This is a genomic window from Arthrobacter sp. B0316-5-4, from assembly GCF_059090325.1.
Genome location: NZ_JBNHFN010000003.1, coordinates 560,947 through 618,179, shown reverse-complemented (window position 1 = coordinate 618,179; position 57,233 = coordinate 560,947). Strand labels below are relative to the sequence as shown.

Below are 57,233 nucleotides of genomic sequence, written 5' to 3'. Positions count from 1 at the left end.
CTGGTCCTGTCCAAGCAGTCCACCATTGTGTTTGCCAATTCCCGCAGGCTGTCGGAGCGGCTAACGGCCCGGCTGAACGAGATCTATGCCGAACGCCAGCTCATGGCAGTGGGAGGCGGAGCGTGGGCAGCACCGGATGACAACCCAGGAGTGCCGGCATCCACAGCGACCCCAGCGCACATGATGGCGCAGGCAGGCAGTACCACCGGCGCGGACCCCGTCCTGGCCAGGGCACACCACGGCTCGGTGTCCAAGGACCAGCGGGCCATGATCGAGGACGACCTCAAATCCGGGAGGCTGCGCTGCGTTGTGGCCACGTCGTCGCTGGAACTTGGCATCGACATGGGGGCCGTGGACCTGGTCATCCAGGTTGAGTCACCCCCCTCGGTGGCCAGTGGCCTCCAGCGTGTCGGCCGCGCCGGACACCAGGTAGGCGAAATTTCCGAGGGCGTGCTATTCCCCAAGCACCGCGCCGACCTCCTGCATACCAGCGTCACAGTGGAACGTATGCTCAGTGGCCAGATCGAGCGCTTGAGCATTCCGGCCAACCCGCTCGACATCCTCGCCCAGCAGACTGTTGCCGCCACCGCCCTGGGCAGTATCGACGTGGAGGACTGGTTCAGCACAGTGCGCCGGTCCGCGCCGTTCGCGAGCCTTCCCCGCTCCGCTTTTGAAGCAACATTGGACTTGTTGGCTGGGCGTTATCCCTCGGACGAATTTGCCGAACTCCGGCCGCGCATCATTTGGGACCGTCACGCCGGGACCATTGAGGGACGGCCCGGCGCCCAGCGCCTCGCGGTCACTTCAGGTGGCACCATTCCGGACCGCGGGCTGTTCGGCGTGTACATCATCGGCACCGAGGTTGAAGGGTCATCCTCTCCAAGCAGTTCGGATGGGAGTGAGCCCACCGCTTCGGCCCGTGCTGCGAAGGGCGGACGTCGCGTCGGGGAACTCGACGAAGAGATGGTTTACGAATCCCGGGTGGGCGACGTCTTCGCCCTGGGCGCCACCAGTTGGAAGATCGAGGACATCACCCACGACCGCGTCCTAGTCTCGCCAGCCTTTGGACAGCCCGGCAAGCTGCCCTTTTGGAAGGGCGATTCGCTGGGCCGGCCCGTGGATCTGGGCCGCGCTTTGGGGGCCTTCATACGGGAACTTTCTGCCGCTGACGAAGCACCCGCCATGGAGCGTTGCCAGGCCAGCGGGCTGGATGCCTTCGCTGCCAGCAACCTGCTGCAGTACTTGAGGGAGCAGAAGGAAGCCACGGAGATCGTCCCCAGCGACCGCACGTTGGTGGTGGAACGCTTCCATGACGAACTTGGAGACTGGCGCGTAGTCCTCCACAGCCCGTTCGGGATGCCCGTTCATGCCCCCTGGGCACTCGCCGTGGGCCAGCGCCTGCAGCAGCGTTACGGCCTGGATGGTTCGGCCATGGCAGCGGACGACGGCATTGTGCTGCGCGTCCCCATGATGGAAGACGAGCCGCCCGGCGCTGACCTGTTTCTTTTCGATCCCGAGGAACTCGAGCAGATAGTCACAACTGAAGTGGGAGGCAGCGCCCTGTTCGCTTCCCGGTTCCGGGAATGCGCAGCCCGGGCACTGCTGTTGCCCCGCCAGAACCCCGGCAAACGGCAACCACTCTGGCAGCAGCGCCAGCGCTCTGCCCAGTTGCTGGACGTCGCCAAGAAGTACCCTTCCTTCCCTATCGTGCTCGAAGCAGTCCGCGAGTGCCTGCAGGATGTTTACGATCTGCCCGCGCTCAAAGACATTGCCGCATCGGTGGAGCGCCGCGAGCTCAGGATCGTGGAAACCACCACGCAGCAGCCTTCGCCGTTCGCCAAGTCCCTCCTGTTTGGCTACGTGGCCCAGTTCCTTTACGAGGGCGATTCGCCGCTCGCCGAACGGCGGGCCGCTGCCCTGGCACTGGACTCCACACTCCTCAACGAACTCCTGGGGCGGGTTGAACTCCGTGAACTCCTGGACGCGGCTGTCATTGACCGGACCGAGCTGGAGTTGCAAAGGCTCCTGCCTGACAGGCGGGTTCGTGCCATGGAAGGCGTCGCTGACCTTTTGCGCCTGCTTGGCCCGCTCAGCGTTGAGGAAGTAGCGGAACGGCTGCAAGGACAGGAACAGGCCGAACCCTCCCTGCAACCGGCTCTCGACCAGCCAACGGACCCCGAGGATCCGGACCACATCGAAGAAGTCCCCGCGGCAGCACCACACGGCAGTGTTGCTGACGCCGGCCATCACCTCGCCGCACTCCAGAAAGCAAATCGCGCGCTGAAGGTGACTATTGGCGGCGTCGAACGCTTTGCTGCGGTGGAGGACGCGGCCAGGCTGCGCGACGCTATTGGCGTCCCGTTGCCCATGGGCGTGCCCCTCGCGTTCATTGAGCCGGTCTACGATCCCCTGGGCGACCTCGTTTCACGGTATGCCCGCACCCACGGACCGTTTACTGCAGCCGAGGCTGCCACCAGGCTGGGGCTGGGCGTCGCCGTCGTCAATGGCGCGCTGAAGCGGCTGGCCGGCGATGGGCGCGTGGTGGAAGGCGAGTTCCGTCCGCATGCAGTGGCCGAGCCGCAAACCGCCGAAGCAACGGACCCCGGGCTCATGTCCGTTGACGCCCCTCCCGCCAGTGAATGGTGTGATGCCGAGGTCCTGCGGAAGCTGCGGCGTCGCTCGCTGGCTGCGCTGCGGGCCGAAGTAGAACCTGTGGACACTGCCGCTTATGGGCGGTTCCTTCCCGAGTGGCAAAACGTGACTGCACCGGGCAAATCCCGGAGCCAGGCATTGCGCGGGCTGGACGGAATCATCACAGCCGTGGACCAACTGTCCGGCGTGCCGATCCCGGCATCAGCATGGGAACCGTTGGTACTCGCGAGCCGGGTGGCGGATTACAAGCCGGCCATGCTGGACGAACTGATGGCTGCCGGGGAGCTCCTCTGGTCCGGGGCCGGGTCCCTGCCCGGGAACGACGGCTGGATCAGCCTCCACGTAGCCGACTCCGCGGAGCTGACCCTCAATCCTTCTCCCGACTTCGAACCGGGGGATGCCCAACAGCGGCTCCTTGAGCACTTCAGCGCGGGCGGCGGCTACTTCTTCCGGCAACTGACGGACGTGGCTGGTGGCATGGATACGGTGCTCAGTGATGACGCCGTGGTGACGGCGCTGTGGGACCTCGTTTGGGCGGGTCGGGTCACTGGCGATACTTTCGCCCCCGTCCGTGCCATGATTGCCGGCGGGAAAACAGCCCACCGCCAGGTCGCCAAGGCGCCGAGGGCACGTGCACCGCGCATGAGCAGGCTCGGCCGTTCCCACGGGACAGGGCTGCTGGGATCACCCGGACTCACCGGTGGCCGCTATGGCTCCGTCACGGGTGGTGTTGCACCCGCGCCGCCTTCAGCCGTCGGCCGCTGGTCCGCGTTGCCTGCGCCGGAATTGGACCCCACCATCCACGCCCGGGGCACCGCTGAGCTGCTGCTGGACAGGTACGGCGTCGTAACCCGCGGTTCGGTGATGGCTGAGAACATTCTGGGCGGCTTTGGGCTCATGTATAAGGTCCTTGCACGGCTTGAGGAAGCCGGACGATGCCGGCGCGGGTACTTCATCGAGCATTTGGGGGCTGCCCAGTTCGCCGTCCCCGCAACCGTGGACCGTCTCCGGTCGTTCACGGAGGATGCCCGCATTTCCAAGGCGGAACCGTCCGCGTTGGCACTCGCCGCCACGGACCCGGCCAACCCCTACGGTGCCGCGCTCCCCTGGCCTGCGCTGTCCGTCGACGCCGGGTCCGGCCACCGCCCGGGGCGTAAAGCAGGGGCGCTGGTGGTCATGGTCGACGGCGCGCTGGTCCTTTACGTGGAACGCGGCGGTAAGACGCTACTCACTTTCAGCCAGGATGAGCTTGTGCTGACCGTCGCCGCCCAAGCGTTGGTGGACGTGGTGCGGCGCGGAGCAGTGGACAAGCTCTTCATGGAGAAGGTCAATGGCCACGATCTCCTGGAAACCCCCATCGCGGTTGCACTGGCGGCGGCGGGCGCGTACTCAACTCCGAAGGGACTGCGGATCCGTGCCTGAAGGCGATTCCATTTGGCGGGCCGCGTCACGGTTGAACGAAGCTTTGGCCGGACAAATCATCACAGCGTCGGACTTCCGTGTGCCACGCTTCGCCACCCTCAACTTGTCGGGCTGGACCATGAAGGAAGTGGTCCCCCGGGGCAAGCACCTGCTCATGCGCCTGGTTGGGCCCGCTGACGAGGCGCCCGGTGCCAGCAGGAAGCCCCGGGAACTGACCATCCATTCCCACCTCAAGATGGAGGGCAACTGGATGATCTACCCACCGGGTGGTCGTTGGACCAAGCCCGGGCACACGGCACGGTGCGTCCTGCGCACGGCCGCGGCTGACGCGGTGGGGTTCTCCCTGGGCATCCTGGAAGTGGTGCCGACGGCGGAGGAAGAAAAGATCGTTGGACATCTCGGGCCGGATCTCCTTGGTCCGGACTGGGATGAAGAAGAAGCACTACGCAGGCTTCGGGCCGAACCGGACGTTACGGTGGGTTTCGCCCTGTTGGACCAGAGGAAGCTTGCAGGGATCGGCAACATCTACCGATGTGAAGCATGTTTCCTCTCCGGCATCCACCCGGCACTCCCGATCGGTGAAGTGCCTGACCTGGCCAAGACAGTCAACGACGCCAAACGTCTCCTGGGTGAAAACCTTGGACCTGGCCGCCGGACTACTTTAGGGCCCCGCGCGTTGCGTCCCGGCTACTGGGTCTACGGCAGGGAGCGCCAACCGTGCAGGCGTTGCGGCACCACGGTTCGGCGCGGTCTCTTGGCCGGCCCTGACGGAACCGAGGAACGGGACATCTATTTCTGTCCGCGCTGCCAGCCGGCGCCGTAGCCGGCCCAGCACCAAATACTGTAGCCCGCCCAGCATCAGAAACCGCGGCCCGGCCGGGCACCGTCCCGGCCGGGCTCATCGGTAACCGCCGCGACGGCGGCGCACTTCGTGCAAAGGCCCCGCCGACTACTCCAGGAAGCTCCCCAGCCGCCCCAGCAATAGTCGCCGGACCCGCGCTACGTGCGCGCCGCCGTCGGACGCTTTTCTACACCGTCCGCCACCATTTTTGGTTGGCGGAACCGGCGCAATCCCATAATTGCAGGCGTGCACCATTCGCAGATGACCAGTCCGCGACGTCCACGCATTTGTTGGCCTGTGGGTTCACTAAATCCCCGGCGGAGTTAAGGACGAACTGCTGCGCCGCGCTTCCGTTGCATGCAGTCAGCTGGATCCGGGCGCCGTTGGAGGTGGAGCCCCACGCCACGTCCATGCATTTGCCCAATGCCCGCACGGTCCCGTTGCCCGCAAAAGTCCATTGTTCGGAGGCAGCAGAATCGCAGTCCCACAACTGGAGTTGGGAACCGTCGATGGCCTGGCGTCCGGCGATGTCGATGCATTTCGCCGCATAACCTTGGATCCGGACGCTGGCTGCGGCGGCCGGTGGCGACGGCGCGGCCGCGAGTTCGTAAACGCGCACGTAGTCCACCAACAGGGATTGCGGTAACACTGTCCCTGGGTCCGGCGCTCCGGGCCAATTGCCGCCGACGGCGAGGTTGAGCAGAAGGAAGAAGTTGTGGTCGAAAACCCAGGGCCCTGAAACGCTGGCTTTGGTCTTATGCGAGTACGGAATGCCGTCGATGTACCAGGTGATGGACTCCGGCCCCCAGTCCACGGTGAAGGTGTGGAATCCGTCCCCCAGGGCTTTGCCGTTGGGCAGGGTGTAGCTGGCGTTGACCGAGTTGGCGCCGGAATAGCCTGGGCCGTGGATGCTTCCCCAAATGGTTCCGGGTTCTTTGCCGACGTTCTCCATCACGTCGAGTTCTCCGCTGTTGGGCCAGCCGTCTGTGAAGACGTTGTCGCCCAGCATCCAGAACGCGGGCCACATTCCTTGTCCCTTGGGTAGCTTGAGACGCGCTTCGAAGCGTCCTTGGTTCCGGCTGAACTTCCCCGCAGTCAGGAGCCGGGCGGAGGTGTACTGGCACGTTCCGTAGTGGCAGGTGTAGTTGTCGGGATTCTCGCGGCGTGCCGTGATGGCCATGTTTCCGCGGCCGTCCATGGCAGCGTTCCGCGTACTGCTGGTGTAGTACTGCAGTTCGCCATTGCCCCACCCCGACCCTCCTGTGTCGTGGAGCCATTTGCTGTTGTCCGGGGCGCTTCCGGCGGGCCCGTTGAACTCGTCGCTCCACACCAGCGCACCAGGGGCGGGCATGCCGGCTGACGCCAGCGCCGGAGGCTCAGGAGCGATGAGTGTCGCTATGAGGGTAAATCCGACGATGACCATCACCCAGGGCGTGAGTCTTCGCTTCATGAAGGCAACTCTGACTGCCTTGTTATTCGCCGCGCAAGGCTTTTGGGTGGGACACGCAAAATGTCACTGCGCGGAAATAATCAACGCGAAAGTACTTATCAGTCCCGTAACGGCGACGAAATGTAGGCGGGAGAAAGTGGAAAGAGGAACCATCGACTTGGCCCAACAAGTCCGTGGCTTAGGGAAATTCCGTTCGCAACTGAATTCCTTCCTCTGAGCATCAACGATGCATGCTCCAGGCGCGTCAGCCGTGTCCTCCCAACTTCGCCTGCAGGGCGTAGGGACAGCCTGCCGCGCCTTTGCCTTTTCCCCAGCAGTTACCCGGAGGCTAAACATGGGCATTCACAAGCAGATATTGGTAAGGATCCTTGCGGTCCTCGTGGTTTCGTTTGGATTGATCTACATCAGTTGGCGCTGGTCGGGCACCGTTGCGTGGGACGCGTGGTGGATCTCCCTGCCGCTCGTGGCCGCGGAAACCTACAGCCTGGGCGAGTCGACGCTGTACGCCGTCACCATGTGGAACGCACGACGGCGGCCACCGCCCCCGCCTGCCCTGCCGGGCCGGACCGTGGACGTTTTCATCGCCACCTACAACGAGCCACTTGAGCTTGTCCTCAAGACCGCGATCGCGGCCAGGGACATGGAGTATCCCCACGAAACATGGATCCTGGACGACGGGAACCGCAGCGGGTTCGCGAGCGCAGCCCGGCAGATCGGCGTCGGCTACATTACCCGTGGTCCCGAGTGGGACGGCCGGCAGCGGTTCGCGAAGGCGGGCAATGTCAACAACGCGCTGTCCATGACCACGGGTGAATTCGTGGCCATCCTGGACGCGGACCAAGTCCCGGAACCACGGTTCCTGGACCGGGTCCTCGGCTACTTCGATGCCGAGGAAGTGGCCTTCGTCCAGACCCCGCAACACTTCTGGAATGTTCCGGACCGGGACCCCCTGGGCAGCCAGGCCGAACTGTTCTACGGACCCATCCAGCAGGGCAAGGACGGTTGGGACGCAGCGTTCTTCTGCGGTTCGAATGCTGTCCTGCGCAGGGAAGCCCTCATGGCCTTGGGCCTGACGCGCTACACCCGGACCGCCACCGAGCACACCTGGAGTGCCCTGCGCAGGGGCCGGTCCCGGCTGCAGGACCTCCTCGGGGAGCTGGGCCGTCGTCATCCGGCCGCCATGCCGGTGGTGGAACAGGCCATGGCAGCGGTTACCCGGGCCGAACAACAGCTCCGCAGGGGCGATGTACTGGCGGAGATCACGTTCGAGCTCCGGGTTTCCTTCCATGCGGCCGCTTTGGCTGCCCCGGAGGCCATGGAGGACGTGGTGCCGGAACTCGACGCTGTCCTGGAGTCGGTGGATGTTGCCCACTCCGACCAGGCGTTGGCCATCCACCCGATGGACACCACCACAATCACGGAGGACATGGCTACGGCCATGCACCTTCACGCCATGGGGTGGGGCAGCGTTTACCACCATGAAATCCTGGTCCACGGGTTGGCCCCGGAGGATGTGTCCACCATGTTGTCCCAGCGCCACCGCTGGGCAGCAGGCACCATGCAGGTGTTTTTCAACGACAATCCGCTGTTCCTGAGTGGGCTCACGCTGGCACAGCGCCTCATGTATTTGGGCACCATGACCAGTTACCTGAACGGTTTCGCCGCCCTGAGCTACATTGCGGCGCCGGTGGTTTTCCTGGTGGCCGGCACCTATCCCCTCACGGCGAGTCCGGTGCTGTTCTTCTGCCTGTTCCTGCCGTTCTTCCTTTCATGCCAGCTCTTGTTCCAGGTTGCGGGCAACGGGTCCAAGGGTTTGTGGCGCGGCCAGCAGTGGTCCTTCGCGCTCTTCCCCACCTGGATCGCGGCCACCTGTTCAGGTGCTGCGGCGGTCTTCCTTGGCAGGCACCTGACGTTCTCCGTTACGGCCAAGAGCAAGCAGGCGGCAGGACGCGGTTTCCACCACGTCCGGCTTCAGCTGGTGGCGATGGCCGTGCTGGTGATCTCGTCGGGCATCGGCATAGCCCGCGCAGCCGCTGGCGCGGCACCGCTTTACCCGACGCTCATCACGCTCGCCTGGGTGGCCTTGGACCTTGCCTTGCTCAGCGTGGTCATCGGCGCCGCAAGGTACCGGGGCCCGGGAGTGGAGCAGGTGGATCCCATGCCCACCCCCGATGAGCTCACCAGCATCCTCGGGACAACTGCGCTCACCCCTCCGCCTGCCAGGCGCTGATCACTCACATCCCCCATAACGCCGTTCCAACCCCCAGCCAGGAGCGACCATCATGTCCACACTTTCCCATGCCTCAAACACCACGCCCACGTCCCTGTCATCCTTCGACCTGACCCTCACCGGCGCCTTGGACGCAGCAACCGTCCTTGCCATTCGTCAAGACTCCGCAAAGGCCGCAACTGACGGTCCCGTCCTGGTCCTGCTGGATGTGGCAGCAGTGACAACCGTTGGCGCTTCCGGCGTCGTTGGCCTTCTTGAGGTGTTGCACCTCCTGCGCGCCCGCGGCGGTGACCTACGCCTTTTCGGAAGCTCCGCAGCGTTGGAAACTACCCGCCTCCAGGCTCATCTGGGGCAAGTGGCCCGCATTTATGGCACCCGGGAGGAAGCGGTCGACGGCGGCCAGAGACTCGAGCGCGCACGCCACCAGGCGCCCGGGTTCCGGTGGCCCAACCTCTTCGCCCGACGGCGTCGTACCCTGGGTTGGGGCTGACATGGCCCGCGCAACCGCGGTAGTGCCGCGGCCGCCACGGCAGAAGCCAAGTCCCCCCACTTTCACCGGCCACCCGGACCGCAAACGGAGGCGAGCCAGCCTGGTTGCTCCCCTGCTGGTGACGGCGTTGGCGGCTACCGGGCTGGGTTTCGCTTCCAAGGAGGTGGTTCCCATCGTGCAGGCGTTGTCGTTGTGCAAGGCCGGCGACGCGGCATCGATCATCCCCAAAGATGGCGTGCTCCTCGGGGTGAACCTGGATTGGGACACCGAAACCCTGGCCGAACACCGGGCCAATCTGGGGCACGACCCCGCAGTGGTGGTGCAGTTCTCCGACATTCCCTACGACGACGAAACATGGGCGCACACCACCAATGCCGTCACGCAGGTCCGGGCGACGGGCGGGGTGCTGCTCCTGACACTGGAGCCGCACGGCGGCTTAGCGACCATGAGCGATGAGGTAATCGCCAAGTTGGCCACCGACCTACGTGCCATCAACGATCAGGGGACGCCCGTCGTCGTACGTTTTGCCCATGAGATGAACGGTTCCTGGTATTCCTGGGGCCAGCAGCCGACGCGCTATGTGGAGGTTTTCCGTAAGGTAGCGGCGGCGGTGCACAGCCAGGCGCCGGGCACGTCCATGATGTGGGCGCCGAATTATGGGGGCGGCTATCCGTTCACCGGTGGCCAGTACGCGGCCCGTCCGGGCACCCCGGACTTCGCCGCCCTTGATACTGACCATGACGGCACCCTCACCATGGCCGATGACACGTATGCGCCCTACTATCCGGGGGATGACGCGGTGGACTGGGTGGGAGTCTCGCTGTACCACTGGGGCAACCAGCGCCCTTGGGGAAACAACGACATTGCCGAACCGGGCAAGTTCCTGGCCATGCTCAACGGAACCTACAACGGCACGGCGGGCGACGACAGTTCCGTGCCGGATTTCTACCAGGTGTACGGCGTGGACCACAACCGGCCGGTGGCCATCCCGGAGACCGCCGCGATCTTCACGCCTGCGCGCGGCGGGGCCTCCGAGTTGGACGTCAAGCGTGCTTGGTGGCGCCAGGTCTTTTCCGCCGAAACGCACCAAAAGTATCCGCAGTTGAAGATGATCAATTGGTTCGAGTGGAAGAAGTACGAGATTGAGATCAACGACGACGTCGACTGGCGGAGCGCTGGATCGCCCGCCATCCGTGACGCGCTGACCCAGGACCTGCCGGACTGGTTGCGGTACGGCGAGGATTTGGAGGCGTGCCGCTAGGCGGCGGGAGCGGCTTCCGTGGTGGCTGTTTCCTTGCCTGGATCCGAGCCTCGGGCCGGAAGGGGCTCGGGCACCATGAACCTGGGAAGCAACACTTGGACGATCGGCCCGATGGCCAGGGCGTAGACAACGGTACCCACGCCCACGGAGCCGCCCAGCAGGAGGCCCACAGCCAGGACAGTGACTTCGATGCCGGTGCGGACCAGGCGCACCGACCAGCCGGTGCGACGAACCAGGCCGGTCATCAGGCCGTCTCGGGCACCGGGACCCAAACGTGCTCCGATGTAGCAGGCAGAAGCGATGCCATTCAGGATCACGGCTCCGGCCAGCATGGCGATCTGCCCGCCCAGGTGTGAAACCGCCGGGATGAGCCAGAGTCCCAGGTCAGCGAACAGGCCCACCAAGACGGCGTTGGCAATGGTACCAATCCCGGGCATCTGCCGCAGCGGGATCCACAGGAGGAGAACAATAAAGCTGACTGCGATGACCACCACGCCAATGCTGAAACCGGTCTTGGTGGCCACGCCCTGGTGGAAAACGTCCCAAGGGTCCAAGCCAAGGCCGGCCCGGATGAAAATGGCCAGGGAGATGCCATACAGTGCGAGGCCGATCAGGAGTTGAGTGATTCTTCGGGTCATCATGCAATACATCGTCGCGGAAAACTGGCCTTGTATTCCATAGCCAGTTTGCAATACTGGTCTTATGTCCGGCTCACTGAACCCCACCGCCCTCGTTCGGCTCCTCGGCTCTTGGAACTCCGGTTCCCTGCCCGCCTACCGCGAGCTGGCCGACGTCGTGCGTTTGCTGGTGATGGACGGGCGCATCCCGCTGGACGTCGCGCTGCCCAGCGAGCGGGCACTGGCCCAAACCCTTGGCCTGAGCCGGACCACCGTCACAGCCGCGTACGCGAACCTCCGCGAGCAAGGGTTCCTTACCGCGGGCCAGGGAAGCCGGGGCCGGACGTGCATCCCCCACCGCACCGCCCCCGCGAGTGCGCCCGGCCTGGAAGTACCCGACGGCCTCCTCGATCTTGCCTACGCCTCCCTGTCGGCTGCCGGTGAAGTAGTGCATCGGGCCTTCGCCGACGCCCTGACCGAACTGCCCGCGCTCCTTCCCGGCTTTGGGTACGACGCCATGGGAGTTCCGGCGCTTCGCGAAGCCATCGCGGAGAAGTACACAGCAGACGGAGTGCCCACCAGGCCGGGCCAGATCCTTGTCACTTCCGGCGCCCAGCACGCCCTCAACGTTGTGCTGCGCACCCTGGCCGGCAAGCAGGACCGGGTCTTGGTGGAGCACCCCACGTACCCCAATGCCTTGGACGCCATCCGGGCCGCTGGGTGCAAGCCGCTTCCCGTCGCTTTGCCGGCGGGGACCTCACCAGCCTGGGACATCGATGCCATGGTGGCCACCATGAACCAGCAACGACCTGCGATGGCGTACCTCGTCCCGGATTTCCACAATCCGACGGGTCGCATCATGTCCGATCTGCAACGTCGGCGCCTGGTGCGCGCAGCCGGGGCCTCGGGGACAGTCCTGGTGGTGGATGAAACGCTCCGGGGATTAAACCTCGACGGCGTCCGGACCGCGCCGATGTCGGCCTTCGGTCCCGCCGTGGTGTCCATAGGGTCGCTGAGCAAATCCCATTGGGCGGGCCTCAGGACCGGGTGGATTCGCGCGGACGAGGCCCTGATTTCCCGGTTTGTGGCAACGAGGACCGTCATGGATCTGGGCGGTCCTGTTGTTGAGCAACTGGCGGCGGCCCGGCTGGTACGGTCCTTCGCCGAACCCCTGGACGTCAGGTTGGAGGAGCTGCGGCACAACCGGGAATCACTCCTCGACTTGCTGGCTGAACACCTGCCGGCGTGGGAAGTGGAGCGGCCGCGGGGCGGACTCACCGTTTGGTGCCGCCTGCCCAGTCCCTGCAGCACGGCGCTGACCATTCTTGCCCCGGACTTCGGGCTTCGTTTGGCGGCCGGCCCCAGGTTTGGCGTGGGCGGAGCCTTCGAACATTTCCTTCGCGTCCCCTACACCTTGCCGCCTGAGCAGTTGGAGTTCGCCGTCCTCGCCCTGCGTGGAGCCCAGGACAAGCTGGACTCCTCGCCCCACCTTCGTAGGTCCCTCAAGTCTGAACGTCCCACGGCGGAGGCAGTGGCCTAGCCTTCTGTTCGGGCGGCCCCTGTTTGGGCGGCCCCTGTTCGGGCGGCCCCTGAGCCCATACGCTGCTTAGCCGTGTTGCTGCCAGGCCCCACGGGTACATGCGACGTAGCTTTTGCGAGGCCGAACCGGGGCATGCCGTTGTAGACCACTTCAATGCCTGACGCCGGAACCTGGTAGGTCTCGTGCCACACGCCCACGTCTCCGTTGCCGGACATTTCCTTCATGAACTTCCGCCAGGGAGCCAGGTGCGGCGACTCCCTGTCGGCGGCAAAACGCCGCAGGTGCTCAGGGCTTTCCCAATAACTGAGCAGCATAGTGGTCCGTCCGAGCCACTGCTCGCTGCTGAGCAAGCCTGCCTCAGGATTCGCGGCCAGGTGTTGCAGCATGGCGGTCATGGCTGACGCCACCCGGGCAACACGGCCCACCTTCCACCACCTGTTGGCGCGCATCCCGATGAGGAAGACAGTGACCGTGTCGCGCCCGACGTCCGCGGTGAAACGGCCGGGGAAGATTTCCTGTGCCATGTGAATTCCTTCGGTTGAGGAACCCCACTGTCAGATTCCTGGTTTCATAACAACTTTTCCAGTTCCATAACGTCGTTATGAAACAATGTTATGAAACACTTGGAGGCATGGCAAGACCCATTGTTCATGATCTCCAGGTCCGGCAGCGGCTACTGGCGGTCACCGCAGAACTCGTGGACCGCGAAGGTCCGGCCCGCGTGACCCTCCGGGACGTCGCCGCCGCAGCAGACACGTCAACCACCGCGATCTACTCCCTCTTCGGCGGAAAAGCCCAACTGCTGACAGCCGCCGTCGACGACGGTTTCCGCACCTTCGGGGAGTCCCAACGCGAAGCCGCCCACGGCGGCCTTCTGGCGCTCGGCCGGGCCTACCGCGCGTGGGCTCTTGAGCACCCGGCCCTTTACCGACTCATGTTCGGTGGCGCGCTGGCCGCCTATGTGGAGTGCAAGCCGACGCCGGATGTCGCCTCGGATTCGATGCTCCCCCTGGTGGAAGCGGTCACCGAGGCGCAGGCAGCGGGGAGGCTCCGAGCCGAAGACCCTGCAGTAGTTGCGATGGCCATCTGGGGCCAGGTCCATGGGCTGGTCAGCCTGGAACTGGCCCAGATGAACGACCCCGCCACCGACTGGCCCGGAATCTACGAAACCGCACTCGCGTCCGTGGCCCGCGCCTGGGCCGCCTAAGCCGCCTTTACGCGTACACCTTTTCCAGGAATCCGCCCCAGGCCTTGGCCGTAAGTTCGGAGTCCCCGGTAGCGCTGAAGTCGTGCACCGTCATGCCGACGGGAGCACCAAAGGCATTCCGGCCGAAGAAGCGATACATGGTGTCCGCGGTCCGCAGGCCCAGGAAGTTTTGGTTGGCGAAGTCCACCTCGCCGCTCAAGCGGCCAACGCCGTCGACGTCCACGTCGAAACGTGAACCGGCAACAACATCGTCCACCCCAAGCGCCTTCTTCAGTTGCACAAAGCCGTCGGGAACCTGGGAAGACGCCGGGCCCTGGATGTCCGTGAACACCACGGGCCTGCCGTCGAAGTGCTGGAGGTACTGGCCCAGGGTGTGCAGGTAGAACTCGGTGTGCTTGCTGGCACCGTCATACTGCTCGTCCCAGTTGTCCGCGAAGATGCCGCTGTGGACGTAGTGCAGCTTGGCGCGGCCGCCTTCGAGGGGTTCAAGGACATGTTCCAACTGGTTGAACCAGCCGTCCGGTCCATCCATCCGGGAAACAAGGTGGTTGGGGTACTCCTCCACCGTTTTCACGGCCGGCCACTGGTCCGTGGGGAACATCCAGGCTGGGGTATCCGCAGTAACGGCGTTCCATACCCGCTCCGGCGTGCCGGGCAGCTCGGCGTCCGCCACGATTTCGAATTTCCGGTTGTCAGTCATTGCCTTGGTCCTTTTCTGCTGTTTGCCCGGAGGCTGCTTGTTCCGTTGAGGGGGTCTTGAGTGCGGGATGGAGCACGACGACGAGCCGATGCTTGCGTGCCCCGCCCGCCGCGGCGGCAGCACCGCCGTCGTGGTACTTATCCACAAGCCGGGTCACCGCTACGCCGAGCTCTTCAGCGAACGCTGCGCGTTCTGCGGCCGAGCGGAAGGTGATCTCGCCGTCGATGGCGAAGCTGGCCAGCTTCTTCCTGGCCACGGCAGCCCCGGCGATGAGCTTGCCCATTTCCTGGACTGTGCGCGCGGCAAGCGAAAGCAGCCAGAACGCCGAAAACCGGTCAGCGAAACGCCGTGGATCCGGTGCCACGGAGGCCAGTGCGGCGGGCGAGATGAGGTAGGAGGCAGCGGTGGCTCGCAACACCCGTTCGGTGACATTGCCCTTGCGGCGTTCCTCCACCAACTCCACCAGCCCATGCCTTTCGAGGGCTTTGAGGTGGTAGTTCACCTTCTGCCGTGGCAGCCCAACCCTGCCGGCCAACTGCGTGGCCGACGCGGGCTCAACGAGCTTCTGGAGGATGCGTGTGCGGATCGGGTCCAGCGATGCTTCCGCCGCGGCCGGGTCCTCGATCACTTCGATGTCCAACATGCTTCAAGTATGTTCACCGACAACTTTTCTTGTCAAGAACTTTTTTATGTTCGGTGTTGCGAGGCCCGCTACGCATGCTTCCGCGGCCGGAAACCATGCAGAGCGGGCCCCACAACGCAGCACCGGTAGAATTGTCCAGTGATGCAATCCCCCCTCCCCGTACGCGACGGCGTGAACGCAACCCGCCTCCGCCTCCCGGACGAGGGCCCCTGGAGCACTGCGATGGACTACATGATGCATCGCTGGGGACACATCGACCCCCAAGGCATCGAGGACCGCTTCGACGCCGGCGAGATCGTGGGCGAAGGCGGCGTCCCCCTGGACCGCAGCACCAGGCTCGAGGATCACACCTTCATCTGGTACTACCGCACGCTCCCTCCGGAGACCCGGCTCCCAGTGGAAATCAACATCCTCCATCAGGACGAGCACATCCTCGTGGTCGACAAGCCACACTTCCTCCCCACCACGCCCGGCGGCACCTACATCCAGGAATCCGCGCTGGTCCGGCTCCGCAACCTGCTGGACCTCCCGGACCTCATCCCCATGCACCGCCTGGACCGAATGACCGCCGGCCTCCTGCTGCTCTCCACCAACCCGGAGACGCGAGGCAGGTACCAGGTGCTCTTCGAGAAGCGCCAGGTCCAGAAGGAATACGAGTGCGTGTCCGCCGCGACGCCCGCCCCCGGCTTTCCCGCCGTCGACTTCCCCGCAGTAGTCCGCAACCGCATGACCAAGTCCCGCAGCTACCTGCTCGCCGAAGTCATCGACGGCGAACCAAACGCCGAAACCCGGATCGAAAAGACAAGAACGTTCGACGCCGGCACCCACCAGCGCGCGCTGTACCGGTTGGAACCGCACACCGGAAAGACCCACCAACTGCGCGTGCACATGGCCTCACTCGGACTCGGAATCGTCAACGACGCCTTCTACCCGGACCTCCTGGACAAAGCGCCGGACAACTACGCCAAGCCCCTCCAGCTACTGGCCCGCGGCATCACCTTCGTGGACCCCATCAGCAGGAAGCCCGTGGAATACCGGAGCCAGTTGGAGCTCAGCGAAGCGCACGGCTAAGCGCGCACGTCCGGGGAACCAGGCCCCGGTGATGATTCAAAAACGGCCCGGAAGACCGCCGTCGTCTCTTCGGAGAACAGTACAAACTCCACCAACTCAAGCGGGCTGCCCGAAGCGGCTCCTGCCGACGCTGACGATGCGAAGGACCCCACGGCGTCGAACGCCACCTCGGCCACCTGACTGGCATCCCAGCCGTAAATCCCGGCGCTGATCGCAGGAAAGGCAACCGAGCGGGCACCCAAGCCCGCCGCCACCTTCAGGCTTTCGCGGAAACATGACGCGAGCAGCGCCGGATCGGTCTGGCCTGCATGCCGGTTGGGACCTACCGTGTGGATCACCCAGCGGGCGGGAAGCTTGAAGCCTGGCGTCGCAACCGCCGCGCCAACCGGCAAGCCGGCCGGCAAGTCCGCCCGACAGAGCTCGCGGCACGCTTCAAGAAGTTCAGGTCCCGCGGCCCGGTGGATGGCACCGTCCACTCCCCCTCCACCGAGCAGGGACGAGTTGGCGGCATTGACAATCGCGTCCACAGGACGCGTCGTGAGGTCGCCACGCAGGATGTCGATTCGCATGGCGCCAGTCTCGCCCAGAGCGGCACCGGCAGCAAGTGCGGTACCTTGTGGCCATGGACATCACCGCCCCTGAGACGTGGGGATCCGCGATCTACCTGTGGATCGTACCCATTGTGGTGGGCGACGCCATCTTTCCGCCGATCCCGTCCGAAATGGTGGTCATCACCGGCGGCGCGCTCGCGGCCGACGGCCACGCCAACTTCTGGCTGATCCTCCTCCTGGCCGCCTTCGCATCATGGCTTGGCGACATGGCGGTGTTCCTGTTGTTCAAGCGCCGCATCAGCCACGTGCTCGACCGTTGGTCATGGGGCCGCCACGTCCACCGCGGAATCCACGCAGCCATTGCCAAAGCCGGCCGGTCCTCAACGTACGGGGCCATCATCGGCGGGCGTTTCGTACCCGGGGGCAGGCTCGCGACCTCCTCGGCGGCCGGGATCGCGAATGTGTCGGTGCGCGGGTTCAGCCTCTGCGCCGCCATGGGCGCCATGTTTTGGGCCGTCTGGCAGGTGGGCCTGGGCTATTTCACCGGTTCCACCACCAAGCTGCCGTTCTGGGCGAGCTCATTGATCGGCGTCGGCGTTGGGTTGGTCATCGGAGTGGTGGTTGGCCTGATCGTCACCCGTCGCCGCGGCAACCGCTCCCCCGTGGACGAGCCATACGACGGCGACGCGCCCCGGCCCGAGTAGCGCCCCAGGCCCTAGATGGGCGACCAGCGCCCGCGGCTGCGACGCAACACGTACAGGCTTCCGGTAAGGGCCACGCGTTCGACGGCGTCACGCATCATGGCGGCCGACGTCCGGGCTTCGTCGTTCTCACCTGCATAGTCCCGGTCGCCAACCGTAAAGCGAAGGCTGAGTTGGGGTACGCCGCCCACGATGTCCAGCTGGTTCGATTCCACATGGTGGCGGGTTTCCAAGGCTTCGACAGCCGCGGCCATGACGGACTCGGGCGCGTTGCCCGGTTTGAGGCCAGTGATCTTCAACTTGGTCTGGAACGAAGGCATCCCATAACCCTAACGCTCTCCCACATCCCACCCCCTTGAGCGGATCCCTCCCGCACTGGGTGAGGGAGGGATCCGTTGAATCCGTAGGGATGTGGAGGAGGGTCTGCTAGCCGGTGTTGCGCAGTCCGGCGGCCACGCCGTTGACCGTAATGAGCATGGCCCGCTGGAGCCGCTCGTCAATCTCGGCCCCGGACACCGACTCCTCACGCACACGGCGCAGCAGTTCCACCTGAAGATAGCTGATGGGATCCAGGTATTGGTCCCGGATTTCCAGGGAGCGCTTCAGCGTCGGCTGGGCATCCAGCAACTCGGTCTCGCCCGTGAGCCTTTCAATTTCAGCCACTGTGAGTTCGTACTCATCACGGATCATATGGAACAACCTGTGCAGTTCGCCCGGGACCAGCGAAGAAACGTAGTGGCCCGCAATCTCCATGTCCGTCTTGGCCAGCGTCATTTCCACATTGGAGATGACCGAACGGAAGAAGTGCCAACGGTCCATCATCTCCAGGAGCTGTTCCGTGTTTCCTTCCTCACGGGCGGCCTTCAGGCCCGAACCGACCCCGAACCAACCGGGGACGATCTGGCGGGACTGGGTCCAACCGAAAACCCACGGGATGGCACGGAGGCCGCCAAGTCCTGCACCGGAATCCGGGCGCTTGGAGGGGCGCGATCCAATGTTCAACGAACCCAGCTGCTCCACCGGGGTGGAGGCAAGGAAGTAGGCGGGCAGTTGGGGGTCGTCGATCAACGTGCGGTACCGGGCGAACGCGGCGTCGGAAATGGTTTCCATGACGTTGGCATAACGCTCGCGTTCGTCCTCCGAGGTGCGCGGAGTCCGGTGCAGGGCCGAACCCTGCATCACGGCTGCCAGGGACAACTCAAGGTTTTCCCGGGCGAGTTCCGGGAGCGAGTACTTGTCCGAAATGACTTCGCCCTGCTCCGTGAACTTGATTTCGCCCTCGAGCACGCCATTCGGCTGGGCCATGATGGCGTCGTACGTCGGTCCGCCACCGCGGCCCACGGAACCTCCACGGCCGTGGAAAAGACGGACCCGGACGCCGTGCTTGGCCGCAACATCCCGCAGCTTGCGCTGGGTCTTATGGATTTCCCATTGGCTGGTCATCACGCCGGATTCCTTGTTGGAATCGGAGTAGCCCAGCATGACCTCCTGGATGTCGCCCCGGAGTCGAACGAGTTCACGGTAGGACGGATCGGACAGGAGCTGATCCACGATCTCCGCAGATGCGCGGAGCTCTTCCACGGTTTCCAGGAGAGGAGCGAAGCCGATCTTGGCGTGTGGCTTGCCGCTGAAGAGATCAATCAGCCCGGCCTCGCGAGCAAGGACGGCCGCGGCCAGGACGTCATCGGCGCCACGGGTCATGGAGATGATGTACGTCTCCACCACATCAGGGCCATAGGTGTGGAGGGCCTGGCGGATGCTGCGGAAGACATCGTAGGTGCCGTCGGCAGTACCTTCGAGCTTTATGGGGTGGCCGGACAGCGGACGCCGTGAAGCAAGTTCGGCGCCAAGGAATGCGAAACGCTCCTCCCGGCTCAACTCGCCGTAAGGCTTCGCGGCACCCAGCCTGTCCACAAGTTGCCCGACGGCATCGTGGTGGTAGTCGGCATGTTCGCGAATATCCAGCGTCGCAAGGTGCAGGCCGAATGCGGCAATTGCGCGCCGAACGCGGGCCAAAGCACCATCAGCCACCAGGGCCGCTGAATGGTTGCGCAACGAATCTTCCAGCAGGCTGAACTCGGCCAGGAGCTCAGGTGTCGTGGCGTAGTCGCGGCCTGGCTCGTGATAGGTCGAGGCGGCAATACGCCGGCCGGTGTTGATGAGTTTGGCCTTGATGCACGTGAGCTTGAGCCTGTACGGCTCCTGCGCATTCAATTCCAGGATGCGTTTGTCCAGTCCGGGAAGGTTCTTCAAGTCCACGGCAATCGAATCCAGCAACTCCTGGTCGGCCCCAAACAGCGCGGTTGAGTTCGAGAGGACCGAGATCAGTTCGTCTATCAACGCGATGCCGATTCGAACTGCGTTCTGGTTCTGCAGCTGCAGGATTTCCCGGGTAACGGCGGCGGTGACATTCGGATTGCCGTCCCTGTCCCCTCCGATCCAGGAACCAAAACGGATGGGCGCCGCTCCGGCAGGCAAGGCCACGCCGTGCTCGGCCAGGAGTTCCGAGAGGTCCGTCAGCATTTCCGGCATGGCATCGGTCAGAATGCTGTTCAGGTAGTAAATGGCGTTCCGGGCCTCGTCCACCGGGGTGGGACGGACCTGTCGCAGCTCGTCCGTCTGCCACATCTGGTCGATGATCTCTGCCAGTTGGCGGTCCTGGCGTCGGCGGGAAGAGGTTCCCTCCTGGGTCGGCTCCGCGAGGACATCCGAGAGCTTACGGACCTTGTCCAGCACGGAGCGACGGGATGCTTCAGTCGGGTGTGCCGTGAAGATGGGCCTCACGTCGAGTTCATTGATCACGTCCTGCAGGACCTGTGGGCCCGCTTGCCCGGCGATTTCGGAAACCGCCTTCGCGAGCCAACCGTCCTTTTCCTGCCGGGTGCGGAGGCCCCGGACGCGATGCACCTGCTCTGCCGCGTTGCTGAGGTGGAAGTAGAAGGCAAAAGCCCGGACAAGGTCGGTTGCCTGCTCAAGCGGCAGGGAGGCGAGCAGTTCGCGGACCTGGGCAACGACGTCGTGCGCGCTCCACGGACCGGTGGCGTCAGCGCCGCCACGGGCGGCTTCCTTGGATTCCTTGGTCAGCAGGCGCACCTGCTCCACCAGCTGGAGCAGCTCGGGGCCGTGTTGCCGTACCAAGGACTCGCCAAGCAGGGTGGAAACCCGGCGAACGTCAGCCCGCAGTTCAGCGGCGAGATCAGTGTCTTGATGGGCAGTGTGAACCATAGATACATACCTTCGGGATCTAGTGAGGCCCGTACACTGCGCTGGATACTGTGAGCCGGATTACTAATGTTTCCTACGGGATCTTACCCGCACGAAACTCCCCTCACGGAATGCGTCTCAGATTTTGGTTTCACCTTTCGGGCGCGTCAGTGATCTCCACGAAGTGAACGCACCTTAGTAGCTGTAGGAAAACTGGTTCGGGGCGATGCCGGTGCCTTCGAGCGAGTACGTCAGGACCTTCTCTTCCCGCCCCCGCTTGGAGACAGCCGTGACATCGAACTGAAGCCCACCGCGCCGTATTGTCGGCGTGGAGCAACTAACGACGCTCCTGCTCTCCAAGGTGCACGTCCACCCTTCCGGAGCGCGGACCGTACCTGCTTCAATCCAGGCATTCTGCCCCACTGAAAAGACAGCTTTGCCACCACCCAAGGGCGCGGACCCGGAAGCCTTGAAGTCGATGCGCAACGCCGTGCCATTGGCGCCGCGGTCCCTGATCCGCTCCGCGGACCCTGTGACCTGCACCGGCGGCGCGGCGGAGGGAACCACCGAAGGCGAAGGCACAGGGGCCGCGACGGGTGGGGGCACCGGCACGGTGGGCGCTGTGGGCTCCTGCGATGGTTCCGGCTCGGGTGCGACGGGTGTCGGTGCGGGCGGTGGCGCAACTACGGATGGAGGGATGGCCGCCGCCGGGGAACTTGGTGCCGAGTGCGCGGGGGTGGTCACGAGCGGCTCCGTTTGCGGTTGCCTGCCGGTGGTTTCGACGGCCCGCTGCTCCATGTAGGCATCCGGAGTCAAAAGGTCCACGATGCCCACTGCACCCAGGACAAGTCCCACCCCGGCCGCGGCGATGACGACCATCACGGCTGGCTGCGCCAGCGCGGGAACGGCGAGAGCCGCCTTTGCCGGCAGCGCCCCGCCCAAGACGCCCAATCCAGTACCCTTACCGGCCCACATTGCCAGGGGGATGCCGGTCACCAGGGGGAGGAGAACCGCCCTCATGCTCCCCTGCACGTCTTTGAGTTCAGCCAAGGCAGCGGTGCATTTAGAGCAACCCCGCAGGTGCTCCCGAACTTTCCTTTCGGCGGCTGCGGAAAGTCCACCCCGGACATAATTTCCGAGTTTGGAGGCGAACTCGGCACACCTGCTGTCAGGCTGCTCGGCGATGTGGAACTGCAGGTAGTGCCGCCTTAGTCCTTCGCGCGCACGCAGGGCGAGCGCGGAAACGGCGTTTGGAGACAAGCCGAGGATTGGTGCGACAACTGCCGGTTTCATGCGTTCCACGTCCAGATACCAGAGCACTGCCTGCCAACGCTCCGGCAGGGCGCGGAAGGCTTTGGAAACTGTGTGGGATTCAAAAGCGCTTATGGCGGAGTCAGCCTCACCCAACGTCTGGTCCAAAACAGCGTCGTCTCCACTGGGCAAGACCTTTCCGGCCTTTCGATTCCGCTGATGGGACAGCCTGGTCACAGTGGACAGCAGATACGCCCGAAAAAAGGTATCCGGCCCCTTCCCAGCCACCAAACTCTGCAGGACGGACTGGAAGGCATCTGCCACGACATCCTCGGCATCGCTCGGGTTGTCCACATTGCGCTTGGCGACCGTCGATGCGATGGAAATATGCCGCTCATACAGCGCGTCAAACGCAGCCATGTCTCCGCTGCGGACCAGTTCGATCAGGTGACCGTCGCTCTCGATTCCATCCTGCGAAATACTGCCCATACTTGTCCTGGCAGCCACTTACGGCCCCCCAACAACGTCATAAATCGTGCCCATATATAAGAAGTGGCCCTAGCCCCCGACTCATGACGCAATTTGTCCAAGGTCTTTAGCTGAAGAGAATCGGCTATCGCTTCGTCATGAAAGACAGCTCCGCAGCACTATTCGGATATGACATCGTTTCGGACAAAATCATTCGCAGAATGCGCGTTCTCGCGCCACCTTTTGCTGCGTAGATGGCAGACGACCAGTTATAGGGCAGGTTGGCGCTTCCGCGCAGATTGGTTCCTGCCCGAAGTCCGAACAGTTGTCAGATGCCTCGCCACAAGCTCCATCGTCCCCGCGCCGGCAGCTAAATCGCTGGGTGCTGCGCGCGCCAGGAACGGCGTCAGCATCAGCGAAACAATGACTGACTTCCGGGCCCTCTTCGAAGCCGCTGAGCAGTCCCTCGACGTCGACGCACTCCAATCACTGGCAGAAGGGTGGGCCGAGGTCGCCGAGCTGGCCCCTGCCATTTCGTGCACGGATGTCTATACGGGTTTGGCCACTCAGGCACACTTCCAGCGCCGCGTGCACGAGGTCTCAACCTTCGGAGCCGACAACCCACGGCAGCACGCCGTCGCCGTTATCTCAGTGCCAAGGCCCAACGAAAGCCGGACACACTGCTGGACCCTCCTGGCCAGGATGGGCGAAGCCGTCAAAGGGCAGCTGCACGGAACAGGGGCTCTGGCCATGTACCAAGACTCCGCCGTCCATGTTCTTTTCCCACTCAACGAGGGCAACCTGTCCAGGCTGGTCGAGTGCAAAGCGGCAATGGAAGCACTGGGAGACGGCGCCCTCAGTCCGGCACGCATGAAGTTGTACCCGTTGTCCTCAGCATTGGCGGCGACTGCAGCCACGACGACAATTACGCCGCACGACGCGTCTGCGAAGCACAGTGCGCCGGGCTCCGGGCCCAAGGCGTCACGAACTTCATGATGCGGCCACTCATTCTCTGACGGAACATTTTCACCACGGATTTAAGGACCATCCAGCAAATGAATAACCAGATCCATCTAAGAACCGTGTCGATAGTGGCCGCTGTCCTGGCCATTGCCATGGCTGTCCTGGGACTGGGCATGACGGCGTTGCCAGCCAATGCCGCAACCCTGCCGGACGCGGAAATCACCCTCAAAACAGAATCAGTCGTGTCCAGCCAATGGGACCAGGTGGATCTGAGCTGTGAGTGGTCCGTCCCGGACCACTCACAGCCCGGCGACACCTTCAGTGTCCAACTCCCGCCCCAGCTCCGTTGGTTTGGCAAGGCGTCCTTTGACTTGGATAACTCAAACGGTGACACCGTCGCCACGGCGGTCGCGAACGACGCCGGCTTGGTGGTCTTCACGCTCAGCGATTTCGTGAAGACCCACCCCCTAAACGTAGGCGGAACATGTTCTTTCAGCACCCAGTACTCCCAGGTACCCGCAGGTGGCGACACCCAGGAACTGACGTTCACCGTAGGATCCAGCGTCGTCCGCGTGCCGGTAGCCGTCGAACCGTGCCAGAAAGACTGTGGCCCGGAAGTGCCAACCGCTGCGGGTAAATCCATGAGCTGGGTCGATCCAGCCCAGACTGAACTCCGGTCGGTTTTCACCATGCCTGCCATGACCGCAGACACCAATGATGTTGTTGTCACCGATACCCCTGCGGCGGGCATGGAAATCGACTGCGCCCGGGTCAGGCCACGCATCGGTCAAGTGGTGGGCAGTGATGGCGCCATCGTGGAACCCTACGATAACGACCAGTACCCCGCGGCCATCGACTGCACCCCCGAGAAAGCCACAGTGACGTGGACCGGCCTTCCCGAGGGCGAGCGCGTTGAACTGTTCGTCGTAACGCGGGTGACTGACCCGTCCTTGGCTGTCTACGAGAACACGGGCACAGTGACAATCGCCGGGACGGAGAGCCCGGTGGTCGCCCAGCTTCGGCGAACCGAGGCAGGCGGCACGGGCGATGGAACCGCAGTACCTACTCCTACACCCACTGCCACCACTGCAACGCCCACACCAACCCCGAGCGCAACCACGGCAACGCCTACGCCGAGCGCAACGCCAACGCCGAGCACAACGCCCACACCAAGCCCGAGCGCAACCACGGCAACGCCTACGCCGAGTGCAACACCCACAGCCACAGCAACACCAACACCCACACCCACGGCGACCACAGCTATGCCTGCACCGGCACCCGCAGTGCCTTCAGCTCCCGTCGCCAGCACATCCAGCCCAATCCTCGTAGTGCCCACGGACCAGCCGTCGGGGCCCGCGGAGACAGAGGGCCCGGATCAGTTGGCCAGCACGGGTGCGCAGGGAACGGCGTTCATCTTCGTCGCCGCAGCCTTGCTGGCCGTGGGATCTTTGCTGGCCTTCGCCAGTGCCCGGCGAAAGGGGCGGCGGACCAACTAGTCGAACGATCAAAAGAACGTCGCTAGGCCCTTCGGGGCGAGGCCACGTCGGCGGGCAGGCACATGCTGCGACCTGCCGGCGTGGTCCCTTCAATCGCGGCTCGCGCTGGCATGGGTTGGGGGCCAGCGCGAGTCGCTCCAAGGCGGTCTATTCCGGGAATGCAGCCGTTCAGCGCATAGTTGAGGGAAGTGCAACCGATGCGAATCCAGCCAAGGAGAACAATGAGCTCGCCCACCACCGCCACTGATGCCCAACTTGCCCGTTGGGAGCGGTTTCGTTCGGGCCGAAATGCGGCGCTGGCCACTGACCATGGCTGGCTGACGCTCACGTCATTCCAGTGGCTGCAGCCAGAGCCCTCGGAACTGGAACTGGTGCCAGGTCTCTGGTCCACGGACGGCACAACAGCATTCCTTACGGCGAGCGCTGCCGAGGGCCTTTCATTCGTTGAAACCGGAGAGCCGGTTGACGGTACGGTCAGCGCGGAGCTGCAGGATGAAGAATCGCTGATGTGGGTCCAGTTTGGCGGGGCAGATGGCCGCCAGGTCGTGGTGGAACTTGCCATGCGGGCGGACAAGTATGCGATCCGTACCCGGGACAACAGCTCTCCCGTGCTGACGGAGTTCAAGGGCGTTCCTACCTACGACTACAACCCCGGTTGGGTTATCGAGGGCAAATTCGAGGCTTACCCGGAGCCGGTGGACGTCCCCATCGGCACTGCGAACCCGTTGGTTGACGGTGTCCACCGGTCGGTGGGCGAGGTGGTCTTCCGGGTTCCGGGCGTCCCCCACGACATTCGCCTTCATGCCGAGGGAGAGAAGCTTGGGGCCCTGAACGTGACCTTCCATGATGAGACCAACGGGGATTCCACGGATGAGTGGCGAAAGGTCTTCATCCCGCGTCCCCGCCCGGACGGGTCGGTTGTCATCGACTTCAACCGCACCATCAACTACCCCAGCGCTTTTTCGCCGTACGGCACGTGCCCCATGCCGGTCCGCGGCAATTCGATTGATGTCCGCGTGGAGGCAGGCGAAAAACTCCCCCAGGACTGAGCCGCCAGCACCACGGGTGAGGCAGGGAGTCTAGGCGATGGCGGACACGCCCGTCACCGCACGGCCGACGATGAGGGAGTTGATTTCGTAGGAGCCCTCGTAGGTGTAAATGGCTTCGGCATCGGCAAAGATTTTCGCCATCCGATAGTCGGTGACGATGCCGTTCCCGCCAAGGATCGACCGTCCCAGGGCGACTGTCTCTCGCATCCTGGCACTGCAGTAGGCTTTCGCGAGTGCTACTTGGGCCATGTCTGCGCCCCCGTGCCGCACGCCGTGCGCATCCGTGGAGATGCCCTCCTGCAGTTGCGCTATGCGAACCATCATGCCCATGCTGGCCACCGCGTTTCCAAGCATGTCCACCAGGTGCTGTTGGATCAGCTGGAACTTTGCCAGCGGCTTGCCGAACTGGAAACGTTCGACGGCGTACTGCCGGGCGACGTCGAACGCCGCCAGTTGCTGGCCTACTGCCTGCCAGGCGACCATGATTCGGGAGCCACGCAGCAAGTGGTTGGTGTCCGCGAAACTGCTGATGCCGGCAAAGCGGTCCGCCTCCGCCACTTCGACGTCCCGGAGCACGATGTCTGCGTTTTGAACGGTTCGCAGTGCAATCTTGTTTTCGATGCGGCTGCGGGTGATCCCCGGCAATGTTGCGTCCACAATGAACGCGAGCACAGAGCCATCGGCTTCATCTTTGGCCCACACCAGCATGTAATCGCAGAACGTCCCGTTCCCGATCCAGCGCTTGGCGCCGTTAATCACCCAGTAGTTGCCGCCGTCGGACTCTGCACGCTGGACTTTCCGCGCGGTTGTCTGCATGCCGCCGGCGACGTCGGAGCCGTGGTCCGGTTCGGTGAGGGCGAAGGCGCCCGTGGTCCGGAGGTTGGACGCATCGTCAAGGTAGCGGTCCTGTTGCGCGTCGCTGCCGAAGTCGTACAGCGATTCAACGAACAGATCGTGGTGAACCATGAAGAAAGTCGCGATCGAGGTGTCAACCCGTGTCATCTCCGCGATCACCAGACCCGCGAAGAGGTGCGTGTAACCGCGCTGCGCGGGGGCGCTGAGGCGCAATGCCGCGAGTTTGGGCAGGATGTGTTCCGGAAATTCGGCTTTTTCCCACCATTGCCCGGCGTAGGGAGCTATCTCCGAGTCGAGGAATGCCCGCAGTTCGTTGAGTTTCCGCTGTTCCTGGACGCTCAACAGCGATTCGAAGTCGAAAAAGTCGGCCGTGGGCAGCCCTGCTATGGAGGGTGGGAGGGTGCCAGTGGAGGTCGCAGGGCGTGCTCCTGCGGACGGGGCAGCGCCTTGACTGCTGTAGTCGCCCATCATTTGAGTCCCATGCGGATGGCGCCGTCCAGCCGGATGGTTTCGCCGTTGAGCATCGCGTTCTCCACGATGTGGGCAGCCAGGTTGGCGTATTCTGCTGCCCGTCCCAGGCGGGCCGGATGCGGGACCTGCTGTCCCAGGGATTCCTGGGCGGCTTGGGGAAGTCCAGCCATCATGGGTGTTTCGAAGATGCCGGGCGCAATGGTCGCTACCCGGATCAGCGACCGGGCAAACTCGCGGGCCAGGGGCAGGGTCATGGCGGCTACGGCGCCTTTGGACGCTGCGTAGGCTGGCTGTCCGATCTGTCCTTCGAACGCGGCGACGGAGGCGGTGTTGATGATGACCCCGCGTTCCGGGCCTCCCAGTTCGGTGGTGACTGGTTCGGTTTCCACCATGGCTGCGGCGGCGAGCCGGATCACGTTGAAGGTGCCGACGAGGTTGATCTGGATGACTTTGTTGAAGGTCTCTAGGGGCAGCACACCCTCGCGGCCCAGGACTTTCCCGGGCGTGGCTATCCCCGCGCAGTTGACGACGATGCGGAGTGGTCCCAACGACACCGCAGCATCGACGGCGGCTTGGACCTGGGCTTCGTTGGTGACGTCAGCGGGAGCGAAGACGGCCCGGGCACCGCTTCCACCGGAGTTGAGTTGCGCCGCGTAATCCTCGCCAGCCGACTGTGGCAGGTCCACCAGCACCACTGACGCTCCGGCGTCGAACAAGCGCTTCGCGGTGGCGGCCCCCAACCCTGACGCCCCGCCGGTGACCAGCGCGACCGTGCCCTTGATGTCCATCCATCCTCCTTGATGCAGAACCTGAATCCGTTAATGCATGTTAACTGGAATTGTGAGCCAGCGCACCTCGGACCGTCCCGCTAGGCTGGTGGCATGCCAACCCACGACCACCCGGACAGCCTTCCCGCTTCCACCGCGGACGCCACGGAATGGGCTGCGCGCGCAGACCAGGCGGCACGATCGGTCACCCACGGTTTCGGCCGCCGGCTGTTCTTCCTGCCCGGCACCCACATCGCGGCGGTAAGCCTCCCCACTGCCGGCCTCAAGAGCCGTCTGGGCCCATGGCATTACTGGTGGCAGGCACACTATGTGGACTGCCTGGTGGACGCCGGTCGCCGCGAGCTGGCCACCAGGGTGAAGTTCGACGGCGACTCCCGCCCGAGCGCGGGAAAGCTGGCTTCGCGGCTGGTCACCACCATCCGGCTGAGGAATCTGCTGCGCTTCGAGAACCACTACTACGACGACATGGCGTGGCTTGCCCTTGCAACACTCCGGCTCGAAAAGCTCGCGGAGGAGTCCAGGAATCCGGGCCGCCGCCGCAACGCGTACATCCGCAGGAGACTCACCCTGCAGTTCGATTCCGCATCCACGGACCACATGGGCGGAGGAACGTTTTGGAGCACCAAGCGGGATTTCAAGAACACCCCGGCCACAGCACCGGTCGCCCTGTACTACTCCCGGACGGGTCACCGCACCAAAGCGCAGTCCTTAGTGGACTGGCTCAACAGCAAGCTTATCCACCCCGAGCGTGGCGTTTACCTGGACGGGGTGAGGATCAGCGACGGCCAATTACGCGTCGATGATGCTGTCTACACCTACAACCAGGGGCCAGTGCTGGGAGCACTGCTGGAACTCGGTGGGGAGCGCAACCTTGGCCGGGCTGCCGAGTTGGTTGAAGCGGTTGCCCGCGAGTTGACCCACCCCGGCACGAACGTGGTCCGCGGCGACGGCACGGGCGACGGCGGCCTGTTCACCGGCATCCTGCTCCGGTACCTCGCGTTGGCTGCCCGCGATGACCGGCTGCCGGAACCTACCAGGAGGGCCGCAGCATCCTTGGTCCGGGACACGGCCGAGGCGTTCTGGGCAGGCCGCGCCGAGCGCCGGGAGGACTCCCCTTCCCTGCTGTTCTCCTTCGATCCCCCGCGGCCGGCGGGCGAAACGTATCCCCTAGGTACCGCCGTCGAGCTTTCAACGCAATTGCAGGCGTGGATGGCTTTCGAGGCCGCAGCCACACTGCCCTAACAATTACGGCACGCAATACTTCCGTAATTGTGGTGACCCCTGTCACATTTACCGGTGTGGATGGTGTTAAGAAGGGTTGGCTAACCTACCCTTTTTAGAGCGGGTCCCCAACCTTCCCGCCAGCACGGGCCAAACCCACCTCCATTGACTCCGTGTCGTGTTCCCAGAAAGAAGCCCTCATGAACTTTCCCAAGAAAGCCCTGGCGGGAATCGCGCTCCTCGCATCGGCCGCGCTTGGCCTCAGCGCCTGCGGCTCCAACGCCAGCACAGCTCCGAACTCCTCCGAACCAGCCGCTGCTGGCGACGGGATTACGGTCTACAACGCCCAGCACGAAAGCCTCACCAAGGAATGGATCGACGCTTTCACCAAGGAAACCGGCATCAAAGTCACCGTCCGCCAGGGCGACGACACCGAAATGTCCAACCAGATCGTCCAGGAAGGCGCAGCCTCACCGGCCGATGTGTTCCTCACCGAAAACTCCCCTGCAATGGCGCAGGTTGAGAACGCGGGCCTCTTCGCCGACGTAGACAAGGCCACCCTGGACCAGGTTCCCGCAGAATTCCGCCCCTCCACGGGCAAGTGGACCGGCATCGCCGCCCGTTCAACCGTGCTGGTGTACGACAAGAACAAGATCAGCGAAGACAAGCTGCCCAAGTCCATGCTGGACTTGGCCAAGCCTGAGTGGAAGGGCAAGTGGGCCGCGTCGCCCTCCGGCGCCGACTTCCAGGCGATCGTCTCCGCCCTGCTGGAACTCAAGGGCGAAGCCGCCACTGAGGAATGGCTCAAGGGCATGAAGGAGAACTTCAAGGCCTACAAGGGCAACAGCACCGCCATGAAGGCCGTCAACGCCGGCGAAGTGGACGCTGCCCTGATCTACCACTATTACTACTACGGAGACCAGGCCAAGACGGGCGAGAACTCCAAGAACGTCACGCCGTACTACTTCAAGAACCAGGACCCGGGCGCATTCGTTTCCGTGTCCGGCGGCGGCGTCCTCAAGTCCTCCAAGAAGGCTGCTGACGCCCAGGCGTTCCTGAAGTTCATCACGGGCAAAAAGGGCCAGGAAATCCTCAAGGATGGCACGTCCTTCGAATACGCCATTGCCTCGCAGGTTGATTCCAACGCCAAGCTGGTTCCCATCAAGGAACTGCAGGCTCCCACGGTGGACCCGGCCAAGCTGAACTCCACCAAGGTCACCGACCTGATGACCAAGGCAGGACTCCTCTAGTTCTGTGACCACTGATCTATCGGCTCCCAACGTTCCACGTTCCCAGGGAAGCACGACGACGGCGGGCAGGGGCAAGCGCCCCCGCCCGCCTTTCGGCGTTTCTACAGTGTCCCTGTTGGCCGTGCTCATAGCCCTGTTTTCCCTGATTCCGCTGGGCTACGTGGTGTACATGACGGCCACCACTGGATGGGAGACGGCCGTCAGCCTCATCGTGCGTCCCAGGGTGGGCGAGCTGCTGCTGAACACTGTCCTCCTCACGGTGTTCACGGTGCCGCTCTGTTTGATCCTGGGCGTGGGTGGGGCCTGGTTGGTGGAACGGACCCAGCTGCGCGGGCACCGTTGGTGGGCGGTTGCGTTGGCGGCACCCCTGGCCATTCCGGCTTTCGTGAACAGCTATGCCTGGGTGTCCGCTGTTCCGTCGATGGCGGGCCTCGGGTCGGGTGTCCTGATTGCCACGCTCTCCTATTTCCCGTTGGTCTATATCCCCGCAGCAGCCACCTTGGGCCGCTTGGATCCAGCCATTGAACAATCCGCGGCCTCGTTGGGGCTGGGCTCGTGGGCAGTCTTTTTCCGGGTGGTGCTGCCGCAGCTGCGCATCGCCATGACCGGCGGCGCTTTGCTGGTTTCCTTGCACTTGTTGGCTGAATACGGCGCCTTCGCCATGATCCGCTTTGACACGTTTACCACCGCCATCATGGTCCAGTTCCAGTCAACGTTCAACGGAACCGCGGGCAACATGCTGGCCAGTGTCCTTGTTCTCCTGTGCCTAATCCTGTTGCTGGCCGAAGTCAGGAGCCGCGGCACCGCCCGTTACGCACGCATCGGCTCCGGCGCGCAAGCCAAAGCCACCAGGCTGCCCCTTGGCGTTTTCCAGGTCCCCGCCCAGCTGGCGCTCCTGGCCCTGACAGCCCTGGCGTTCGGACTGCCCCTGTGGTTCGTGCTGAAGTGGCTGTTTGCCGGTGGTACGGAGGTTTGGGCGGCGGAGGAGTTCATGCCGGCCCTGATCCAGACCCTCCTGTACGGGGCGGCAGGCGCTGTGGTCACCACGGTGGTGGCGTTCCCCATGGCCTACCTCGCTGTGAGGCGCCCCAGCTGGTTCAGCAAGATGCTGGAACTCTCCAACTACGTCACCAGTTCGCTCCCCGGCATCGTGGTGGGTCTGGCGTTCGTTACCGTCAGCATTCGGGTGGTCCCCGGTGTTTACCAGACGGCCGGTGTGCTGATCGCAGCCTATGTCCTGCTCTTCCTGCCGCGGGCGTTGGTCAACATCCGTTCCGGCTTGGCGCAGGCGCCCAAGGAACTCGACGAGGCCGCCCAATCACTGGGCAAGACCCCTTTGACGTCCTTCTTCCGGGTCACGTTGCGGCTGACGGCACCGGCAGCTGCGGGCGGTGCAGCGCTGGTGTTCCTTGCCATCGTCAACGAACTCACGGCTACGTTGCTCCTCTCGCCGAACGGCACCCGGACGCTGGCCACGGAGTTCTGGAGCAAGAGCAGCGAGATCGACTACGCAGGCGCAGCGCCCTACGCCTTGCTGATGATCCTGCTCTCGGCCCCCATGACGTACTTGCTTTTCCAACAGTCCAAGAAAGTAGCCGGACAGTGACCGAACAATCCCCTTCCAGGCTTCCTGCACCCCGGGTAGCACCCTCAGTGGCCACCTCCACCAACGCCCACCTGGACATCGCCGAAGTCACCAAGAACTTCGGTTCCCAGGCTGTCCTGAAGGGCGTGAACTTGTCGGTGGCCAAGGGCGGCACCACCGCAATTGTGGGGCCGTCGGGTTCGGGCAAGACCACCTTGCTGCGCCTGATAGCCGGTTTCGAACATCCGGATACCGGGACCATTAGCCTCAACGGCTCACCGGTGGCCGGCGAGGGCCTCTGGGTGCCGGCACACAGGCGGCAGGTAGGCTACGTCGCCCAGGACGGCGCGCTCTTTCCGCACCTGACGGTGGGGCAGAACGTGGCCTTCGGCCTCGATTCGGGAAAGCTCGACGGCGGTCGGCGCGGGGTGCGGGCGCGTGTCCAGGAACTGCTGGAGATGGTGTCCCTTGACGCGTCCATGGCCAAGCGGCGGCCGCATCAGTTGTCCGGCGGACAGCAACAACGCGTGGCCCTTGCCCGTGCTCTGGCGCGGGAACCTGAGCTCATGCTGCTGGACGAGCCGTTCTCAGCCCTCGACGCCGGCCTCCGTGTGGCTACCCGCAGGGCCGTGGCGAAGGTGCTCAATGCTGCAGGCGTAACCACCATCCTGGTGACCCACGACCAAGCGGAGGCCTTGTCCTTTGCTGACCAGGTGGCAATCATGCGCGGCGGGAAACTGGCCCAGATCGGTAACCCGTTCGTCGTCTACACACGCCCGGCTGACCGCGCCACCGCCGAGTTCCTGGGCGACGCAGTGATCCTGGATGCATGGATGGAAGGCTCGTTGGCCACCTGCTCCCTGGGCGGCATACCCGTCCGGCGGCCACCGGCCCAGGGCAAGGTCCAGCTCATGCTGCGCCCGGAGCAGATCCGGATCGCGTCCGACGGCCCGATCCGCGGCGTGGTGGTGGACACGGACTATTTCGGCCCGGAGACCACTGTCCGCATCAAACTCGGCGAGTACACCGCGCCGGACGGCAGCGCTTCGGGCAACAGCTATCGTTACCCCGGGGGCGGCGAAATCATTACCATCCGCCACTGGAACGCCTCCATCACCAAGCCGGGGACGGAATTGTGCCTGCGCGTGGTTGGCGAGGGGGTGGCTTTCCCCTTCGGTGAGTGAGCCCGGCTAGGGCTTTTTGCGTTGCGGATATGGGGCTTCGTGGCGGGCCAGCATTTCCACGAAGCCTGCGATCTTCCGCTCCCGCGTGTCGGCCCTTTTGACCAGGTTGGTGCGGTGGATGAGGGCGAAGCGGTTCTGCGATGTGAGCACGTCGAACATAGCCTGCGCCTCCGGCACGGCTGCGATGGCCGCTGCGAGATCCGCCGGCACCACCGAATCGGCGGGCCCGGCGTAGGCCGCCTCCCAACGGCCGTCTGCCTTGGCGGCCTCGACCGCGGAACGGCCGGCGTCGGTCATCCTGCCTTCCGCTTCGAGCCGGGCAATATGCCCCACGTTCCGTGCGGACCAGATGCTGCGGCGCCCCCGGGGCGTCATGCGCTGGAAGTAGCTTTCGGCGTCGCGGCTCCTGGACTGGCCATCGATCCAGCCAAAGCACAACGCTTCGTCCAGCGCGGCATCGTAATCCAGTTCGGTGACGGTGCCGCCCTTCTTGTGCAGGATCAGCCAAACCCCGGGGCTTTCGGCGGCATGGGCGGCCAACCAGGCCCGCCACGCGTTGCCGTCTTTGACCAGTAGTTCTTCCAATTCAATGGGCATGGCCCCAGCATAGGCTTGGACGAGGATCCCGAAACCCACCAGGAGACCCCATGTTGCGAGCCCGCCCCATCCACTACACCTCCCGCCCGGAAGACTGGGCCGCCATCCTGCACGCGTTGGGTTTGGTGAAGACCGTTGACGACGGTGAGTGGCGGGAGTTCGACGCCGGTTCGGGTCGCCTCGCATTGGGGCATGTGGAGCACGGCCATCCCTTGGATGGGTCTACGCTTTTTAGCGTCGAAGTGGGGGACGTGGACGAGTTCGTGCGACGAACCGAGGAAGCCGGCACCCAAGCCGAGATCCACGAAACCCCTGATGCCACCACTGCCCGCATCTCAGCCGACGATGGCTTCGAGTTCTTCGCTTTCCCCGCGACCCGGGCGGCTGATGGCACGTGGGCCACCTCCCCCGGGGCCGATTCGGCACTGTCCGTCGTGGCCACCTGGGTGAGCCCACTGGTGGAGTTGTCGGCTGGCGTGCTCCGCGGCATCGGCGCCCGGCCCCGGACGTCGGACGACGAATCAGCCACCTTCACCACCAAGAACGGCGGCATTCTCCAGATCATCCACGGGGCGGACGGAACCAGCGGTGTGCTTGCGTTCGAGTACGACGGCGAACTGGAACCACTGCTGGCACGGCTCACCGAAGCGGGCACCGAGGCCCGGATCAGCGAAGGCATCCTGTACGTCGCCAACCCCGATGCCGCGGGTGGCGCCGCACCGGCGTCGATCGTCGTGGAACGGGCGCCCGCCTAAGCGGAACGGGCGCCCGCCCGCGGTCCTACTGTGCGTATCGGAGGCTGGTAAGCAGTCCCTTGAGCTTGCTGTACTGCTCGGACTGCATCCAGGCCTCCGCGGCCTCCTGCTTCATGTACGGGTCGATGTTCACCTGGGCGGTGGCAGCGCCGTTGCCCATGATCAGGAAGCTTGCAGCAGAGGTGCTGTCAGGACCTTCGGTCATCAGCATTTCCGGGACGATGCCCACGAAGTACCTGGTTTCCGCGGTGTCGAAGGGGTAAACGTCCCGGAAGACCGCAAAGTAGGATGCCCCGTCCCGGTCGTCAAAAGAGCTGAGCTTCTGCGAGTCCAGAATGGTGCGGTTGACGGGCCCGGCCACCACTCCGCCGACACCTCCGCTGGTAATGTCCACCACGTTGTGCCCGTTTTCATCGAAGATGTGGGCAATGGCGAAGTGATCGTCGTAAGGGTAGTCGTCCCCGGGCGCAACAACCGGAACTTCGGCTTGCATTCCCCAACCGGACGGTACCTCGAAGGAGATGTGTCCGTCCGGGAAGGTGTAAGTCCCGATTTCCGGGTAGTTCGGAGATACATGCGGCGTTGAGGGCTCAAGAGGGGTAATCGGGGTCACCACCGGTTCCGGAGCCGGAACCGTCACTGCAGGTGCGGAGGGCGGAACCGTCACTGCAGGTGCAGGCGCAACCGTTTCCGTGGGTGCCGGGGCGGGTGCTTCACTCGCAGGCTGGGCAACGACAGGAACCACCACGGGCTCCGGAACCACCAACGGGGCGGCCTCGGCGGCTGGGATCGGAGCGACGGGGGCAGCGTCCGCAACAGGGGCATCGACCTCCGCCACCGGCTCAGCGAGCACTTCCTGCGGGGACGCGGCAGGACGCTCCGTTGGTGCGCCGCCGGGCTCGGGCGACGCCGGCGTGCAGGCAGTAAGCGTCAACGCCAAAGCCAGCGATACAAGGGTCGCGTACTTGGCGTGTCCGGTTCGGCGGTAGTTCATTTCTGGGTTCCTTCCCCCACGGAGTCGTTGAGCAGATTTGCTTGCTCGAACATGTTGTTTCCGGGTCTGGTCTGCCGGTTACATTGCGGACGAATAATCTTTTTCCAGACCACAATCCGCAGTGATTCCTACCGCCAAAGGTTGGAGTCAATCCCCCGCCCCGGAATACAGCCGAGAGCGTAACGGCCCTGTACCCGGCAGGGCCTCCACGGAAGTTGCACCGGGGATGGGGTAGAACTTAACCATGAGCGTACGTACACCCGACCCGTATCCAGGCTGGCTTTCAGATGAAGACCTCTTCGAAGCCCGCGGCCGCCTCCCCATGGTTTATGTGGAAGCTGTTCCGGTCAGGTTGGATCCGCTCGGGTATGTCAACGAAGTCGGCACGCTGCTGCAGGGTGACGCCGACGGCAACATGGTCCGATACCTTGTCTCCGGCCGTGTCCTCTACCGCGAGACCATCCGGGCAGCCCTCCTGCGGCACATGGAAAAGGACCTCGGTCCCCTGGCTTTCCCGCAGCTCCCCATCAGCCCTGTCCCGTTCACCGTGGCCGAGTACTTCCCGGCGCCCTCGCAAACGGGTTTCACGGACGACCGACAGCACGCCGTTTCACTGGCCTACGTGATCCCGGTGACCGGCGAATGCGAACCACGCCAAGACGCCCTGGAACTCACCTGGATGACGCCCCAAGAGGTACTGAGCGAGAACGTCCAGCAGGAATTCGACGGCGGTCGAGGCAACCTCGTGCGGCAGGCGCTGGCTTTCTCGGGCATCGTCCTCTAGCGGGTCCCGGCCCCTGCGGCGGCCGGTCTTTGTAGACTGGACGGCGGACCCCAAGAGAACCAAAGGACTTCCGATGACTCACAGCCCAGCCACACAGCAGTACAAAGAAAAGCAGGCTGGGGACCTGCAGCCCGGAGATTTTGTGTTCCCGCCCGGCGACGGGCCGGCCGAAGAAATCCGCGCCGTCGAGGTGCAGAACGACGATTACGGTGTGCCCGCGCTGCTGCTGGTGACAACGGTCGACGGCGGCACCATCAGGATCGCCGTCGGGTCCAGCGTCCCTGTGGGTGACGGAGTTCCTGCCGGCCCCGGTGCCGAATCACCAGTGGACGCCCCAGCCGAAGCCGAACCGGACTCCAGCACCCCCGCCGACGCCGAGGCCGACGCGCCCGCTGGACCCGCCGTCGTCGTGCCTCCGCGTCCGGAAACCCCGCCAACATATACCGGGCCCAGCGCCGAAGAACTTGCCCTGATACCCGAACCCGACGGCACCCCCGAAGCGGTGGTGCGTGCCGCAGCCGCCGATCACAAGGGCAAGAACGGTGTCCAGGTGCTGGCGGAGCGGCTGGCGAAGGGCATCAACACCAAGTCCGGAAGCTGCCTCCGGGACCTCAGCGACCTCGCCTTCGATCTGTGCATCGTGCTTCGCGATCCGGACCACGCGCTGGCGGTCGCGGACCTGCTGAACGTCCTGCCTTTCGATGGGAACCTGGACCGGTGGGCGTCAATCGAACGCGCCCTGGCACTGTCCAGTTTCATTTGCCGCGAGGCCGGCCAGTCCGAACGGGCTGCCGTCTACGAGAAGCTGCTCCGCGCGCCCGAGTCCCAGGAAGAGGACCCGTTCAAGGCCCGGATCAACGCGAGGGTCCGCCAGCGTTCGCTCAACGAACCCAACCTGTACGACAAGGAAATCTTCCGCGCAATCGATAACGGCAACCACGAGGCAGAGCGCGAATGGCGGTTCCTCCGCTTGGAGGCCCTCATGTTCCTGCGTGCCCACGGCGGCTCGAAGACCATCGGCGAGGAAGAGCTGGCCCGGCGGATCGGCAACGAACTGGAATCGGTGCGGGCCTGACAGGTTCCGGGCCTGTTATGCCGGGTCGAACGGCGGTAGATTCGGGGCCATGACGAACAATCTGAGCGTTGTGGTTAATGCCGATGCGCAGCAGGTTTGGACAATGCTGCGTGAACCGTCGTTGGTCGCCCAATGGCACGGCTGGGAGGCCGACGACCTGAACGATGAAATCAAACAGATCTACTTCAATACAGACGTCGTTGAAGGCCCCGATCACACCAGCCTGACGGTCAATGGCGGCGACATCTTTGAGCTCCACCCTGTCTCCGGCGGCACCGAAGTGCGGATCACCAGGGTTGCCCTGGACCACGATTCCGAGTGGGCCGACTGGGACGAAGACATCACCCAAGGCTGGCTCACCTTCCTGCACCAACTGAGGTTCGCCCTTGAGCGCCATCCGCACGGGCACCGACGGACACATTTCGTCTCCCTCCCCGGCAAGGGCGGTCCGGCGATCGAGAAGTTGGGACTAGGGGATCTGCCGCCCGTTGGGGAGGAATACTCGCTCACCCTTGCTACCGGCGAGAAGATCTCCGGCAAGATCTGGTTCAAGAGCCGGCACCAGGTTGGCCTCACCGTCCACAGCTACGCCGAACATGGGGAAGGCCTGCTGATCGTCGCTGAGCAGTTACCGATTCCGGAGAAAAGGCCCGACGGCGGCTCCATGGTGATTGCCTCCACCTACGATTTGGGGGCCCACACGTTGGCGGATATCCGGTCCTCGTGGGACAACTGGAAGGCTGAAAACTACGGGTCGTAGGGCTTCCTCCGCTGGTTACCCACGGTAAAGCTGGCACACTAGGTAGGTGCCAGCTTCCGTTCCTGTTTCCGCGCCTTTTTCCTCCCCAGCTCCCGCCCTGCCCGAGTTGCCGGGGTTATCCGCCCGGCAATCCGAGTTCTCGTTGACGGTGGGCACCCGCCTGACTGAAGCGTGCTCGCCGCCGGACGCCCAAGTGGATGCCAACGGCGGCGCCTTCCTTGGCCGGACTGGAACCATCACTACGCCGCACGGAACCATCCAGACGCCCGCGTTCATCGCCGTCGGAACCAAAGCGACCGTCAAGGCCGTGCTGCCCGAGTCGATCGCCGGGTTTGGCGCGCAGGCTGTGCTGGCCAACGCCTACCACCTGTACCTGCAGCCGGGGCCCGAAATCCTCGACGCCGCGGGTGGGCTGGGTGCGTTCATGAACTGGCCCGGGCCCACTTTCACCGACTCCGGTGGGTTTCAGGTGATGAGCCTGGGCTCGGGGTTCAAGAAGGTTATCGACATGAAGAACGTCGATTCGTCCGGCCCCGATGACGCCGTAGCACCGGGCAAGGAACGGCTGGCCCACATCGACGATGACGGCGTCTGGTTCAAGTCGCACCTCAACGGGGACCGGCACCGTTTCTCGCCCGAGATCTCCATGCGGGTCCAACACCAGATCGGCGCGGACATCATGTTCGCCTTCGACGAGCTCACTACCCTGCAGAATTCGCGGGCTTACCAAGAGGAGTCGCTGGAGCGCACCCGCTTGTGGGCGCTGCGGTGCCTGGCGGAACATGCCTCGTTGACTTCTTCCCGGGTGGGCAAGCCGTATCAGGCGTTGTTCGGGGTGATCCAGGGAGCCCAGTACGAGGACCTGCGCCGCAAAGCCTGCCAGGACCTGGGTGCCATGCCCTTTGACGGGTATGGGATCGGCGGTGCGTTGGAGAAGGAAAACCTGGGCACCATTGTGCGTTGGTGCAACGAGGAACTCCCCGAGGACAAGCCCAGGCACCTGCTCGGCATCTCCGAACCGGACGACATCTTCACGGCAATCGAGAACGGCGCCGACACGTTCGACTGTGTCTCCCCCACCCGGGTTGCCAGGAACTCAGCGTTCTACACGCCCTTCGGCCGGTTCAACCTGTCAGGCGCGCGCTACAAAACCGATTTCGGGCCCCTTCAGGACGGCTGCGACTGCTACACCTGCGTCAACTACTCGCGGGCGTACATCCACCACTTGTTCAAGGCCAAGGAGATGCTCTCCGCGACGCTGATCTCCATCCACAACGAGCGCTTCGTGGTGAAGATGGTGGACGATGCCCGGCTGGCCATCGAATCCGGGGACTTCTTCGAGTTCAAGGCTGAAACGCTGGGGCGGTATTACTCCTAGGCCCTCGAGTTCTAGGCCCTGGTCCTAGGCTGCGACTGTTCCGTAGCTGGGCTCGCGCTTCTTGATCCAGCCAACAACCAGCACCGTGATCGGAACGAACAGGAACTCGACGGCGGTCTTGTAGACGAAGCCCACCAGGACGTAGTTGACGAACGAGCCAGCGTCCGAGATCCCGATGACGGATGCCGCGATGCTGCAGAAGATCAGGGTGTCGACGAATTCGCCCACCACGGAAGAACCCATGAGGCGTGCCCACAGGGATTTCTCGCCCGTGCGCTGCTTCATCTTAACCAGGATCCAGGAGTTGATGGTCTGTCCTGCCAGGAAGGCGAGCAGCGAGGCAAGGACGATCTGCGGCACGGGCCCCAGGGCACCCTCGATGGCGGCCTGCTTGGCGGTTCCGTAGTCATCATTGAAACCGGGCAGGATGATGATCACCCAGTAGCAAAGAGAGGCGAACACACTCAGGGCGAACGAGGTGACGATGGCTTTGCGGGCCACTTTGAAGCCGTAGACCTCAGTCATGACGTCGCCCAGGATGTAGGCCAACGGGAAGAGGAAGAACCCTCCATCGGTGATGATCGGCCCGAGCTCCACACCCTTGGAAGCGCCGATGTTGGACAGGATCAGCACCACGGCCATGACGGCCAACATGATGCCGAAGTACGGGGAACCGATCGAGGCGAAGCGGGGTGCAGGCTTGCTCAGCGTGCTGGAGCCGGAGGGCGAAGACATGGGTCATCCATTTCGTAGTGGTTCGCGCAGGCCGCCGCATCTGGCTGCCCCGCTGTATTAGCACTGTGGTGGTGGGGCATCTGGCCCGGCACCGGTTCCATTGTCCCACCGCCGATCCTCTCTCACATCCCACCCCCTTCCGGCCACCCCTCTCCCACATCCCACCCCCTTCCGGCCAACCCTCCCTCACATCCCACCCCCTTCCCGCCAACCCTCCCTCATTCCCTGCTTTTGAACGCGTTCAGAAACTGTGCCATACTCAATCTTGAACACGTTCAAAACCTTGATCAAGGAGGCTCAGGTGGCAGCAAAGAGCGAACAGACCCGGCAACTCGTGGCAGACGTCGCACTGAAGATGTTCCGCGAAATCGGCTTCGAAAAGACCACCATGCGTGCCATAGCGCAGGAAGCCGGCGTCTCCGTGGGGAACGCCTACTACTACTTCGCCTCCAAGGATGAACTGGTTCAGGAGCTGTACGTCCAGGTTCAGGATGAGCATGCAGTGGTCGCGGCACAGGCCCTGAAAGGCGTTCAGGATCTCGCCGGGCGTCTGAAAGCAGTGCTGCACACCGGCGTCGACGTCATGGCGCCGTACCACCAGTTCGGTTCCGACTTCATCGCGACGGCGATCCGGCCGACGTCGCCCGTCAACCCGTTCGGCGAGGCATCCACCGCCGCCCGCGAGGCTTCGCTCGCGATCTTCCGTTCCGCCGTCGAGGGCTCCTCTCCCGCCGTCGCGAAGAAGCTGCGCGGGGAGCTGCCCGAACTGCTGTGGCTGGCATACATGGGCGTCGCACTGTTCTGGGTCTACGACCGCTCGGAGGGACAGCGACGCACCCGCAAGCTCGTCGACGGTGCCGCCCCTCTTGTGGCTCGCGGTCTGTCTCTGGCAAAGATTCCCGGAGTCAGCAAGGTCTTCGACGACGTTTTGGGACTCGTACGCAGCGTCAAGGAAGATTCATGATGCCGCGGACTGTGGTGATCGCCGGTGCCAGCGGGTTCATTGGCAGCTACTTCACGCGGCGGTTCCTCGAAGAAGGCTGGCAGGTCCGGACAGTCGGGCGGGATGTCTCAGCTGACGCCCAATGGCACGACGACGGCGGCATCGCCAAGGCGCTGAACGGCGCCGAACTGCTGGTGAATCTCGCCGGACGATCCGTGAATTGCCGTTACGACGAGCGGCACCGGCGCGAGATCATGGATTCCCGGGTTTTAACGACACGTGCGTTGGGCCGGGCGGTTGCTGCGTGTGCCGAACCTCCCCGAACCTGGATCAACTCGAGCACCGGGACCATCTACCGGCACGCGGACGACCACCCACAATCGGAGGCCTCCGGCGAGTTGGGCACTGGGTTCTCCGTCGACGTGGCCCGCGCATGGGAAGACGAGTTGGCGGCTGCCGTTGCGCCGGACACTCGGAAGGTGGCCCTGCGGATTGCGATCGCGCTGGGAGCCGGTGGTGTCATGAGTCCCCTCCGGAACCTTGCCCGGCTTGGCCTGGGTGGGCACATGGGTCCGGGTACGCAGAAATTCAGCTGGATCCATGTGGAGGACTTGTTCCGTGTGGTGCTGTTCGTCCACGAGCACGCGGAGCTGACCGGTCCAGTGAACGCGGCAACGCCGTACCCGGTGGACAACCGGGAGCTGCTGTCGCTGGTTCGGCAGAGCATGGGTGTCCCTTTTGGCATTCCTACACCGGCCTGGCTCCTGGAAGCCGGAGCCGTTCTGATCCGGACACAGACCGAGTTGGTGCTCAAGAGCCGCTGGGTGGAGCCCCGGAAACTCCTCGACGCGGGGTTCACGTTTGCGCACCCAAACCTGGCCGACGCGCTGAACGACATCGCCAAACCAGCCCCCAAACCCTCCCTCACATAAACGCCCCTTCCAGCGATCCCTCCCTCACCACGTTCAGAAAGGTAGCCATGAGCCAGGAACCATGGACTGACGAAGATGAGTACGCTCTGGCAACCAAGGGTCCGTCCAGAGGATGGTGCTACGGACCAAAGGACCGAGTGGTGCTGGGCACCAAGGGACTTGCAGTTGGAATCGCCGTAGCCCATCTGACATTCTGCGTTCTCCTCAGCATCCAAGGGCCGGAGTGGGCAGTCATCTTTTTCATTTACAGCCTCCTTCCGGTTTGGGCTGTTGGTGCTGCGGCCGGGTCACTTCTCGGCTTGGCTCTGCGTCGCGTCCGGAACCAATGGGTTCACGTTGTCGCCTTTTTCGCCGGAGCTTTACTCATGTGTGGCCGCTTCGGTGGACTTTCACCGACGGGTCCGCTTCTTTTCTCCTTGTCGATCGCCGTCGCGGCCGGCGCGGGCCGTCTGGCTGTGTGGAAACTGGTCCGGATCAATCAGAATCCCCCACTCACACGAGGGAGCGTTGATAGGTGAGCAGCCGTCGTCGGGCGTAAGGTGCGGCCACCGTCCCCAACCAAGCCACGCAACCCGAATCCTAAGGAAGTGTTAGGAAATGCCCCGCGGGCTATGGCTGTGCCGTGCATCACCCATAGTTTGGAATACGTCCTCTTCACCTTGGAGGACCTTTCTTAGTCGACGACCAGCCATGCGCAAGGACGCCATGAGCACGGGCTTCATGGACGGAACGAACTCATGCAAGACACGGCTGCGGCAAAACGCAGCCGTCCAGGAAGGTTCATTGATGAGCACCCAACAAGCTGCACCCCTGAGCGAAGCCGCCCAGACACGCAGGGCCGTGAGCAACATCCTCAAGGGCTCCGCGGGCAACCTCGTGGAGTGGTTCGATGTTTACGTTTACACCGCGTTTGCGGCGTATTTCCAGTCGCACTTCTTCAACTCCTCGGACGATCTCCAAGCTGGGCTTGAGGCGATGGCGGTCTTCTCGACGTCGTTCCTGATGCGTCCCATCGGCAGCTGGTTCTTCGGCCGCTACGCCGACCGGAAGGGCCGCAAAGCTGCGCTGACTCTCAGCGTGACCATGATGTCCGCGGGCTCCTTCGCCATTGCGATCCTGCCAACGCAGGACGTCATCGGCTTGTGGGCACTGATTCTGCTGGTCTTCGTCCGCGTTGTGCAGGGCTTCTCGGTGGGCGGCGAGTACGGCACCAGTGCCACGTACATGTCCGAGGCTGCGACGGCCAAACGCCGCGGCTTCTTCTCGAGCTTCCAGTACGTGACCCTGATTGGCGGCCAGATGCTGGCCCTCCTGGTGCTGGTGATCCTGCAGAACACCATGAGCAAGGAAGATCTCACGGCCTGGGGCTGGCGTATACCGTTCGCTGTTGGGGGCGTCGCTGCGCTGGTGGTGCTCTGGCTTCGCCGCTCCATGGAGGAAACGATCTCCGCCGATCAGCTCCGTGCCGCACACGTGAAGGTGGAAGGCGAAGCGCAACCTGGAACCATGAAGCTGCTGGTCACCAAGCACTGGAAGCCACTGCTCATCTGCATCGGCATTACCCTCGGCGGGACGGTCGCGTTCTACACCTACACCAACTTCATCCTGAAGTTCATGAACGATACATCGGGCATCGCAAAGACCGATACCTCCATCATCAACTTCTGGGCACTGTTCATCTTCATGCTCCTCCAGCCTGTGTACGGCATGATCTCGGACAAGGTGGGCCGCAAGCCCCTGCTGATCTGGTTTGGCGTGACCGGCGTACTGTTCACCTGGCCGCTGCTCTCCGCGCTCGCGGGTACCAAGGACCCCTTCACAGCGTTCCTGCTCATGATGGGTGGCCTGCTGATGGTGGGCGGTTACACCTCGATCAATGCCTTGGTGAAAGCAGAACTTTTCCCGGCGTCCATCCGCGCTCTGGGGGTTGGCCTCGGCTACGCGATCGCCAACTCACTGTTTGGCGGGACGGTTCCATTGATCGGTGCCGCGCTGCAGAAGACCGGGCAGGAGAACCTGTTCTTCACCTACGTCACCGCGGCGATCTTCATCTCGCTGCTGGTGTACATCTTCGCGCTGAAGAACAAGAAGTCCACCCACTTGGATACGGAGCAAGGCCACGCGTTCGTGGCGAAGGGCTCCGCGAAGGACGACGACGGCACGAAGGATCGCGTCGACGCCTGACCTTCCTGCCTTGTTAGGCCCGCTCTGCGCACTTTGGGTACTCCGAAGGGCGCAGAGCGGGCCTCACAACGTTAAGCTCTAGTAGCGAACCAGCCGACAGCGAACCAGCTGACAGCGGACCAGCCAGCGAAACCAGCCCCAATCCAAAGGACCAGACAGTGCACGTGCTCATCGTCGAGGATGACGACGCCATGGCGTCGGCCTTGAGCGCTGCCGTCGCTTCGGCCGGACATACACACACCCGCGTGTCCCGCGGCGAGGATGCGCTGCTGGTTCATCGGGAGCACCAGGTGATCCTGTTGGACCTTGGCCTTCCGGATTTGGATGGCTTGGATGTGCTGCGCAAGCTGCGCCAAGTGAGCGCAGTTCCGATCCTCATCCTGACGGCCCGGGATGACGAGCGGAGCGTGGTATTGGGTCTCAGGTCCGGAGCAGATGACTACCTGGTGAAGCCCGTGAAGCTCGTGGAATTGCTGGCCCGGATCGAAGCCGTCACGCGTCGCACCAACCGCGGCGGCCAGGAAGCTCCGCACGCCATCGTCCTGGGCGAACTCGAGGTCGACCTCGACCGCCGCGTGGCCGCCGTCGACCAACGGAAACTCGCCCTGACGGCAACCGAGTTCGACCTCCTCAGCCTCCTCGTCAGGAACGCGGGCTCGGTGGTGACCCGCGAGCAGATCCTGGACGCACTCTGGGGCGACGCGTTCGTGACGCATTCCAGGTCTTTGGACGTGCACCTCACAGGCCTGCGGTCCAAGCTGCAGCTGCCCGGGTTCATCATCAACGTCCGGGGCGTCGGCTACCGGGTAGAGCAACCGTGAAAGCCCGTGTTCTCAGCATCTTGAGCTTGCTGGTGGTCATCATCGTGGTGACGGTCTCCAGCGTGATCCTGACCTCGGCCAGCCGGGAGCTCACCCAGGATCTGCAGATCAACCGCGTCGCTGCCCTCAACCGCTTCGCGCAACTGGCCAGCGACGCCGCCCAAGACAAAGACACCAACCAGTTACAGCGCGAAATGGACCGCTACTCCGAGCTTTACGGCGAGGGAATCCTGATCCGGACACAGGACGGAACCGTCCGTTCCGGCGGACTCAGCGAAGAGCGGCCCGACGTCCAGGATGCGCTGAACCGGGCGAGCCTCAACCTGAGCGATACCACCCTGAACCCCATCAGTGCTTTCGGGACCGGCAACGACATCATTTCCAGGTCGTTCGGCACGGCCAGCCAAGTCCTCGGCGAGGCTGTTGTGGAAGTCAACCTCGATGCCGCCCGGCAAAAGCTGCGCGAGCGATGGCTGGTGGTCGGATTCGCGGCGCTGGCGTTGGCAGCTTTGCTCCTGCTCGCCGCAGCGCGGATCACCGGGTGGGTCCTGCGCCCGGTCAACCGGCTCAGCAGAGCAGTTCACGAGCTCGAAACCACGGGCAAAACAAGCCAACTTCCCGACGCCGGACCGCCCGAACTGCGCGAACTCAGCCGCTCCTTCACCGCCATGGCGGACACCGTCGCGGAGAGCATGGAGTCCCAGCGCCGGCTGATCGCAGACACCTCGCATCAACTCAGAAACCCTGTTGGGGCGCTTCGGCTGCGGATCGATTTGCTGCAGCTGGAACTCAAAGGGCAGCAGGAAAAGGCCGCGGCAGCTGGCGTTGTGGCGGAACTTGAGCGGGTTGAGGAAATGCTCGACGGCGTGCTGAAGCTGGCGACGGCGGAACACCGCGCCTTCGAGGGGTCTACCCGCCCGGACCAAGCCGCAGAGCACCAGCGGCAAGCCGTCATCGATCCCTTCCCCATCCTGCAGGGCGAAGTAGAACGGGCCGTACCTGCCGCTCAACGGGCGGGATCCCGGCTGATGTTGGAAGGCCCCGCACAGGAAAACCAGATCAACTGCGACCCCGACGAACTTGCCCACATGGTGGGAGAACTCATTGCCAACGCCATCAAGTACGCCCCCGGAGCTGACATCACCGTGGCCACGCAGCAGACGGAAGGCGGGACCGCCGTCGTAATTTCCGACGACGGTCCCGGCCTCCCAGCCGAGCAGCGTGCCGCTTCCACCACCAGGTTCTGGCGGGCGCCGCAGCACAGCAAAATCCCTGGCAACGGTTTGGGCATGACCATCGTGGATCGTCTGGCCCAAGCAAACGGCGGCCGGCTCGTCATTGAGCCGCGCGTGCCGCATGGGCTGGCGGCACGGCTCGAGTTCGCGAAACCAGAGGACGCGCAAGATGCCTGAGTCGAAGGTGATGCCCCGGCGTTCTGTGATTAAGGCCGGGCTGGCCGTGGGTGTGGCTGGTCTTTTCCTTCCCGCAACAGCAGCCTGCACCCCGGGCGAACGCCCTCGGAAACTCACGGTGGCCGGTGGCGAACCGGGCGGCTTCTACCTGGAATTCGCCACATTGCTCGCAGCCTTGCTCCAGAGAGAAGGCGTAGCCGAAACGGCTGAACCTTTGGTTACCGGCGGAAGCCTGGAGAACATCAGGCGGGTGGTGGCCGGCGAGGCGACGATCGCCGTCGCACTTGCAGATGCGGCAGCCCAGCAGTCAAGCCCCGGGGATCGGCCGCCGCTGCCCGCAGACCTCGTGGCTCTCGGCAAGGTCTACCAGAACTACGTCCATTGCATCGTGCGGAAGGACAGTGGCATCCGGAACTTTGCCGACCTCGCGGGCAAAACCGCGGGCGTGGGGGAAGTGGGGTCTGGGACATCCCTCACGGCTCCCAGGATCATCGAGGCCTCCAGCCTGTCATCCGCAAAAACCGGTCCCGCGCTCACCCAAGTGAATCTGGGGCTGAACCAAGGGCTCGCGGCACTGCAGAACCGGACCATCGATGCCCTGTTCTGGTCCGGAGGTGTGCCCACCGCAGCCATCGCGTCCACTGCCAAGGACGTTGGCCTCCGCCTGGTGGACCTATCGGACCTCATCAACGCAACGCGCTCGCAGTTTGGACCGTTCTACGACCGCGTCCTCATTCCAGCCAACAGTTACGGTGACGCGCCCGCTGTGTGGACGGTCGGCGTCGCCAACCTCCTCCTGTGCCGCAGGGACCTTGCCGACCACGTTGTTCGTCAGACCGTGGAACTGCTGGTGGAACAAGCCCAGGACTTGGTTCCGAAGTCGAGCACCGGTGTGCAATTCCTCAGCCCGGAAACCCTGATCAACACCGCGGGCGTCCCCTTGCACCCTGCCGCGGAGGCGGCATACCGGACGCTGCACGGCTAGGCCCGTTTAGGAGCGGGACCGGAGCAACTGCCAAAATGGAAACCATGACTTCAGCCGTTGCCCCTGCCATTGCCCTGACCATCGCCGGTTCCGAAGCGACCGGTGGCGCCGGCGCGCAAGCGGACCTCAAGACCTTTCAGGAACTCGGAGTGTTCGGCATCGCGAACCTCACGTGCATCGTTTCCTTCAACCCGCAGGACAACTGGAACCACCGCTTTGTGCCGGTGGACCAGCAGGTCATCGCGGACCAACTCGAAGCCACGACGGCGGCCTACGGTGCCGCTTCCGGCGCGCCTTCCGTTTTGGACACAGTGAAGATCGGCATGCTCGGCAGCCCGGCGACCATCAGCATAGTGGAAAAGGCGCTGACTGATGGTGCTTTCGCAAATGTGGTTTTGGATCCTGTTTTGATCTGCAAGGGCCAGGAGCCGGGCCACGCCCTGGACACCGACCAGGCGCTGAAGGCCCAGATCCTGCCGCTGGCTACCTTCGTCACACCGAACCACTTCGAAGCCGAGTCCTTGTCCGGGCTCACGATTACCGATGAAGAGTCCCTCAAGGCTGCCGCGATCCGCATCCACGAGATCAGCGGCGCAGCAGTCCTCGCCAAAGGCGGGGTGCGGCTGGAAGGCCCGGACGCCGTCGACGTCTATTACGACGGCGAGACGCTGGAAGTCCTGCGCGCTCCGAAGGTGGGCGATGTTGCTGTGTCAGGTGCGGGCTGCTCGCTGGCCGCTGCCGTAACCGCTGAGCTGGCCAAGGGCGCGACACCGCTGGAAGCCGCACGCACTGCCAAGGCTTTTGTCACCGAAGGGATCAAGAACCGTGTGTCCTCCGGCGCTCCCTTTGACGCGCTGTGGCAGGGCGGGGCGTTGTCCTAGGTCTTATACGAAAGCAGCCGCCGCGGAGTGTTCCGAGGCGGCTGCTTTTTTGCGTGAGCTTTGAGCCGTGAGCTTTAGCGTGAGACCTTGCCCATGAGCGAGGCGATGGGACGCAGGAACAGTGGGCGGGCCAGGAACCAGGCCGCCGCCGTGAAGACGATGGAAGCCGCGAAGATGCCGAAGCCCCACCAGCTGTAGTCGTTGTTGGACGCGTACATATGGTTCAAATTGTTCAGCGCGCCGGTAGCCAGCACCAAGGTTACGTGGACGATCACGAAGGCAACGAAGTAGATCATTACCGGGAAGTGGATCTTGCGGGCCAGCTCGATCGGGTAGAACTTGTTGATCGCAGCCTTCTTGGGCCATGCGCCGGACATCCGGATGCCGGTGATGATTGCCAGCGGCGCCGCAATGAAGACCGTGACGAAGTAGGTCAGGAGCTGGAGGCTGTTGTAGTTGTTCCAGCCATTTTCAACGGGCCAGTTCAGCGAGGCGTACTGCAGGCCGGCGGAGACAGCGTTCGGGAAGACGTCCCAGTTGGTGGGGACGATCCGCAACCATTGGCCGGTGGCGACGAGCAACACGATGAAAATGATGCCGTTCAAGACCCAGAGCGCATCCAGGGTCAGGTGGAACCAGAGGTCCAGGCTGATCTTGGTAGGCGGGTTCTTGGTTTTGATGAAGCCCTTGTTGTTCCTGGTCCAGTTGGCTGCCGGCCGCGTGGTGGTGCGCACCTGCCACCCCGAACGGATGATCAGGACAATGAAGAACATGTTCAGGAAGTGCTGCCAGCCAAGCCATGCGGGGAAGCCAGTAGGAGTGCCTTCGGGGATGGCCGAGTGCCCGGGGTAGTCCGTCAGGAATTGCTGGACCGGCTGAAGGGTCCGGAGCCACTGTGCCACCAGGACCAGGATCAGGGCCACCACCAAAGCTCCTGCGGTGACGGCGACGGGTTTGAACCACCTGTTCGACGTGATCCCGGACGACTTGCTTGAAACGGACATCAGGCCGCGTTCCTCTCTGGCTTGTTTGGCTGCGACCAGTTGGCGCTATATAGCGATTCAACCAGTTGCAGCCCGACGGTGAAAACGGCACCCGGGTTTCGGGGCGTTCGACGTCAAAAATCGCAGCATTCGGATACATGCCGCAATGTGTATTTCTAGAACAGACTTCCAAAATTATTTCCCGTGCCTTAGTGGTCAGTCAAGGCTTGTGGCTGGCTATGTGGATTCTTTCGGGGATAGGATTCCAAAAAATAGCCGGTCGACACTCCGGTGGTCGTTCTGCCCGCGGAAGGAGCCCTGCATGGTTCGCAAGACGTCCGAAGTTGCCAGTAACGCGGGCTCGTGGCAATGGACCCGCACGGCGGCCACCCAGCGCAACTTGTTGGATGCGGCGGCCGGGGTCTTCATCGAACACGGCTTCACCGATGCTGGCATCACGGACATCGTGGCACGTGCCGGATCCAGTGTGGGCAGCCTTTACCACCACTTTGGCGGAAAGACCGAGCTCTTCCTCGCCCTCTGGAACGACTACCAGAACGAACACGAAAGAGTCGTCGCAGCCGCCGTCGCGAAAGCGCGGAAAGCCGGCGAGGGCGATCCCCTGACACTGTTCAATGTGGGCAGCCGCAGCTACTTCGACTACACCTGGAAGCACCGGGACTTGGAACGGGTGTTCATCGAGGGCGACACTCCCCCGGGCTTCGAATTGCTCAGGCGGGAACGTGGACGGGAATGGGTTCGCCAGAACTCGGTGCTCCTCGGCACCAGCGATGACACCCTTGGCAGGCTCACAGTCGCGGTAATCACGGACATCGTTACGGTGTCGGGGCAGGAAGTTGCCCTGAGCGCCACCAAGCGTGAGGCCGACGCCGTGGTTGAAGCTGCGGCGGTGCTGGTGCAGCGACTGGTCGGCTAGGTTGCTCCAGCCGTTGATGTTCGCTGGTTTCTGTCGCCCTATAGTGACTCGACTCAGCGGATCTCCAGTGACGGGGCGTTGGCTCAATCACTAACTTTCGGCGCCGCCACCGTTCTCGACATGTTCAGCAAACCAGCACTAATATCAGCCTCCAAGGAGCATCCCGATTCGCGGCCAAACGTTGCCGATCTGCCTTCTCGGGCCCCTTGGCGCCATGGAGGCAGCAAAATCTGAGCTACCGGTCGATAACCTCGTTCTCATTAGGGGACGTTGGAGCCCCTGACAACGTGACCTCCGTAAGAGATCTCCACCTGAACCCCGGCGGCACCGTTACCGGGGAACCTACGACTGGGACCGCATAGCCGAGGTCGGGCATGGGCTCGGCTGGCAGCGTAAAAGCACCGAAGACCCCGGATTCGGTGCCGTCACCTTCGGCGCAGACGGCACCACCGCGCCCGATGGCACCGTTGAGAACCCCACCAAAACCCACGACGGACAGACCGGCGGCAAGGACGGCGTCTATGGATATTTTGATCGTGACACCGAGTCAAGCAGCAATCAAGCCAAGACCGCCTTGGGCTTGAGTGACCAACTTACGAATGTGAAACGATGACCACCATGTCTTCGCGAAGATCCCTCATCCAAGGCCTTGTCGTTGCCATCCTCGTTGCCCTCACGGGGTGTGGAACAACGCCGAGCACCACCCCACCCACCAACGCCGCGGAGCAGACTATGGGACCAGAACAAGCCCGCACGGAATACCTCGACATCTTCACACAAATTCAGGGGCTCGCCCCTGGCGACGGGACGAAAATTACACCAGATAAACCCGGCATGGCATGCCCCCTGCCGGACGGGACCGAGGGCACTCGGTTCAATTACGACAGTACGCAGGGCGCGATCTCAGAAGATCAGGCTAAAGCGATACATAAGTCGGTAAAGGAAGTTTTTGAAAGCAACGGCCTGAGCGTTGTACAAACACAGCCTTCGGGGGCGAACCGAGACCAGACGACCACTGGTTTTGGGGATGGCAAGTTATCCATGCAGCTTGGAACGAGCAGCTTCGGAACCACCCTCGGCGGCAACACTCGATGCGCGCAGGATCCCGAGGGCAAATTCCGGTAGCAAGCGGTAGCCAGCGGGGTCGACCTTGGCACGGTAGTCGATGGCAATAGCCGCGGAGCAGTCTCTATTCTTCAACGAGTAAGATTCGGGAGTGAGTTTCAGTGCACTCAAATATTTTGCCGACTGCGTCCAGGCTTCGGATGATCCGCAACCCATCATCAAGGCAGAAGAGCAGAACGGCGACTATGAATCCGGGGTCGTACGGTTCGGGAAAGAGCGGTGGCGGATCCGCACGGCTCGGATCACACCGACGAAACCGGGCGCCTTTGTTGCGGTCTGGAAGCGCGGCGAAGGCGGATCAACCAGGCCATTTACGGCTGGCGAGTCGATGTCGGGACTGATGGTTTTCATAGAAGACCGGGACCGGTTCGGGGTCTTCCGCTTCACTCCCTCGCACCTGATCTCGCTTGGCTATGTTACTTCCGAACTCCATCCAGGCAAGCGCGGCTTCCGCGTCTATCCCGCATGGTGCTCCGACCTGAATCCTCAAGCGTTACGCACCCAGCGCGCTCAAGCCGCCGCGTTCGCCGAGCTTCCTTCACGCAGCGTGCCGCGGACCGAAACCAATCGCGCAGACTAGCTGGTCCCCGCCGGTCGAATCTAGCGTGTGCGTAAGACCCCGCCGTTCCGGGGATCGCCAGCCGGAACGTGAGAGAGCGTCCACCCCAACCAGGCGGGACGTGAGAGAGCGTCCGCCCCAACCGGGCGGGACGTGAGAGAGCGTCCACCCCAACCGGGCGGAACGTGAGAGAGCGTTGGGGGTTAGCGTTCGGAGTGCGCCGCCAGGAAGGAGTACACCTCGGTTTCGTCCACGCCGGGGAACGCTCCGGGAGGCATGGCGGCTAGGAGGTGGGAGTGTGCCCGGGCGGAGGGCCAGGCGTTGCCGGCCCATTCGTCGGCCAACGCAGCCGGCGGACGTTTGCAGCAGTTTGGGTCCGGGCAGTTGGACGTTGCGCGGGCCATGGTTTCCCGCCCACGGAACCACTTGACGTGCTGGTAAGGGACGCCGATGCTCAGCGAGAACTCACCGGCCGCCGAGCGCTCAGTCCGCGCCGTGCACCAGTAAGTGCCCGAGGGTGTATCCGTGTACTGGCTGTAGGCACTGAACTTGTCCGGCACGTCGAACACCGCCCGCGAGGTCCATGCCTTGCACGACGGCTGCCCCTCGATGGCCCCGGTATGGTCCTGCGGGAAGGTCACTCCATCGTTCTCGTAGGCCTTGTAAATGATCCCGGACTGGTGGGTTTTCTGGAAGTGCGTGGTGATGCCGAGGTGCTTGGTGGCGAGGTTGGTGAAGCGGTGCGCGGCCGTCTCATACGACACCGCAAACGCATCGCGGATGTCTTCCACGGCAATTTCCTTCGCAGCCTTGGCCTTCTGCAAGAACTCCACCGTTGCGTGCTCCGGCAGCAGAAGCGCGGCGGCGAAGTAGTTGGTCGCCACGCGCTGTGCCAAAAAATCCCCGTAGTTCCGCGGAGTCTCGTGCCCCAAAACATAATGCCCCAGGGCCTGGAGCAAAACAGATCGTGGATCGTGATCCTGCCGCTGGTTCTGGGTGAGATAAATTCTGCGGTTCTTCAAATCGGTCACGGAACGCGTGGAATGCGGCAGGTCGCCCACGTGGTGCAGCGTGAAACCGAGGTTCTCGGCGATGTCCGCAATGACGTGCTGGCTCAGCGGACCGGTGGTGTAACCGACCCCTTTGAGGACCTTCTGCGCTTCCGCCTCATACTCGGGGAAATAGTTCCCGCGCTCGCGCATCATGGCACGCAACTCGCCGTTCGCGCGGCGGGCTTCCTCCGGCGTCGCGGCTTGCTCATTGAGTTTGCGTTCGAGCTCCTGAAGCAGCCCCACCTGGGACTCCAGGACTTCCAGTGGAAGCCGCGAACTGATGCGGATTTTCGGGAGATTCAGCGACTCGTACAGGGGTCCGCGCTGGTACCGTTCAAGCTCGATTTCGAGGGCGGCACGACGGCTCGGCGGCTCCGCGCCGAGCAACTGGTCGATGCTCACGTTGAGTGACGCCGCCAGCTGCTGCAGCAGCCCCAATTTGGGCTCGCGCTTCCCGTTTTCGATCAGGCTCAACTGGCTTGGTGCGGTCCCGACGGCGGCACTCAGGTCGTCCAGCGTCAGCCCGGCCTGCTTGCGCAGGTGGCGCACGCGGCGCCCAAGGCTGATGACGTCCAGTTCCGGGGCGGCAGGGGACGACGACGGCGACACTACTTCGCGATTCCAGCTCACAGGCGACATTTCTTGAGAATACGCGAAGAAGTGCATTTCTTTCCATAGTTTTCCTCTAGAAAGACTCTTGGAAGTGCAGAAAAGTAGGTCTTACGAAAAAGAAATACAGACCCCGGACAACCCGGCCGATGCCGCAAAGACGCAGCAAAGGCCGGGCCCGGGCAAGCCCCGCTTGGATATAAGGAGACAGAAATGACCGCTTCATTTGAACCAGCAGAGCAGAGTGCAGAGCAGCAAGCCGCAGCGCTGGAACTTGAATGGTCCGCCAACCCGCGTTGGGAAGGCGTCACCCGCGATTACTCGGCAACCGACGTCGTCCGCCTCCGCGGCCGCGTCTCCGAAGAGCACACCCTGGCCCGCCGCGGCTCGGAGAAGCTCTGGAAGCAGCTCACCGAGGAAGCTCCCACCGGCGGATACACCAACGCTTTGGGTGCACTGACCGGTAACCAGGCTGTGCAGCAGGTCAAGGCCGGCCTCCGGGCGATCTACCTTTCGGGCTGGCAGGTGGCCGCCGACGCCAACCTCTCGGGACAGACGTACCCGGACCAGTCGCTGTACCCGGCCAACTCAGTTCCGCAGGTTGTCCGCCGCATCAACAACGCCCTGCTCCGCGCTGACCAGATCGAGTACGCCGAGGGCGTCAAGAGTGTTGAGGACTGGCTGGTCCCGATCGTCGCCGACGCCGAAGCCGGCTTTGGTGGGCCCCTGAACGCCTACGAGCTCATGAAGTCCATGATCACCGCCGGCGCCTCGGGCGTTCACTGGGAAGACCAGCTCGCCTCCGAGAAGAAGTGTGGCCACCTTGGCGGCAAGGTCCTAATCCCCACCCAGCAGCACATCCGGACCCTCAACGCAGCCCGCCTGGCAGCCGACGTCGCCGGAACCCCGACCGTCGTCATTGCCCGGACCGACGCCGAAGCAGCAACCCTGATCACTTCGGACGTGGACGAGCGCGACCAGGAATTCATCACCGGCGAACGTACTGCTGAGGGCTTCTACAAGGTCCGCAACGGCATCGAACCCTGCATCGCCCGTGCCAAAGCCTACGCACCGTACTCCGACCTCATCTGGATGGAAACCGGCACCCCGGACCTGGAGTTGGCCCGCAAGTTCGCCGAATCGGTCAAGGCCGAGTTCCCGGACCAGATGCTCTCCTACAACTGCTCCCCGTCCTTCAACTGGCGCAAACACCTGGACGACACCACCATCGCCAAGTTCCAGCGCGAACTCGGCGCCATGGGCTTCACGTTCCAGTTCATCACCCTGGCCGGATTCCACGCCCTGAACTACTCGATGTTCGATCTCGCCCACGGCTACGCCCGTGAAGGCATGAGCGCCTACGTCGAACTCCAGGAAAAGGAATTCGCCTCCGAGTCCCGCGGCTACACCGCCACCAAGCACCAGCGCGAAGTCGGTACCGGCTACTTCGACGACATCGCCACCGCGCTCAACCCGAACGCATCCACCCTCGCACTGGTCGGATCGACCGAAGAGGGCCAGTTCCACTAACCAAAAACGCCCAAGGTGAGCTTTCGCTCACCGGAAGGCACGACGGCGGCACTCACCGCGGGTGACGCAGCGGCTTGGAGGGGGAACCCGGCAGCGTGCGTAAAAGGGGCCCTGTCCCGGACGCCGGCCGAGCCCCGCGAGGCCAAGCGGCCGGGATGGGGAATAGCACGCGGAGGGTTTCCCCGCCAAGCCAACCCAGCCAGCCGAGTGCCGCCGTCGAACATTTTCTTAGGAGTCTTGAAATGAACAGCTTCACCGACAACTTCACTATTAATGGCATTACGTTGACCGCGCAGCCCATTTGCCGGCAGAACGAGGTATTGACGCCGGATGCGCTTGAGTTCGTCGGCAAGCTGCACCGAGCCACGAGCGATCGTCGCCAGGAGCTGATGCAGGCACGGCACGCACGGCGTAACCAGATCTCCAGTGGCCAGGATCCACGTTTCCTGCCGGAGACCGAGGGCATCCGCAATGATCCGTCCTGGCGCGTCGCTCCCCCGGCCCCTGGTTTGGAGGACCGCCGCGTGGAGATCACGGGACCGGTGGACAAGAAAATGACCATCAACGCCCTGAACTCGGGAGCGAAGGTCTGGCTGGCGGATATGGAAGACTCTTCCACGCCGACGTGGCGGAACGTGATCCAGGGCCAGCTGAACCTGACGGATGCCTTGGAGCGCCGGATTGATTTCACGTCCCCCGAGGGCAAGGAATACAAGCTCAAGTCCGCCGAGGACCTGCCTACCATCGTGGTTCGTCCCCGCGGCTGGCACCTGCCGGAAAAGCACATGCTGATCGACGGCAAGCCGATCGCCGGCGGGATCGTGGACTTCGGCCTGTACTTCTTCCACAACGCCCGCCGCCTGCTGGCACAGGGCAAGGGCCCGTACTTCTACCTGCCGAAGATCGAGAACCACCTGGAAGCCCGGCTCTGGAACGACATTTTTGTGTTGGCCCAGGACCTGCTCGGCATCCCGCAGGGCACCATCCGCGCCACCGTGCTGATCGAAACCATCACGGCTGCGTTCGAGATGGAAGAGATCCTGTACGAGCTGCGCGACCACGCGAGCGGTTTGAATGCCGGCCGCTGGGACTACATCTTCTCGCTGATCAAGAACTTCCGTACCCGCGGTCCGCGTTTCGTGCTTCCGGACCGCGGCCAGGTGACCATGACCCAGCCGTTCATGCGGGCCTACACCGAGCAGCTTGTCCGCGCTTGCCACCGGCGAGGTGCCATGGCAATTGGGGGCATGGCAGCTGCTGTCCCGAACCGCAAGGACGAGGCAGCCAACCAGGCTTCCTTTGAGAAGGTTCGTGCCGACAAGACCCGCGAGGCCAATGACGGTTTCGACGGCTCCTGGGTGGCGCACCCGGACCTGGTACCCGTGGCACGCGAAGTCTTTGACAAGGTTCTGGGCGACAAGCCGAACCAGCTGGGCAAGTCCCGCGAGGACGTCACCCCCGATGACCGTGCACTGATCGACATCGCCAGCACCGAGGGCACCATCACCGAGGGCGGTGTGCGCTTGAACATCGAGGTAGGCATCCGCTACATCGAGTCCTGGCTCAGGGGCAACGGGGCCGTGGCCATCCACAACCTCATGGAAGACGCCGCCACCGCAGAGATCTCACGCTCCCAGCTCTGGCAGTGGATCCACTCCCACGCCATTACCGACCACGGCGACATCATCACCCGCGAATGGGTGGAGGACATGCTGGATGAGGAATTCGCCCGCCTGGAACGCTTCGACGGAGACCGCTTCGCTGACGCCCGCGCCATCTTCGAAGAAGTCACCCTCGCCGAAGAGTTCCCCACCTTCCTGACCATCCCCGCTTACGCCCGATTCCTCACCGAGGCCCGTGAAGAGGCCACGGAAGAGGAACTCGTCGCCGCCTAAGGAAGCGCCACCAAGCCCCGCGACACACGTCGCGGACACCACGCCCCGACGCTGGGCTGCCTGCACTCTTCGCAACAAGTGACCCCGATGGTCGGGGAGGCAGCCCAGCAACGGGGCTACTTGGGTTAACGACGGCGGCACTCACC

The 57,233-nt window shown here is 63.7% G+C and carries 49 protein-coding genes (1 of these 49 running past the window's edge); 33 read left to right on the top strand and 16 right to left on the bottom strand.

The features are described from left to right. Window positions 1-4,074 carry the 3' portion of an Lhr family helicase gene (locus tag AC5RU9_RS11445; protein WP_494016537.1) on the top strand. 900 nt of this gene lie to the left of the window's left edge, so only the last 4,074 of its 4,974 coding nucleotides appear in the window; the start codon falls outside the window, past its left edge; its stop codon occupies window positions 4,072-4,074. After that, window positions 4,067-4,897: a DNA-formamidopyrimidine glycosylase family protein gene (locus AC5RU9_RS11440; protein ID WP_494016536.1), complete on the top strand. Its 831-nt coding sequence runs from the start codon at window positions 4,067-4,069 to the stop codon at window positions 4,895-4,897. Before AC5RU9_RS11445 ends, AC5RU9_RS11440 begins: the two co-directional genes overlap by 8 nt. 205 nt (window positions 4,898-5,102) lie before the next feature. Here AC5RU9_RS11440 and AC5RU9_RS11435 read toward each other — a convergent pair whose 3' ends face one another. Next, window positions 5,103-6,365: a ricin-type beta-trefoil lectin domain protein gene (locus tag AC5RU9_RS11435; protein ID WP_494016535.1), complete on the bottom strand. Its 1,263-nt coding sequence runs from the start codon at window positions 6,363-6,365 to the stop codon at window positions 5,103-5,105. Window positions 6,366-6,699: 334 nt separating this feature from the next. Here AC5RU9_RS11435 and AC5RU9_RS11430 point away from each other — a divergent pair, with 334 nt between their 5' ends. From AC5RU9_RS11430 to AC5RU9_RS11420, 3 genes are read left to right on the top strand one after another with little or no spacing between them, the layout of a single operon-like run. After that, window positions 6,700-8,595 carry a glycosyltransferase family 2 protein gene (locus AC5RU9_RS11430; protein WP_494016534.1) on the top strand — a complete coding sequence of 632 codons (1,896 nt, stop codon included), beginning with the start codon at window positions 6,700-6,702 and terminating at the stop codon, window positions 8,593-8,595. A gap of 52 nt (window positions 8,596-8,647) precedes the next feature. Beyond that, complete coding sequence (locus AC5RU9_RS11425; protein ID WP_494016533.1) at window positions 8,648-9,085, top strand: STAS domain-containing protein; 438 nt, start codon at window positions 8,648-8,650, stop codon at window positions 9,083-9,085. Window position 9,086: 1 nt separating this feature from the next. Further along, a complete protein-coding gene (locus tag AC5RU9_RS11420; protein ID WP_494016532.1) occupies window positions 9,087-10,346 on the top strand; it encodes a glycoside hydrolase family 26 protein in 1,260 nt (419 codons plus the stop codon). On the opposite strand, the gene yczE is transcribed toward AC5RU9_RS11420, so the two are convergent. Next, window positions 10,343-10,987 carry a membrane protein YczE gene (gene yczE / locus AC5RU9_RS11415; RefSeq protein ID WP_494016531.1) on the bottom strand — a complete coding sequence of 215 codons (645 nt, stop codon included), beginning with the start codon at window positions 10,985-10,987 and terminating at the stop codon, window positions 10,343-10,345. The two genes, AC5RU9_RS11420 and yczE, sit on opposite strands and share 4 nt — an antisense overlap. Window positions 10,988-11,048: 61 nt before the next feature. On the opposite strand from yczE, the gene yczR reads away from it, so the two are divergent. After that, window positions 11,049-12,503, top strand: a complete 1,455-nt coding sequence (gene yczR / locus AC5RU9_RS11410) for a MocR-like transcription factor YczR (RefSeq protein WP_494016530.1) — start codon at window positions 11,049-11,051, stop codon at window positions 12,501-12,503. Here yczR and AC5RU9_RS11405 read toward each other — a convergent pair. Further along, entirely contained in the window at window positions 12,500-13,027 is a 528-nt protein-coding gene (locus AC5RU9_RS11405; RefSeq protein ID WP_494016529.1) for a DUF4188 domain-containing protein, read from the bottom strand. The genes yczR and AC5RU9_RS11405 overlap by 4 nt on opposite strands. A gap of 107 nt (window positions 13,028-13,134) precedes the next feature. Here AC5RU9_RS11405 and AC5RU9_RS11400 point away from each other — a divergent pair, with 107 nt between their 5' ends. Further along, window positions 13,135-13,710 carry a TetR-like C-terminal domain-containing protein gene (locus AC5RU9_RS11400; RefSeq protein WP_494016528.1) on the top strand — a complete coding sequence of 192 codons (576 nt, stop codon included), beginning with the start codon at window positions 13,135-13,137 and terminating at the stop codon, window positions 13,708-13,710. Between the two features lie 7 nt (window positions 13,711-13,717). Here AC5RU9_RS11400 and AC5RU9_RS11395 read toward each other — a convergent pair whose 3' ends face one another. Next, the gene (locus AC5RU9_RS11395; RefSeq protein ID WP_494016527.1) at window positions 13,718-14,410 is read right to left on the bottom strand and encodes an SRPBCC family protein; all 693 of its coding nucleotides are present in this window, start codon (window positions 14,408-14,410) and stop codon (window positions 13,718-13,720) included. Beyond that, window positions 14,403-15,053, bottom strand: a complete 651-nt coding sequence (locus AC5RU9_RS11390) for an ArsR/SmtB family transcription factor (RefSeq protein WP_494016526.1) — start codon at window positions 15,051-15,053, stop codon at window positions 14,403-14,405. The genes AC5RU9_RS11395 and AC5RU9_RS11390 overlap by 8 nt, the downstream gene beginning before the upstream one ends. 141 nt (window positions 15,054-15,194) lie before the next feature. Between AC5RU9_RS11390 and AC5RU9_RS11385 the strand changes: the two genes are divergently transcribed. Further along, on the top strand, window positions 15,195-16,124 hold the full coding sequence (locus AC5RU9_RS11385) for an RluA family pseudouridine synthase (RefSeq protein ID WP_494016636.1): 930 nt from the start codon (window positions 15,195-15,197) through the stop codon (window positions 16,122-16,124). On the opposite strand, the gene AC5RU9_RS11380 is transcribed toward AC5RU9_RS11385, so the two are convergent. Then, window positions 16,121-16,693, bottom strand: a complete 573-nt coding sequence (locus AC5RU9_RS11380) for an O-acetyl-ADP-ribose deacetylase (RefSeq protein ID WP_494016525.1) — start codon at window positions 16,691-16,693, stop codon at window positions 16,121-16,123. The two genes, AC5RU9_RS11385 and AC5RU9_RS11380, sit on opposite strands and share 4 nt — an antisense overlap. Window positions 16,694-16,746: 53 nt before the next feature. Between AC5RU9_RS11380 and AC5RU9_RS11375 the strand changes: the two genes are divergently transcribed. Further along, window positions 16,747-17,379, top strand: coding sequence for a DedA family protein (locus AC5RU9_RS11375; protein ID WP_494016524.1), 633 nt, complete (start codon window positions 16,747-16,749; stop codon window positions 17,377-17,379). An 11-nt stretch (window positions 17,380-17,390) separates the two neighbouring features. On the opposite strand, the gene AC5RU9_RS11370 is transcribed toward AC5RU9_RS11375, so the two are convergent. The 3 genes from AC5RU9_RS11370 to AC5RU9_RS11360 form a co-directional block, all read right to left on the bottom strand. Further along, window positions 17,391-17,696: a hypothetical protein gene (locus AC5RU9_RS11370; protein WP_211714153.1), complete on the bottom strand. Its 306-nt coding sequence runs from the start codon at window positions 17,694-17,696 to the stop codon at window positions 17,391-17,393. Between the two features lie 106 nt (window positions 17,697-17,802). Beyond that, on the bottom strand, window positions 17,803-20,601 hold the full coding sequence (ppc, locus tag AC5RU9_RS11365; protein WP_494016523.1) for a phosphoenolpyruvate carboxylase: 2,799 nt from the start codon (window positions 20,599-20,601) through the stop codon (window positions 17,803-17,805). A 174-nt stretch (window positions 20,602-20,775) separates the two neighbouring features. Then, entirely contained in the window at window positions 20,776-22,320 is a 1,545-nt protein-coding gene (locus AC5RU9_RS11360) for a sigma-70 family RNA polymerase sigma factor (protein WP_494016522.1), read from the bottom strand. 402 nt (window positions 22,321-22,722) lie between these two features. On the opposite strand from AC5RU9_RS11360, the gene AC5RU9_RS11355 reads away from it, so the two are divergent. The 3 genes from AC5RU9_RS11355 (at window position 22,723) to AC5RU9_RS11345 (ending at window position 25,807) form a co-directional block, all read left to right on the top strand. Next, window positions 22,723-23,295 (top strand): hypothetical protein, encoded by a 573-nt coding sequence (locus AC5RU9_RS11355; RefSeq protein ID WP_494016521.1) that lies wholly within the window; start codon window positions 22,723-22,725, stop codon window positions 23,293-23,295. 59 nt (window positions 23,296-23,354) lie between these two features. Further along, complete coding sequence (locus AC5RU9_RS11350; protein ID WP_494016520.1) at window positions 23,355-24,758, top strand: Ig-like domain-containing protein; 1,404 nt, start codon at window positions 23,355-23,357, stop codon at window positions 24,756-24,758. A gap of 221 nt (window positions 24,759-24,979) precedes the next feature. After that, entirely contained in the window at window positions 24,980-25,807 is an 828-nt protein-coding gene (locus AC5RU9_RS11345; RefSeq protein ID WP_494016519.1) for a DUF1684 domain-containing protein, read from the top strand. A gap of 30 nt (window positions 25,808-25,837) precedes the next feature. Here AC5RU9_RS11345 and AC5RU9_RS11340 read toward each other — a convergent pair whose 3' ends face one another. Next, the gene (locus tag AC5RU9_RS11340) at window positions 25,838-27,133 is read right to left on the bottom strand and encodes an acyl-CoA dehydrogenase family protein (RefSeq protein WP_494016518.1); all 1,296 of its coding nucleotides are present in this window, start codon (window positions 27,131-27,133) and stop codon (window positions 25,838-25,840) included. Beyond that, window positions 27,130-27,921 carry an SDR family NAD(P)-dependent oxidoreductase gene (locus tag AC5RU9_RS11335; RefSeq protein ID WP_494016517.1) on the bottom strand — a complete coding sequence of 264 codons (792 nt, stop codon included), beginning with the start codon at window positions 27,919-27,921 and terminating at the stop codon, window positions 27,130-27,132. The genes AC5RU9_RS11340 and AC5RU9_RS11335 overlap by 4 nt, the downstream gene beginning before the upstream one ends. A gap of 93 nt (window positions 27,922-28,014) precedes the next feature. Here AC5RU9_RS11335 and AC5RU9_RS11330 point away from each other — a divergent pair, with 93 nt between their 5' ends. The 4 genes from AC5RU9_RS11330 to AC5RU9_RS11315 all read left to right on the top strand — a co-directional run bounded on the left by AC5RU9_RS11330 (window position 28,015) and on the right by AC5RU9_RS11315 (window position 33,161). After that, entirely contained in the window at window positions 28,015-29,163 is a 1,149-nt protein-coding gene (locus AC5RU9_RS11330) for a glycoside hydrolase family 76 protein (protein ID WP_494016516.1), read from the top strand. 179 nt (window positions 29,164-29,342) lie between these two features. Further along, complete coding sequence (locus AC5RU9_RS11325) at window positions 29,343-30,392, top strand: iron ABC transporter substrate-binding protein (protein ID WP_211714146.1); 1,050 nt, start codon at window positions 29,343-29,345, stop codon at window positions 30,390-30,392. A gap of 4 nt (window positions 30,393-30,396) precedes the next feature. Then, on the top strand, window positions 30,397-31,998 hold the full coding sequence (locus AC5RU9_RS11320; protein ID WP_494016515.1) for an ABC transporter permease: 1,602 nt from the start codon (window positions 30,397-30,399) through the stop codon (window positions 31,996-31,998). Beyond that, window positions 31,995-33,161: an ABC transporter ATP-binding protein gene (locus AC5RU9_RS11315; protein WP_494016514.1), complete on the top strand. Its 1,167-nt coding sequence runs from the start codon at window positions 31,995-31,997 to the stop codon at window positions 33,159-33,161. The genes AC5RU9_RS11320 and AC5RU9_RS11315 overlap by 4 nt, the downstream gene beginning before the upstream one ends. A gap of 6 nt (window positions 33,162-33,167) precedes the next feature. On the opposite strand, the gene AC5RU9_RS11310 is transcribed toward AC5RU9_RS11315, so the two are convergent. Next, the gene (locus AC5RU9_RS11310; RefSeq protein WP_494016513.1) at window positions 33,168-33,758 is read right to left on the bottom strand and encodes a YdeI/OmpD-associated family protein; all 591 of its coding nucleotides are present in this window, start codon (window positions 33,756-33,758) and stop codon (window positions 33,168-33,170) included. A 50-nt stretch (window positions 33,759-33,808) separates the two neighbouring features. On the opposite strand from AC5RU9_RS11310, the gene AC5RU9_RS11305 reads away from it, so the two are divergent. Then, window positions 33,809-34,513, top strand: coding sequence for a hypothetical protein (locus AC5RU9_RS11305; RefSeq protein ID WP_494016512.1), 705 nt, complete (start codon window positions 33,809-33,811; stop codon window positions 34,511-34,513). A gap of 25 nt (window positions 34,514-34,538) precedes the next feature. Here the strand turns inward: AC5RU9_RS11305 and AC5RU9_RS11300 are convergent, their stop codons facing one another. Further along, the gene (locus AC5RU9_RS11300; RefSeq protein ID WP_494016511.1) at window positions 34,539-35,507 is read right to left on the bottom strand and encodes a hypothetical protein; all 969 of its coding nucleotides are present in this window, start codon (window positions 35,505-35,507) and stop codon (window positions 34,539-34,541) included. Between the two features lie 244 nt (window positions 35,508-35,751). On the opposite strand from AC5RU9_RS11300, the gene AC5RU9_RS11295 reads away from it, so the two are divergent. The 4 genes from AC5RU9_RS11295 (at window position 35,752) to tgt (ending at window position 39,504) form a co-directional block, all read left to right on the top strand. Continuing rightward, complete coding sequence (locus tag AC5RU9_RS11295) at window positions 35,752-36,291, top strand: NUDIX hydrolase family protein (RefSeq protein WP_024819523.1); 540 nt, start codon at window positions 35,752-35,754, stop codon at window positions 36,289-36,291. Between the two features lie 73 nt (window positions 36,292-36,364). Further along, a complete protein-coding gene (locus AC5RU9_RS11290) occupies window positions 36,365-37,366 on the top strand; it encodes a DUF6707 family protein (RefSeq protein ID WP_494016510.1) in 1,002 nt (333 codons plus the stop codon). 49 nt (window positions 37,367-37,415) lie between these two features. Beyond that, a complete protein-coding gene (locus AC5RU9_RS11285; RefSeq protein ID WP_494016509.1) occupies window positions 37,416-38,126 on the top strand; it encodes an SRPBCC family protein in 711 nt (236 codons plus the stop codon). 46 nt (window positions 38,127-38,172) lie between these two features. After that, window positions 38,173-39,504: a tRNA guanosine(34) transglycosylase Tgt gene (tgt, locus tag AC5RU9_RS11280; protein ID WP_494016508.1), complete on the top strand. Its 1,332-nt coding sequence runs from the start codon at window positions 38,173-38,175 to the stop codon at window positions 39,502-39,504. A gap of 24 nt (window positions 39,505-39,528) precedes the next feature. On the opposite strand, the gene AC5RU9_RS11275 is transcribed toward tgt, so the two are convergent. Next, complete coding sequence (locus AC5RU9_RS11275; RefSeq protein WP_494016507.1) at window positions 39,529-40,239, bottom strand: queuosine precursor transporter; 711 nt, start codon at window positions 40,237-40,239, stop codon at window positions 39,529-39,531. 301 nt (window positions 40,240-40,540) lie between these two features. On the opposite strand from AC5RU9_RS11275, the gene AC5RU9_RS11270 reads away from it, so the two are divergent. The 7 genes from AC5RU9_RS11270 (at window position 40,541) to AC5RU9_RS11240 (ending at window position 48,397) form a co-directional block, all read left to right on the top strand. Then, complete coding sequence (locus AC5RU9_RS11270) at window positions 40,541-41,203, top strand: TetR/AcrR family transcriptional regulator (protein WP_494016506.1); 663 nt, start codon at window positions 40,541-40,543, stop codon at window positions 41,201-41,203. Beyond that, complete coding sequence (locus tag AC5RU9_RS11265) at window positions 41,200-42,114, top strand: TIGR01777 family oxidoreductase (protein WP_494016505.1); 915 nt, start codon at window positions 41,200-41,202, stop codon at window positions 42,112-42,114. Before AC5RU9_RS11270 ends, AC5RU9_RS11265 begins: the two co-directional genes overlap by 4 nt. Window positions 42,115-42,900: 786 nt before the next feature. Next, window positions 42,901-44,298 carry an MFS transporter gene (locus AC5RU9_RS11260; RefSeq protein WP_494016504.1) on the top strand — a complete coding sequence of 466 codons (1,398 nt, stop codon included), beginning with the start codon at window positions 42,901-42,903 and terminating at the stop codon, window positions 44,296-44,298. A 158-nt stretch (window positions 44,299-44,456) separates the two neighbouring features. After that, window positions 44,457-45,119 (top strand): response regulator transcription factor, encoded by a 663-nt coding sequence (locus AC5RU9_RS11255; protein ID WP_494016503.1) that lies wholly within the window; start codon window positions 44,457-44,459, stop codon window positions 45,117-45,119. Continuing rightward, a complete protein-coding gene (locus AC5RU9_RS11250; RefSeq protein WP_494016502.1) occupies window positions 45,116-46,531 on the top strand; it encodes a sensor histidine kinase in 1,416 nt (471 codons plus the stop codon). The genes AC5RU9_RS11255 and AC5RU9_RS11250 overlap by 4 nt, the downstream gene beginning before the upstream one ends. Then, window positions 46,524-47,516 (top strand): TAXI family TRAP transporter solute-binding subunit, encoded by a 993-nt coding sequence (locus tag AC5RU9_RS11245; RefSeq protein WP_494016501.1) that lies wholly within the window; start codon window positions 46,524-46,526, stop codon window positions 47,514-47,516. Before AC5RU9_RS11250 ends, AC5RU9_RS11245 begins: the two co-directional genes overlap by 8 nt. A gap of 44 nt (window positions 47,517-47,560) precedes the next feature. Further along, on the top strand, window positions 47,561-48,397 hold the full coding sequence (locus tag AC5RU9_RS11240; protein WP_494016500.1) for a hydroxymethylpyrimidine/phosphomethylpyrimidine kinase: 837 nt from the start codon (window positions 47,561-47,563) through the stop codon (window positions 48,395-48,397). A 74-nt stretch (window positions 48,398-48,471) separates the two neighbouring features. Here AC5RU9_RS11240 and AC5RU9_RS11235 read toward each other — a convergent pair whose 3' ends face one another. Beyond that, a complete protein-coding gene (locus AC5RU9_RS11235) occupies window positions 48,472-49,401 on the bottom strand; it encodes a cytochrome b/b6 domain-containing protein (protein ID WP_494016499.1) in 930 nt (309 codons plus the stop codon). 301 nt (window positions 49,402-49,702) lie between these two features. On the opposite strand from AC5RU9_RS11235, the gene AC5RU9_RS11230 reads away from it, so the two are divergent. From AC5RU9_RS11230 to AC5RU9_RS11220, 3 genes are all read left to right on the top strand, one after another. After that, window positions 49,703-50,317 carry a TetR/AcrR family transcriptional regulator gene (locus AC5RU9_RS11230; RefSeq protein ID WP_494016498.1) on the top strand — a complete coding sequence of 205 codons (615 nt, stop codon included), beginning with the start codon at window positions 49,703-49,705 and terminating at the stop codon, window positions 50,315-50,317. A 609-nt stretch (window positions 50,318-50,926) separates the two neighbouring features. Next, window positions 50,927-51,442, top strand: coding sequence for a hypothetical protein (locus AC5RU9_RS11225; protein WP_494016497.1), 516 nt, complete (start codon window positions 50,927-50,929; stop codon window positions 51,440-51,442). Between the two features lie 91 nt (window positions 51,443-51,533). Next, window positions 51,534-52,022 carry a MepB family protein gene (locus AC5RU9_RS11220; RefSeq protein WP_494016496.1) on the top strand — a complete coding sequence of 163 codons (489 nt, stop codon included), beginning with the start codon at window positions 51,534-51,536 and terminating at the stop codon, window positions 52,020-52,022. Window positions 52,023-52,204: 182 nt separating this feature from the next. On the opposite strand, the gene AC5RU9_RS11215 is transcribed toward AC5RU9_RS11220, so the two are convergent. Then, window positions 52,205-53,719, bottom strand: coding sequence for a helix-turn-helix domain-containing protein (locus AC5RU9_RS11215; protein ID WP_494016495.1), 1,515 nt, complete (start codon window positions 53,717-53,719; stop codon window positions 52,205-52,207). Window positions 53,720-53,875: 156 nt separating this feature from the next. Between AC5RU9_RS11215 and aceA the strand changes: the two genes are divergently transcribed. Both aceA and aceB read left to right on the top strand, forming a co-directional pair. Beyond that, on the top strand, window positions 53,876-55,192 hold the full coding sequence (gene aceA / locus AC5RU9_RS11210) for an isocitrate lyase (RefSeq protein ID WP_211713767.1): 1,317 nt from the start codon (window positions 53,876-53,878) through the stop codon (window positions 55,190-55,192). A 242-nt stretch (window positions 55,193-55,434) separates the two neighbouring features. Beyond that, entirely contained in the window at window positions 55,435-57,087 is a 1,653-nt protein-coding gene (gene aceB, locus AC5RU9_RS11205; RefSeq protein WP_494016494.1) for a malate synthase A, read from the top strand. The last annotated feature ends 146 nt before the right edge of the window (window positions 57,088-57,233 follow it).

Bases quoted from the DNA above. Each gene is read 5' to 3' on its own strand.
- ppc (WP_494016523.1), bottom strand. From the start codon at position 20,601: ATGGTTCACACTGCCCATCAAGACACTGATCTCGCCGCTGAACTGCGG.
- AC5RU9_RS11345 (WP_494016519.1), top strand. From the start codon at position 24,980: ATGAGCTCGCCCACCACCGCCACTGATGCCCAACTTGCCCGTTGGGAG.
- AC5RU9_RS11285 (WP_494016509.1), top strand. From the start codon at position 37,416: ATGACGAACAATCTGAGCGTTGTGGTTAATGCCGATGCGCAGCAGGTT.
- AC5RU9_RS11430 (WP_494016534.1), top strand. From the start codon at position 6,700: ATGGGCATTCACAAGCAGATATTGGTAAGGATCCTTGCGGTCCTCGTG.
- AC5RU9_RS11435 (WP_494016535.1), bottom strand. From the start codon at position 6,365: ATGAAGCGAAGACTCACGCCCTGGGTGATGGTCATCGTCGGATTTACC.
- AC5RU9_RS11240 (WP_494016500.1), top strand. From the start codon at position 47,561: ATGACTTCAGCCGTTGCCCCTGCCATTGCCCTGACCATCGCCGGTTCC.
- AC5RU9_RS11340 (WP_494016518.1), bottom strand. From the start codon at position 27,133: ATGATGGGCGACTACAGCAGTCAAGGCGCTGCCCCGTCCGCAGGAGCA.
- AC5RU9_RS11390 (WP_494016526.1), bottom strand. From the start codon at position 15,053: ATGTTGGACATCGAAGTGATCGAGGACCCGGCCGCGGCGGAAGCATCG.
- AC5RU9_RS11425 (WP_494016533.1), top strand. From the start codon at position 8,648: ATGTCCACACTTTCCCATGCCTCAAACACCACGCCCACGTCCCTGTCA.
- AC5RU9_RS11330 (WP_494016516.1), top strand. From the start codon at position 28,015: ATGCCAACCCACGACCACCCGGACAGCCTTCCCGCTTCCACCGCGGAC.
- AC5RU9_RS11235 (WP_494016499.1), bottom strand. From the start codon at position 49,401: ATGTCCGTTTCAAGCAAGTCGTCCGGGATCACGTCGAACAGGTGGTTC.
- AC5RU9_RS11370 (WP_211714153.1), bottom strand. From the start codon at position 17,696: ATGCCTTCGTTCCAGACCAAGTTGAAGATCACTGGCCTCAAACCGGGC.
- AC5RU9_RS11335 (WP_494016517.1), bottom strand. From the start codon at position 27,921: ATGGACATCAAGGGCACGGTCGCGCTGGTCACCGGCGGGGCGTCAGGG.
- AC5RU9_RS11420 (WP_494016532.1), top strand. From the start codon at position 9,087: ATGGCCCGCGCAACCGCGGTAGTGCCGCGGCCGCCACGGCAGAAGCCA.
- aceA (WP_211713767.1), top strand. From the start codon at position 53,876: ATGACCGCTTCATTTGAACCAGCAGAGCAGAGTGCAGAGCAGCAAGCC.
- AC5RU9_RS11385 (WP_494016636.1), top strand. From the start codon at position 15,195: ATGCAATCCCCCCTCCCCGTACGCGACGGCGTGAACGCAACCCGCCTC.
- AC5RU9_RS11400 (WP_494016528.1), top strand. From the start codon at position 13,135: ATGGCAAGACCCATTGTTCATGATCTCCAGGTCCGGCAGCGGCTACTG.
- AC5RU9_RS11215 (WP_494016495.1), bottom strand. From the start codon at position 53,719: ATGCACTTCTTCGCGTATTCTCAAGAAATGTCGCCTGTGAGCTGGAAT.
- AC5RU9_RS11230 (WP_494016498.1), top strand. From the start codon at position 49,703: ATGGTTCGCAAGACGTCCGAAGTTGCCAGTAACGCGGGCTCGTGGCAA.
- AC5RU9_RS11265 (WP_494016505.1), top strand. From the start codon at position 41,200: ATGATGCCGCGGACTGTGGTGATCGCCGGTGCCAGCGGGTTCATTGGC.
- AC5RU9_RS11350 (WP_494016520.1), top strand. From the start codon at position 23,355: ATGAATAACCAGATCCATCTAAGAACCGTGTCGATAGTGGCCGCTGTC.
- AC5RU9_RS11295 (WP_024819523.1), top strand. From the start codon at position 35,752: ATGAGCGTACGTACACCCGACCCGTATCCAGGCTGGCTTTCAGATGAA.
- aceB (WP_494016494.1), top strand. From the start codon at position 55,435: ATGAACAGCTTCACCGACAACTTCACTATTAATGGCATTACGTTGACC.
- AC5RU9_RS11260 (WP_494016504.1), top strand. From the start codon at position 42,901: ATGAGCACCCAACAAGCTGCACCCCTGAGCGAAGCCGCCCAGACACGC.
- AC5RU9_RS11275 (WP_494016507.1), bottom strand. From the start codon at position 40,239: ATGTCTTCGCCCTCCGGCTCCAGCACGCTGAGCAAGCCTGCACCCCGC.
- yczR (WP_494016530.1), top strand. From the start codon at position 11,049: ATGTCCGGCTCACTGAACCCCACCGCCCTCGTTCGGCTCCTCGGCTCT.
- AC5RU9_RS11360 (WP_494016522.1), bottom strand. From the start codon at position 22,320: ATGGGCAGTATTTCGCAGGATGGAATCGAGAGCGACGGTCACCTGATC.
- AC5RU9_RS11305 (WP_494016512.1), top strand. From the start codon at position 33,809: ATGTTGCGAGCCCGCCCCATCCACTACACCTCCCGCCCGGAAGACTGG.
- AC5RU9_RS11355 (WP_494016521.1), top strand. From the start codon at position 22,723: ATGACTGACTTCCGGGCCCTCTTCGAAGCCGCTGAGCAGTCCCTCGAC.
- AC5RU9_RS11290 (WP_494016510.1), top strand. From the start codon at position 36,365: ATGACTCACAGCCCAGCCACACAGCAGTACAAAGAAAAGCAGGCTGGG.
- AC5RU9_RS11380 (WP_494016525.1), bottom strand. From the start codon at position 16,693: ATGCGAATCGACATCCTGCGTGGCGACCTCACGACGCGTCCTGTGGAC.
- AC5RU9_RS11310 (WP_494016513.1), bottom strand. From the start codon at position 33,758: ATGCCCATTGAATTGGAAGAACTACTGGTCAAAGACGGCAACGCGTGG.
- AC5RU9_RS11395 (WP_494016527.1), bottom strand. From the start codon at position 14,410: ATGACTGACAACCGGAAATTCGAAATCGTGGCGGACGCCGAGCTGCCC.
- AC5RU9_RS11405 (WP_494016529.1), bottom strand. From the start codon at position 13,027: ATGGCACAGGAAATCTTCCCCGGCCGTTTCACCGCGGACGTCGGGCGC.
- AC5RU9_RS11245 (WP_494016501.1), top strand. From the start codon at position 46,524: ATGCCTGAGTCGAAGGTGATGCCCCGGCGTTCTGTGATTAAGGCCGGG.
- AC5RU9_RS11325 (WP_211714146.1), top strand. From the start codon at position 29,343: ATGAACTTTCCCAAGAAAGCCCTGGCGGGAATCGCGCTCCTCGCATCG.
- AC5RU9_RS11225 (WP_494016497.1), top strand. From the start codon at position 50,927: ATGACCACCATGTCTTCGCGAAGATCCCTCATCCAAGGCCTTGTCGTT.
- AC5RU9_RS11375 (WP_494016524.1), top strand. From the start codon at position 16,747: ATGGACATCACCGCCCCTGAGACGTGGGGATCCGCGATCTACCTGTGG.
- yczE (WP_494016531.1), bottom strand. From the start codon at position 10,987: ATGATGACCCGAAGAATCACTCAACTCCTGATCGGCCTCGCACTGTAT.
- AC5RU9_RS11300 (WP_494016511.1), bottom strand. From the start codon at position 35,507: ATGAACTACCGCCGAACCGGACACGCCAAGTACGCGACCCTTGTATCG.